Source organism: Pseudomonas tehranensis (genome assembly GCF_014268615.1).
Lineage (GTDB): Bacteria > Pseudomonadota > Gammaproteobacteria > Pseudomonadales > Pseudomonadaceae > Aquipseudomonas > Aquipseudomonas tehranensis.
The window spans coordinates 1-50,150 of record NZ_JABWQV010000017.1 but is presented as its reverse complement, the minus strand read 5'-3'; the positions used below and the strand labels follow the sequence as shown (position 1 = coordinate 50,150).

General features: G+C 60.8%; 49 protein-coding genes and 1 other RNA gene. 27 read left to right on the top strand and 23 right to left on the bottom strand.

The features are described from left to right. Positions 1 to 207: 207 nt before the first annotated feature. Together HU811_RS06010 and HU811_RS06005 are read left to right on the top strand one after the other, a co-directional pair. The gene (locus tag HU811_RS06010) at positions 208 to 750 is read left to right on the top strand and encodes a disulfide bond formation protein B (protein WP_186654641.1); all 543 of its coding nucleotides are present in this window, start codon (positions 208 to 210) and stop codon (positions 748 to 750) included. A 178-nt stretch (positions 751 to 928) separates the two neighbouring features. Further along, positions 929 to 1,387 (top strand): Rsd/AlgQ family anti-sigma factor, encoded by a 459-nt coding sequence (locus HU811_RS06005; RefSeq protein WP_047226119.1) that lies wholly within the window; start codon positions 929 to 931, stop codon positions 1,385 to 1,387. Positions 1,388 to 1,447: 60 nt separating this feature from the next. Here the strand turns inward: HU811_RS06005 and HU811_RS06000 are convergent, their stop codons facing one another. Next, a complete protein-coding gene (locus HU811_RS06000) occupies positions 1,448 to 2,113 on the bottom strand; it encodes an FKBP-type peptidyl-prolyl cis-trans isomerase (RefSeq protein WP_186654640.1) in 666 nt (221 codons plus the stop codon). A 193-nt stretch (positions 2,114 to 2,306) separates the two neighbouring features. On the opposite strand from HU811_RS06000, the gene HU811_RS05995 reads away from it, so the two are divergent. Continuing rightward, positions 2,307 to 3,437 carry an AlgP family protein gene (locus HU811_RS05995; protein WP_186654637.1) on the top strand — a complete coding sequence of 377 codons (1,131 nt, stop codon included), beginning with the start codon at positions 2,307 to 2,309 and terminating at the stop codon, positions 3,435 to 3,437. Here the strand turns inward: HU811_RS05995 and HU811_RS05990 are convergent. Then, a complete protein-coding gene (locus tag HU811_RS05990) occupies positions 3,434 to 3,898 on the bottom strand; it encodes a TIGR02444 family protein (protein ID WP_186654635.1) in 465 nt (154 codons plus the stop codon). The two genes, HU811_RS05995 and HU811_RS05990, sit on opposite strands and share 4 nt — an antisense overlap. A gap of 50 nt (positions 3,899 to 3,948) precedes the next feature. Here HU811_RS05990 and HU811_RS05985 point away from each other — a divergent pair, with 50 nt between their 5' ends. The 3 genes from HU811_RS05985 to rhtB all read left to right on the top strand — a co-directional run bounded on the left by HU811_RS05985 (position 3,949) and on the right by rhtB (position 7,160). Beyond that, complete coding sequence (locus tag HU811_RS05985; protein WP_092453092.1) at positions 3,949 to 5,859, top strand: ATP-binding cassette domain-containing protein; 1,911 nt, start codon at positions 3,949 to 3,951, stop codon at positions 5,857 to 5,859. After that, positions 5,859 to 6,440: a mechanosensitive ion channel family protein gene (locus HU811_RS05980; RefSeq protein WP_047226114.1), complete on the top strand. Its 582-nt coding sequence runs from the start codon at positions 5,859 to 5,861 to the stop codon at positions 6,438 to 6,440. The genes HU811_RS05985 and HU811_RS05980 overlap by 1 nt, the downstream gene beginning before the upstream one ends. 87 nt (positions 6,441 to 6,527) lie before the next feature. After that, positions 6,528 to 7,160 carry a homoserine/homoserine lactone efflux protein gene (gene rhtB, locus HU811_RS05975; RefSeq protein WP_092395132.1) on the top strand — a complete coding sequence of 211 codons (633 nt, stop codon included), beginning with the start codon at positions 6,528 to 6,530 and terminating at the stop codon, positions 7,158 to 7,160. A 58-nt stretch (positions 7,161 to 7,218) separates the two neighbouring features. On the opposite strand, the gene HU811_RS05970 is transcribed toward rhtB, so the two are convergent. The 4 genes from HU811_RS05970 to HU811_RS05955 all read right to left on the bottom strand — a co-directional run bounded on the left by HU811_RS05970 (position 7,219) and on the right by HU811_RS05955 (position 10,538). Continuing rightward, positions 7,219 to 7,962, bottom strand: coding sequence for a penicillin-binding protein activator LpoB (locus HU811_RS05970; RefSeq protein ID WP_092395135.1), 744 nt, complete (start codon positions 7,960 to 7,962; stop codon positions 7,219 to 7,221). Positions 7,963 to 7,965: 3 nt separating this feature from the next. Continuing rightward, positions 7,966 to 8,553, bottom strand: coding sequence for a penicillin-binding protein activator LpoB (gene lpoB, locus HU811_RS05965; protein WP_092452846.1), 588 nt, complete (start codon positions 8,551 to 8,553; stop codon positions 7,966 to 7,968). 197 nt (positions 8,554 to 8,750) lie between these two features. Further along, positions 8,751 to 9,122, bottom strand: a complete 372-nt coding sequence (locus tag HU811_RS05960; RefSeq protein ID WP_186654632.1) for a YcfL family putative periplasmic lipoprotein — start codon at positions 9,120 to 9,122, stop codon at positions 8,751 to 8,753. A gap of 18 nt (positions 9,123 to 9,140) precedes the next feature. Then, positions 9,141 to 10,538, bottom strand: a complete 1,398-nt coding sequence (locus HU811_RS05955; RefSeq protein WP_186654630.1) for a COG3014 family protein — start codon at positions 10,536 to 10,538, stop codon at positions 9,141 to 9,143. Between the two features lie 312 nt (positions 10,539 to 10,850). Between HU811_RS05955 and HU811_RS05950 the strand changes: the two genes are divergently transcribed. Together HU811_RS05950 and HU811_RS05945 are read left to right on the top strand one after the other, a co-directional pair. Further along, positions 10,851 to 12,749 (top strand): FTR1 family protein, encoded by a 1,899-nt coding sequence (locus HU811_RS05950; RefSeq protein ID WP_186654628.1) that lies wholly within the window; start codon positions 10,851 to 10,853, stop codon positions 12,747 to 12,749. A gap of 108 nt (positions 12,750 to 12,857) precedes the next feature. Continuing rightward, a complete protein-coding gene (locus HU811_RS05945; RefSeq protein ID WP_092395150.1) occupies positions 12,858 to 13,313 on the top strand; it encodes a YaiI/YqxD family protein in 456 nt (151 codons plus the stop codon). 126 nt (positions 13,314 to 13,439) lie between these two features. On the opposite strand, the gene elbB is transcribed toward HU811_RS05945, so the two are convergent. Continuing rightward, positions 13,440 to 14,108, bottom strand: a complete 669-nt coding sequence (gene elbB / locus HU811_RS05940) for an isoprenoid biosynthesis glyoxalase ElbB (protein ID WP_092395153.1) — start codon at positions 14,106 to 14,108, stop codon at positions 13,440 to 13,442. 123 nt (positions 14,109 to 14,231) lie between these two features. Between elbB and HU811_RS05935 the strand changes: the two genes are divergently transcribed. Next, positions 14,232 to 15,467, top strand: coding sequence for a sterol desaturase family protein (locus tag HU811_RS05935; RefSeq protein ID WP_186654626.1), 1,236 nt, complete (start codon positions 14,232 to 14,234; stop codon positions 15,465 to 15,467). On the opposite strand, the gene HU811_RS05930 is transcribed toward HU811_RS05935, so the two are convergent. After that, positions 15,448 to 16,071, bottom strand: coding sequence for a DedA family protein (locus tag HU811_RS05930; RefSeq protein ID WP_092395159.1), 624 nt, complete (start codon positions 16,069 to 16,071; stop codon positions 15,448 to 15,450). The genes HU811_RS05935 and HU811_RS05930 overlap by 20 nt on opposite strands. A 205-nt stretch (positions 16,072 to 16,276) precedes the next feature. On the opposite strand from HU811_RS05930, the gene hemB reads away from it, so the two are divergent. Then, on the top strand, positions 16,277 to 17,290 hold the full coding sequence (hemB, locus tag HU811_RS05925) for a porphobilinogen synthase (protein ID WP_047226103.1): 1,014 nt from the start codon (positions 16,277 to 16,279) through the stop codon (positions 17,288 to 17,290). A gap of 17 nt (positions 17,291 to 17,307) precedes the next feature. Beyond that, on the top strand, positions 17,308 to 19,530 hold the full coding sequence (gene ppk1 / locus HU811_RS05920) for a polyphosphate kinase 1 (protein ID WP_076383067.1): 2,223 nt from the start codon (positions 17,308 to 17,310) through the stop codon (positions 19,528 to 19,530). A gap of 191 nt (positions 19,531 to 19,721) precedes the next feature. Here ppk1 and ppx read toward each other — a convergent pair whose 3' ends face one another. The 5 genes from ppx to HU811_RS05895 all read right to left on the bottom strand — a co-directional run bounded on the left by ppx (position 19,722) and on the right by HU811_RS05895 (position 24,328). Continuing rightward, positions 19,722 to 21,224, bottom strand: coding sequence for an exopolyphosphatase (gene ppx / locus HU811_RS05915; RefSeq protein WP_092395165.1), 1,503 nt, complete (start codon positions 21,222 to 21,224; stop codon positions 19,722 to 19,724). A gap of 260 nt (positions 21,225 to 21,484) precedes the next feature. Then, positions 21,485 to 22,219, bottom strand: a complete 735-nt coding sequence (locus HU811_RS05910; protein ID WP_092395170.1) for an amino acid ABC transporter ATP-binding protein — start codon at positions 22,217 to 22,219, stop codon at positions 21,485 to 21,487. Next, positions 22,206 to 22,856, bottom strand: coding sequence for an amino acid ABC transporter permease (locus HU811_RS05905; RefSeq protein WP_092395173.1), 651 nt, complete (start codon positions 22,854 to 22,856; stop codon positions 22,206 to 22,208). The genes HU811_RS05910 and HU811_RS05905 overlap by 14 nt, the downstream gene beginning before the upstream one ends. Next, on the bottom strand, positions 22,853 to 23,521 hold the full coding sequence (locus HU811_RS05900; protein ID WP_092395176.1) for an amino acid ABC transporter permease: 669 nt from the start codon (positions 23,519 to 23,521) through the stop codon (positions 22,853 to 22,855). The genes HU811_RS05905 and HU811_RS05900 overlap by 4 nt, the downstream gene beginning before the upstream one ends. A gap of 21 nt (positions 23,522 to 23,542) precedes the next feature. Then, the gene (locus HU811_RS05895) at positions 23,543 to 24,328 is read right to left on the bottom strand and encodes a transporter substrate-binding domain-containing protein (protein ID WP_186654623.1); all 786 of its coding nucleotides are present in this window, start codon (positions 24,326 to 24,328) and stop codon (positions 23,543 to 23,545) included. Positions 24,329 to 24,582: 254 nt separating this feature from the next. On the opposite strand from HU811_RS05895, the gene HU811_RS05890 reads away from it, so the two are divergent. The 6 genes from HU811_RS05890 to HU811_RS05865 all read left to right on the top strand — a co-directional run bounded on the left by HU811_RS05890 (position 24,583) and on the right by HU811_RS05865 (position 30,631). Further along, a complete protein-coding gene (locus tag HU811_RS05890; RefSeq protein WP_186654621.1) occupies positions 24,583 to 25,290 on the top strand; it encodes a FadR/GntR family transcriptional regulator in 708 nt (235 codons plus the stop codon). A gap of 121 nt (positions 25,291 to 25,411) precedes the next feature. After that, positions 25,412 to 25,741 carry a thioredoxin TrxA gene (trxA, locus tag HU811_RS05885; protein WP_186654618.1) on the top strand — a complete coding sequence of 110 codons (330 nt, stop codon included), beginning with the start codon at positions 25,412 to 25,414 and terminating at the stop codon, positions 25,739 to 25,741. Positions 25,742 to 25,983: 242 nt separating this feature from the next. Further along, complete coding sequence (rho, locus tag HU811_RS05880; protein WP_025216061.1) at positions 25,984 to 27,243, top strand: transcription termination factor Rho; 1,260 nt, start codon at positions 25,984 to 25,986, stop codon at positions 27,241 to 27,243. Between the two features lie 121 nt (positions 27,244 to 27,364). Further along, positions 27,365 to 28,831 (top strand): 4-hydroxy-3-polyprenylbenzoate decarboxylase, encoded by a 1,467-nt coding sequence (gene ubiD, locus HU811_RS05875; RefSeq protein WP_186654616.1) that lies wholly within the window; start codon positions 27,365 to 27,367, stop codon positions 28,829 to 28,831. After that, the gene (locus HU811_RS05870) at positions 28,831 to 29,799 is read left to right on the top strand and encodes a CDP-6-deoxy-delta-3,4-glucoseen reductase (RefSeq protein ID WP_092395192.1); all 969 of its coding nucleotides are present in this window, start codon (positions 28,831 to 28,833) and stop codon (positions 29,797 to 29,799) included. The genes ubiD and HU811_RS05870 overlap by 1 nt, the downstream gene beginning before the upstream one ends. A 163-nt stretch (positions 29,800 to 29,962) precedes the next feature. Then, entirely contained in the window at positions 29,963 to 30,631 is a 669-nt protein-coding gene (locus tag HU811_RS05865) for a gamma-glutamylcyclotransferase (RefSeq protein WP_186654612.1), read from the top strand. Here HU811_RS05865 and glpT read toward each other — a convergent pair. Together glpT and HU811_RS05855 are read right to left on the bottom strand one after the other, a co-directional pair. Beyond that, the gene (glpT, locus tag HU811_RS05860; RefSeq protein ID WP_092395198.1) at positions 30,607 to 31,956 is read right to left on the bottom strand and encodes a glycerol-3-phosphate transporter; all 1,350 of its coding nucleotides are present in this window, start codon (positions 31,954 to 31,956) and stop codon (positions 30,607 to 30,609) included. The genes HU811_RS05865 and glpT overlap by 25 nt on opposite strands. 228 nt (positions 31,957 to 32,184) lie before the next feature. Beyond that, a complete protein-coding gene (locus HU811_RS05855) occupies positions 32,185 to 33,162 on the bottom strand; it encodes an NADPH:quinone oxidoreductase family protein (RefSeq protein WP_186654609.1) in 978 nt (325 codons plus the stop codon). A 150-nt stretch (positions 33,163 to 33,312) separates the two neighbouring features. Here HU811_RS05855 and HU811_RS05850 point away from each other — a divergent pair, with 150 nt between their 5' ends. Further along, entirely contained in the window at positions 33,313 to 33,720 is a 408-nt protein-coding gene (locus HU811_RS05850) for a flagellar basal body-associated protein FliL (RefSeq protein WP_186654608.1), read from the top strand. A 64-nt stretch (positions 33,721 to 33,784) separates the two neighbouring features. On the opposite strand, the gene HU811_RS05845 is transcribed toward HU811_RS05850, so the two are convergent. From HU811_RS05845 to HU811_RS05830, 4 genes are all read right to left on the bottom strand, one after another. After that, a complete protein-coding gene (locus HU811_RS05845) occupies positions 33,785 to 34,903 on the bottom strand; it encodes an ABC transporter permease (protein ID WP_186654605.1) in 1,119 nt (372 codons plus the stop codon). Next, the gene (gene rbbA, locus HU811_RS05840; RefSeq protein WP_186654603.1) at positions 34,903 to 37,626 is read right to left on the bottom strand and encodes a ribosome-associated ATPase/putative transporter RbbA; all 2,724 of its coding nucleotides are present in this window, start codon (positions 37,624 to 37,626) and stop codon (positions 34,903 to 34,905) included. The genes HU811_RS05845 and rbbA overlap by 1 nt, the downstream gene beginning before the upstream one ends. Beyond that, positions 37,623 to 38,588, bottom strand: coding sequence for an HlyD family secretion protein (locus tag HU811_RS05835; RefSeq protein WP_186654602.1), 966 nt, complete (start codon positions 38,586 to 38,588; stop codon positions 37,623 to 37,625). The genes rbbA and HU811_RS05835 overlap by 4 nt, the downstream gene beginning before the upstream one ends. 81 nt (positions 38,589 to 38,669) lie before the next feature. Then, on the bottom strand, positions 38,670 to 39,119 hold the full coding sequence (locus HU811_RS05830) for an EVE domain-containing protein (RefSeq protein ID WP_186654599.1): 450 nt from the start codon (positions 39,117 to 39,119) through the stop codon (positions 38,670 to 38,672). A gap of 195 nt (positions 39,120 to 39,314) precedes the next feature. Between HU811_RS05830 and HU811_RS05825 the strand changes: the two genes are divergently transcribed. Then, positions 39,315 to 39,461, top strand: coding sequence for a hypothetical protein (locus HU811_RS05825; RefSeq protein WP_092395219.1), 147 nt, complete (start codon positions 39,315 to 39,317; stop codon positions 39,459 to 39,461). Between the two features lie 36 nt (positions 39,462 to 39,497). Here the strand turns inward: HU811_RS05825 and HU811_RS05820 are convergent, their stop codons facing one another. The 4 genes from HU811_RS05820 to HU811_RS05805 form a co-directional block, all read right to left on the bottom strand. Next, positions 39,498 to 40,103, bottom strand: a complete 606-nt coding sequence (locus tag HU811_RS05820) for a 5-formyltetrahydrofolate cyclo-ligase (RefSeq protein WP_186654597.1) — start codon at positions 40,101 to 40,103, stop codon at positions 39,498 to 39,500. Between the two features lie 117 nt (positions 40,104 to 40,220). Further along, positions 40,221 to 40,400, bottom strand: a non-coding RNA gene (gene ssrS, locus HU811_RS05815) — 6S RNA. A gap of 30 nt (positions 40,401 to 40,430) precedes the next feature. Then, positions 40,431 to 40,748 (bottom strand): cell division protein ZapA, encoded by a 318-nt coding sequence (locus HU811_RS05810; RefSeq protein ID WP_047226084.1) that lies wholly within the window; start codon positions 40,746 to 40,748, stop codon positions 40,431 to 40,433. Continuing rightward, positions 40,745 to 40,954: a TIGR02449 family protein gene (locus HU811_RS05805; protein WP_030138125.1), complete on the bottom strand. Its 210-nt coding sequence runs from the start codon at positions 40,952 to 40,954 to the stop codon at positions 40,745 to 40,747. Before HU811_RS05805 ends, HU811_RS05810 begins: the two co-directional genes overlap by 4 nt. A gap of 127 nt (positions 40,955 to 41,081) precedes the next feature. On the opposite strand from HU811_RS05805, the gene HU811_RS05800 reads away from it, so the two are divergent. The 8 genes from HU811_RS05800 to gcvH all read left to right on the top strand — a co-directional run bounded on the left by HU811_RS05800 (position 41,082) and on the right by gcvH (position 50,111). Beyond that, the gene (locus tag HU811_RS05800; RefSeq protein ID WP_186654595.1) at positions 41,082 to 41,636 is read left to right on the top strand and encodes a YecA/YgfB family protein; all 555 of its coding nucleotides are present in this window, start codon (positions 41,082 to 41,084) and stop codon (positions 41,634 to 41,636) included. A 27-nt stretch (positions 41,637 to 41,663) separates the two neighbouring features. Continuing rightward, positions 41,664 to 42,998, top strand: a complete 1,335-nt coding sequence (gene pepP, locus HU811_RS05795) for a Xaa-Pro aminopeptidase (protein WP_092452787.1) — start codon at positions 41,664 to 41,666, stop codon at positions 42,996 to 42,998. Continuing rightward, positions 42,995 to 44,182, top strand: coding sequence for a 2-octaprenyl-6-methoxyphenyl hydroxylase (ubiH, locus tag HU811_RS05790; RefSeq protein ID WP_186654592.1), 1,188 nt, complete (start codon positions 42,995 to 42,997; stop codon positions 44,180 to 44,182). The genes pepP and ubiH overlap by 4 nt, the downstream gene beginning before the upstream one ends. Positions 44,183 to 44,249: 67 nt before the next feature. Beyond that, the gene (locus tag HU811_RS05785) at positions 44,250 to 45,467 is read left to right on the top strand and encodes a 2-octaprenyl-3-methyl-6-methoxy-1,4-benzoquinol hydroxylase (protein ID WP_186654644.1); all 1,218 of its coding nucleotides are present in this window, start codon (positions 44,250 to 44,252) and stop codon (positions 45,465 to 45,467) included. 225 nt (positions 45,468 to 45,692) lie between these two features. Beyond that, on the top strand, positions 45,693 to 46,697 hold the full coding sequence (locus tag HU811_RS05780) for an extracellular solute-binding protein (protein WP_092452781.1): 1,005 nt from the start codon (positions 45,693 to 45,695) through the stop codon (positions 46,695 to 46,697). A gap of 129 nt (positions 46,698 to 46,826) precedes the next feature. Beyond that, positions 46,827 to 48,443, top strand: a complete 1,617-nt coding sequence (locus HU811_RS05775) for an ABC transporter permease (protein ID WP_186654590.1) — start codon at positions 46,827 to 46,829, stop codon at positions 48,441 to 48,443. Positions 48,444 to 48,593: 150 nt separating this feature from the next. After that, entirely contained in the window at positions 48,594 to 49,676 is a 1,083-nt protein-coding gene (gene gcvT / locus HU811_RS05770) for a glycine cleavage system aminomethyltransferase GcvT (protein WP_186654587.1), read from the top strand. Positions 49,677 to 49,727: 51 nt separating this feature from the next. Then, complete coding sequence (gcvH, locus tag HU811_RS05765) at positions 49,728 to 50,111, top strand: glycine cleavage system protein GcvH (protein WP_186654585.1); 384 nt, start codon at positions 49,728 to 49,730, stop codon at positions 50,109 to 50,111. The last annotated feature ends 39 nt before the right edge of the window (positions 50,112 to 50,150 follow it).

Below are 50,150 nucleotides of genomic sequence, written 5' to 3'. Positions count from 1 at the left end.
CCCCCCCCCCCCCCCCACGTGTTTATTGACGCCCCTAAAGGCGTTAGCAATGCCTTCGGTAAAGTCCTACAGCAAACTGCGCTTAATCTTCTCTTGCTTGTCGGGAATTCCCTACACCCCTGGTGAAGTGTCTGCACGGCCCCGCCTTGAAAGGCCGGCGGGCTTTCCTCTACCGTAACAGCCTGTCTCTTCTGTTACGGAACTGCCATGTCTTTGGCTTGCTCACGCTTCTTGTTTTTCATGGCTTTCATCGCCGCCGCTCTGGTTTTTGGTATCGCCAGTTACCTTGAATATGCGGTAGGTCTGACGCCTTGCAGCCTGTGTGTTTTGCAACGGTTGTGCCTGATGCTGTTTTTGATGAACTGTCTCGCCGCATGCCTGCATGGCCCCGCTCAGAAGGGCAGCATCTTCTACGGGGCGATGGGGCTGGTTTTCGCGTCGAGCGGATTGACGTTGGCGTGGCGTCAGGTTCTGGTGCAAGGCGATTCGCTGGAGCAGTTGCCCGATTGTATCGATCACCTCAAGGCAGTGAGTTCGTGGTGGGGCGCTGTACATCGTGTACTCGAGGGTGCGATCGACTGCGCGAGCATCACATGGACCCTGTTCGATCTGAGTCTTCCCGAATGGAGCCTGTTGTTTTTTCTCGCCGTGTCTTTTGTGATGTCCTATCTGCTGCTGCGCCTTGTCTGGAACGCCCTGATACGACCGCTCAGCGGCACAACGTCGCAACTGGTCCGGGTCATGGATTAAACACTTGTATGAACTTTATCTCCTGCGTACCTTGAAGCGGTTGTCGTGCGGGCATAATCTGGCCCGCACGTGTTATCGGATTTATGCCGCTCGATCATGTTGTGTCTGGCCTTGTCCCTGATCATTTCAGGCGGTGCGCAGGCTGCGAGGGGCATGACTCACAAGGGAAGAAATCACCATGCTCGAAAGTTGTCAGAATGCTCAGGAACGCTGGGGTGGGGTGCATCTGCTGATCGACCGCTGGTTGCAGGAGCGTCACGAACTGGTTCGGGCCTATGATGCTCTCGGCGACAGGCCTGAAGCGCTGAGTGAAAGCCGCAAGCCGTTGCAGGAGTTCTGCGGTGTGCTGGTCGACTACGTGTCTGCCGGTCATTTCGAGATATACGAACAACTGACGAGCGAGGCCAAGGCCTTCAACGATAAGCGTGGCCTGGAGCTCGCCGAGCAAATCTACCCGCGTATCGACGTCATCACCGAAAAACTGCTGGCCTTCAATGATCTGTGTGATGAAGGCAAATGCGTAGCGGAAAAATTCAAGGAACTGGGTGGCTTGCTGCACGAGCGTTTCGAACTGGAAGACTGCCTGATCGAAGTGCTGCACAACTCCCACAAGGAAGAAGCGCCGGCCCAGGCTTGAGGTCTTTTGCAGAATCAAAAAAACGGTGCGCATTGCGCACCGTTTTTTTTGGAGTCAGCTTCAGGTCGTCGCGCCCAGTAACTCGATTTCAAACACCAGCGGCGTGAATGGGGGGATGACATCCCCGGCTCCTTCGGCACCGTAGGCCAGGGTCGAAGGAATTACCAATCGCCATTTTGCGCCTACCGGCATTTGTGGCAATGCACTGCGCCAACCGTCAATCACGCTGTCGAGACTGAACCACTGCGCTTGTCCGTTGGAATCAAATACGGTGCCGTCTGGCAATCGACCGACATACAACACCTGGACCTTGCCGTGAGGGCCGGCCTTGGCGCCATGGCCGGGTTTGAGTTCGGTCAGCAGAATGCCATCTGCCAGCTGTTGCGCGCCGGGCCGGGCTTTTTCCTCATCAAGAAATTTCTGCTCGGTTTTCAGTGCCGCTTCGATTTGCGGCGTCGCCGGTGACGACGTCAGCCGTGCCTGATGGTCGGCCAGTAGCTGTTCGATGCGCTCATCCTTCAGGGCCAGCGGTTTGCCCAGATAGGCCTGTTGCAGACCCTCGACCAACGCCTGGATCTGCAGGTCGGGCACATCCTGGCGCAGGCGTTCACCCAGGCTTGCCCCCAGGCTGTACGCCAGGTCATGAGCGTCGTTTGCGCTGGTTTTTTCTGCGGCCTGAGCCATGGAGCAAACCATGCACAGGAATAAAAACAAGTGACGCGACATGTAGTGTTCTCCGGCCTCGAATCGAGGGGATTATGCCAGTGCCGATATCCGCAAAGCTGGTTTGCCCCGGCAGTGGGGTAGAAGATTTTTCGTACCTTGCAACGCAACGTCTTGTGTACTGTCAACATGCCCTAGCGGCGGTTGCAGCAGAGGTCTAGTATGAGCCGCACTCACGTCAGTCAGGAGGTAAACCATGTCGGCCACCAAGAAGCCAGTAAACACTCCGTTGCACTTGCTCCAACAACTTTCGGGCAGTCTGCTCGAGCATCTGGAAAACGCCTGCTCCCAAGCCCTGGCTGATGCTGAAAAACTGCTCGCCAAACTGGAAAAACAACGCGGCAAAGCGCAGGAAAAACTGCACAAGTCGCGCACCAAACTGCAAGACGCAGCCACCGCTGGCAAGGCCAAGGCACAAGCCAAGGCCAAAGAGGCTGTGAAGGAACTCGAAGACCTGCTTGATGCCTTGAAGGATCGTCAGTCCGAAACCCGCGCCTACATTCTGCAACTCAAGCGTGATGCCCAGGAAAGCCTGAAACTGGCCCAAGGCGTCGGTCGTGTGCAAGAAGCCGTGGGCAAAGCATTGAGCCTTCGTGCTGCCAAGCCTGCCGCTGCCGCTGTATCGGCCAGAAAACCGGCCGCTAAACCTGCCGCGACAAAAACACCGACCAAAGTAGCTGCCAAACCGGCCGCAAAAGCGCCGGCCAAAGCAGCGAGCAAACCAGCTGCTAAACCGGCTGCGAAAAAACCGGTTGCTGCCAGCGCTGCCAAACCCGCTGCGAAAACAACTGCAGTCAAAGCTGTCGCCAAGCCGACGGCCAAAGTGGCTGCCAAGCCAGCCGCTAAACCTGTTGCCAAGAGCGTCGCCAAACCAGCCGCTAAAACCGCCGCCGCCAAACCCGCAGCGACAAAAACCGCCGCGGCTAAACCGGCTGCCAAGCCAGCTGCTACAAAAACGGCGGCTGCCAAGCCCGCCGCTGCCAAAGCGCCCGCTAAAGTTGCAGCTAAACCGGCTGCCAAGCCAGCCGCTGTCAAAGCACCCGCCAAAGCTGCGGCTAAACCGGCTGCCAAACCGGCTGCTGCCAAACCCGCCGCCAAGCCTGCCGCCGCCAAGCCTGTGGCCAAGCCCGCTGCGAAACCTGCTGCGAAACCCGCCGTGAAAAAGCCTGCTGCCGCAAAACCTTCGACTGCTCCGGCGGCCAAGCCTGCGACATCGACTCCGGCTCCTGCAGCGACCCCTGCGCCAACCGCCAGCACTGTGACCCCGGCGCTGAGCCCGAGCGCCACCCCGGCACCGAGCAGCAACACCCCAACCCGCGCTTCCTAAGTGCCGGACGCCGCGACGCGCAGCTGATGCAGCGCGTCGCGGTTCCCTTGGTCGGAGCCCGCCACTAATCCTTGCAGCCATTGCGCTGAATCTTTGGGTTGTTCCCCAGGCCAGTCCTTGGTCGCAGTCTCCAGTCGCTCCAGCAATCTTCGCTCGGCTTCCAGTTCCAGTCGCTTGACCTGCTCGCGCAGGCTATCGAGTGCCGTGTCTTGGAGGGCGCGGACTTTCCATTGGCTACGGAGCGTGCGCAAGGGCTGTACGACGTCCGTGTCCCATGGGCCGACCCATTGCTGAAGTTGTTGCAGTCTTTGTTCAGTGCAGGCAACCCCGCGCTGTTCCAGCCATAGCCCGCAAAGCAGCAGGCAGACATTGGTGCCGGCGCTCTGCAGCGCCAGGCAGGCTTGCTCCACGCCAGGCTTGGCGTAGAGGTCGAGGGAAAAGCTCCATAGATCAGAGGACATCGTGCTACTCGCGCCAGTTGCGAGCGAAGCTGGTAGACTCCGCCGCCATTATGATTCGACTTCAGAACCTGACTTTACAGCGTGGCCCGCAACGTCTGCTAGAAGACGCCGAGCTGACCCTGCACGCCGGCCACAAAGCTGGCCTCATCGGTGCCAACGGCGCTGGCAAATCGAGCCTGTTCGCCCTGCTTCGAGGTGAACTGCACCCGGACTCGGGTGATTGCCTGCTGCCCGCCGATTGGCGTATCGCCCACATGCGCCAGGAGGTCGACACCCTTGAGCGCCTGGCGGTGGACTATGTGCTGGACGGCGACCTGCGCCTTCGTCAGGTCCAGCGCGACCTGGCGGCGGCCGAGGCGGCCCACGACGGCGCCGCCCAGGCCCGTCTGCACGCGGAGCTCGACAGCGCCGACGGCTACACCGCCGATGCCCGCGCACGCAAACTGCTGGCAGGCCTTGGGTTTACCAACGAGCAGATGGACCGAGAGGTCGGGGCCTTCTCTGGTGGCTGGCGGATGCGCTTGAACCTGGCTCAGGCCCTGATGTGCCCCTCGGACCTGCTGCTGCTCGATGAGCCCACCAACCACCTGGACCTCGACGCCATCATCTGGCTCGAAGACTGGCTCAAGAGCTATCCCGGCACACTGCTGCTGATTTCCCATGACCGCGATTTCCTCGACGCGGTGGTGGATCATGTCGCCCATGTCGACCAGCGTAAGCTCACCTTGTACCGTGGCGGCTACAGCGCCTTCGAGCGGGCCCGTGCCGAACGTCTGGCCCAGCAACAGCAGGCCTACGAGAAGCAGCAGGCGCAACGTGCGCACATGGAAAGCTACATCGCCCGCTTCAAGGCCCAGGCCACCAAGGCCCGTCAGGCCCAGAGCCGGATCAAGGCACTGGAGCGGATGGAAGAACTGTCTGCGGCCCACGTCGATTCACCGTTTGATTTTGTTTTCCGCGAATCGACCAAGATTTCCAGCCCGCTGATCGACCTGTCGGATGCGCGTCTGGGTTATGGCGACAAAACCGTGCTGGAAAAGGTCAAGCTGCAGTTGACCCCTGGCGCGCGCATTGGCCTGTTGGGCCCGAACGGTGCCGGTAAGTCGACCCTGATCAAAAACCTCTCCGGCGAGCTCGAACCCCTGGCCGGGCGTCTGACCCGGGGCGAGAACACCGTGGTCGGTTACTTCGCCCAACATCAGCTCGATTCTCTCGACGCCAAGGCCAGCCCGCTGCTGCATTTGCAGCGTCTGGCACCGAACGAGCGCGAGCAGACCCTGCGTGATTTCCTCGGTGGTTTCGACTTTCGCGGTGCGCGCATCGACGAGCCGGTGCTGAATTTTTCCGGCGGCGAAAAGGCCCGCCTGGCGCTGGCATTGATCGCCTGGGGCCGGCCGAACCTGTTGCTGCTCGACGAACCGACCAACCACCTCGATCTGGAAATGCGCCTGGCCCTCACCATGGCCTTGCAGGAATTCAGCGGCGCGGTGCTGGTGGTGTCCCACGACCGGCATTTGCTCAAGAGCACCACGGACAATTTTTTCCTGGTGGCCGACGGCAAGGTCGAAGAGTTCGACGGTGACCTGGAAGACTATGCCCGTTGGCTGGTGGAGTACCGTCAGCGCAACGCACCGGTCAGTACCACGCCGGTTAACCCGGACAAGACCGACAAGAAGGCCCAGCGCCAGGCCGCCGCCGCATTGCGCCAGCAGTTGGCGCCTCACAAGCGCGAGGCCGACAAGCTCGAAGTCGAACTGGGCAAGCTGCATGAAAAACTGCAAAAGATCGAAACCAGCCTCGGCGACAGCGGTCTCTACGAAGCGGCGCGCAAGGATGAGTTGCGCGATCTGCTGGCCGAACAGGCCAGGCTGAAGGTTCGGGAAGCGGAGCTTGAGGAGGCGTGGATGCAAGCCCTGGAACTGCTGGAAAACCTGCAAGCGGAGCTGGAGGCACTGTCCTGATGGAAGCCTTGGCCCTGCCTATACCCGTCATGTGGGTCGAGCCGATCTGGCTCGGTGTGCAAATACTGCTGATCCTGTTGGCCGGCTACATCGCACAGCGTTGCGTGGCGCGGGCCCTCACGGGTCTTGCCGAGCGCTACCCATTACCGTCCCAGTTGGTGATCATCCTGCGGGGTGTGCTGCGCTGGCTGATCATGGGCAGCGCGGTGCTGGTGGTGCTTGAACGCCTGGGCGTCTCGGCCACGGTGCTGTGGACCGCGCTGTCGGGGTTCGTCGCGGTGGCGGCGGTGGCGTTCTTCGCCATCTGGAGCGTGCTGTCGAATCTGTTGTGCGCCATCCTGATCTACACCGTCGGGCCGTTTCGTCTGGGCGATGTGGTTGAGCTGGTGGAGTCCACCGACAAGCCCGGCATCAAGGGGCGGGTGGTGGCCATCAACCTGCTTTACACCACCCTGATCGAACCCGAGGAGCTCGGCACGGGCAGTTCCATGGTGCAAGTGCCCAACAGCCTGTTCTTCCAGCGTTCAGTTCGACGCTGGCGCGGCAACGAGGCGTTTCCGGTCGGCGGGTTCGTCGAGTAAGCGGGTCTCGATTGTTAAATATCTGTGGTCAACCGTCCGGCGGCGCATTAGCTTAGTGACTTCAACGAATCTGAGCCGAGGTGTGCAATGCTGCTGGAAACATGGCTGGCGTTTTTCGCCGCTTGCTGGGTGATCAGTCTTTCGCCGGGCGCCGGTGCCATCGCATCGATGTCCAGCGGTCTGCAATACGGTTTCTGGCGCGGCTACTGGAATGCCCTGGGCCTGCAATTGGGCCTGGCGTTGCAAATCGTGATTGTCGCCGCCGGTGTCGGCGCGATCCTCACCGCATCGGCGACCGCGTTTTATGCGATCAAATGGTTTGGTGTGGCCTATCTGGTTTATCTGGGCGTCAAGCAGTGGCGAGCCATCCCGGGCGATCTCAGTGATGACGCGGCCGTGCGGCCTATCGGCAAGCCTCTGGCGCTGGTGTTTCGCGGTTTTCTGGTCAACATCAGCAACCCCAAGGCATTGGTGTTCATGCTTGCGGTGTTGCCTCAATTCATCGACCCCCATGCCCCGCTGATCAAGCAATACCTGATCCTGGGCGTGACGATGGTTTGCGTCGACCTCATCGTCATGGCCGGGTACACCGGGCTGGCATCCAAAGTCCTGCGCCTGCTGCGCACTCCGAAACAGCAACGTCGAATGAACCGCACCTTTGCCGGGTTGTTCATTGGTGCGGCAGGGCTGCTGGCGACGATTCGCAAAGCCTCGGTGTAACCAGACGGTTCTGATGTGGCGGGGAAATTCCCTCGCCACACAATAATCGCTGAACCGCTTAGCGCAAAATGACCGGCGCGGTATCCCGTGGCAGGTTGTTGCGCGGCGCCGGCTCGCCGGCTTGTTCGTAGTTAGGCCCGCCAAGTTGTTCGCTCAGTTGCCGCGCTACGTCCTCACCCAGGGCCTTGGACACCTCGCGCACGACCCTAGGGCGGTTGAGGTTAATGCGTACGTCCCGGTGGTTCAGCAGCTTGGTGTCCTGGCCTTCACCCATGGCGGTGAAGGCCGAGGTGATTTCGTAGGTCTTGGTGTTGATCAGGCTGAAGTCCGCCACCAGGGTCAAGGCGAGCACGGCCGAGTAGCTGTTGGTATTGGCCAGTTCATTGATGTCGCGGGTGAAGTCGATGTCCGATACGGTGCCGAACAGCACGTAATCGGCGCCCTTGAAGTGCCCGGCCTTGATTCGCTTGATCACGTCATAGACGTCGCCCGTGGACGAAGCGGTGTGGGGTGTGCCTTGCACGAGCTGGAACATCCCGCTGCGCAGGATTTCGCCCTTGATGTCGCCGGTGAACTTGCGCAGTTCGCCCTGCTCGATGTAGCTGGTGGTGGCTTCCATCTCGTCGTAGCTCGACGAAGCGCTGGCGCTGTAAGGATTCGCCTGGAAGTTACTCTGGGCCGAAACGATGTGGATGTATTCCTCCACCCGTTGCTGGTACGCGAGGTCAGTGACCGCGACTTTCGGGGCCGCCTGCGCGCTGAACGCGCAGGCCAGGGCCATGATGCCAATCCATGTGCGCATGGCTTAGCGCTCCGTGGTCTTGCGGATTTCTTTCTCGTCCATCCACTCGGCCAGACCGCTTTCGACGTCGATCAATTGCAGGCTGAATTTGTAGAAGACGTCCTTGTAGTCGCTGCTGCGCTTGACGATCGAGCTGATGGAGCCTTCGAGGCGGTATTTGGCGGCGATCATGTTGCCGGTCTTGGCCACGGTGCTTTTCTTGTACAGGCCGCTCTGGTTTTGCAGCTTGAGCTGGTCGACCTGGCTGTCCATGGCGTTGTTGTCGCTGGCGAACCGCGCCGCGCCGGTCTTCATCAATTGGGTCTTGATGCTGGTGGTGATCTCGCGGGTGTCGATGTACTCGCTGGTCTTGTTCTTCACGTCATAGACCTGAACCACCGGGCGGCCCTGCAAAATGCCGGACTGGGCCAGGGAGCGGGTCATGGATTCGGCGATCATTTGCAGGTCGGTAGAACCGAATTCGTTGGTCACGGTTTCCACGGCCTTGGTGTCGCCGTAGCTGATGTTCTTGTTGCCCAGGACTGGAGAGTTGTTGGCGCAGCCGCTGACCAGCAGGGCGGCCAGAGCGAGGGAAGAGATGCGTAGGAACATGTGGGGACTCTCAAATTGCTGCATAAAGGGTTTTTGTGGCGAGGGGATTTATCCCCTTTGGGCTGCGCACTGTAGGAGCTGCCGAAGGCTGCGATCTTTTGATTTTTCGCTTGCGACTCAATTGTCTAGGACAAGATCGCAGCCTCGTTGCACTCGTCAGCTCCTACATCAGCGTCTATGGCCCAGCGGTGCGTGGCTCAAGGTGTATTGATTTCCAATCGGAAATCCACAGCCTTGGGTGTCGGTGCGATGGCCGGCAGGAAACTGGTTTGTTCGCCATACAGCGTCAGGCTTTTCCAGGTTTCTTCCTCGGCAACCGGAAAGCCTTCCGGTCCCAGCCAGGCAAAGCGGTAGTACATCGTCTTGTTGTTGAAGCTGGTGTTGCTCAACTGCACATTGACGGTCAGGTAGCCGTTTTCCCGCGCCACGCGCATGGCGCCGACCACGATGTTTTTCTGTTTGCCCATGGCCACGACTTTGCTGGCGGCGCTGCCCGGCTCCGGCGGCGGTGGGGTGGCGCAACCGGCCAGCAAGACCAGGGCGCCGACGGCGATCAGTTTTAAACGCATTTGAACAAGACTCCGTTCTTAAGGTTGCTTGATGCTGGCGACGGCGGTCGGGTGGGTGCTTGGGATCACTTGGGCGGCCAGGCCGCCGGCGAAGACCTGATTGCCCACCGCCCGCAGGCTGATGACCTGGTAGCGCTGATCGACGGTGACCTTGACCACCGAACCACCTACTGCACTCGGCAAGGTGACCTGGTGTTCACCTTTTTTCAGGCGCAGACGCACCACCTGGGTGTAGTCCGGCAGGGTGCGCCAGGTCCGGGTGTCCGCGCCTTCGAGCACGGCCGAGGTCAGGCCCACCGCGAGGCCGGCCAGGGGGTTGGTTTCGTTGATCTGTTTTTGCGCCACGCCACGGGTGATCGCCCGCACGGTCGTGCGCAGGATGATGCCGGGCATGTCGTCACGCAGGGCGCGGCGGGACATGGCTGTGGTGCTGTTGAGCTGGGTCAGGTCCAATTGACGACCGTCGACACCGATTTGGGCGAACGTAGCAGTGGAGGTGTCAGGCTTGATCAGGGGGAATGAAAGTGGCGTGATCACTACATTGCCGCTGATGGGCAAGGGCAGGGGAATGCGGATCGAGTCCCGGGACGGCGCCAGGCCGCTCTGCACCACAATCAGGATGTCGCTTTCATCCTTCTTGTCGGCAGGCTTGTCGAGATTGATCAGTGCCTGCTCCAGCAAAGGCGTGTTCGGACGCAGTTCGGCGGCTTTGCGATAGCCCGGCGCGGCCAGGTCTTTTTCGCCCAAGGCTTCATAGACGAACCCGGCCAGGTAATGGCTGAACGCACTCTGATAGCTGTTTTTCAGGCTGACCACTTCCGGCGCGTCGAGGCTGGCCACCGGGTAACCCTGCAGGTCCTTGTACTCGGTCTTGACCCCTTGCTTCTCGGCGTCTTCCTCACGCTTGAGGTATTCCTTGTCCCGCAGGTCGGCAATCACCGCTTCGCGCTCGTGGGTTTTCTTGATCTGCATCCGCGCGCCGTCGAAGTCGTTCACGGCCAGCAGGTTCAGGGCCATCTGCGTGGTGAGCATGACCTTTTCGTAGTCATAGCCTTCGTAGCGCCGAACTTTATCGTTGACCAGAAAACTGCCGAACTGGGCGAGATACTTGCCTGTGTCGAGCTTGACCGCATCTTCCCACTGGCCCACTTGCTGGTCAGCGCTGGTCCAAGCCGCCTGGCTGCCGGGCAGATCGCCCTTGGCACGCAACAGCTCACCTTTTTCGAAGAAATACAGCAGGTCTTTGTCTTGGCTGGTGTTGTTCTTCTCCAGCAGGGTCAACGCCGCGTCGACGTTGCCGGAAGCCAGTTGCTGATTGGTCTGAGCCAATTCGCTGTCGTAGTTGCGAAACGCAGAGCAGCCAGACAACAAGGTGATCGCGCCGAGGGCGATCGAAAGAGCGGCACGGGATGCCATGAATACTTCTTCCCTGAGGTATCAGCCGGGGGGGCGGGTCGGGCTGGGACGATCCACGGACGAGCGCCGGGCGCTGTCGGTTCCTCATAACCGGAGGAGCTTTTATGCCATCGAACAATAAGAGGGCGGCGCGATTATAAACATGGCCGTTCGCTATGTAATGGCTTTTTAATCTCGTAATGCAGTTTTTGTGACATCACTTCCAAAGCGTGAAGATCCGATGAAATCTGCTCCTGAAACACATCAGCCCTTGAGCCCAGGTCATTGGAAGTGAACAATGTGTTACTTCTTATTTCCAACTGAGAGTCATTCATGTCTGCCCCGTACCGTTTTCTGGCCTGGCTTGCACTGCCGTTGTTTGCCCTGTGCAGCGCCAATCTGTTGGCCGAGACCCTTGAGGGCGCCCCCCAGGCGCTGCATTTACTGGATTACATTGGGGCGGATTATCCGGCGACAGTGCAGGCGGGCAAGGTGGTTGACGAGTCTGAATACCGTGAGCAACTGGAATTTACCCAGCTTCTGGAAGGGCTGATCGTTGCGCTGCCAGCCAAACCTGAGAAAGCAGAGCTGACACAAGGCGTCGGCGCCTTGCGCAGCGCCATCTCCGAGCATCAGGATGGCGATGAGGTCGCCCGCCTGGCGCGGCAACTGGGGGCCAGACTGGCGGTGGCGTATGAGGTCAGTCAGGCGCCGGTCATCACCCCGGACCCGGCCCGCGGAGCGCCACTGTATGCGCAGAATTGCTCGGTGTGTCACGGTGACAGTGGAGCCGGCGACGGTCCCGCCGGTGTTGGCCTGGAGCCTGCGCCCGCCAACCTGCGCGATGGGGCGCGGCTGGATCATCTGAGTCTCTACGCGATCTACAACACGCTTGGCATGGGCGTTGAAGGCACCGACATGCCGGCCTTCGCCGATCAGCTCGACGACCGTCAACGCTGGGACCTGGCGACGTACATCGCCAGCTTCAGCGCCGATCCGGCGACCGCTAAAAGCGCACAGACCTTCAACCTCGCTGATCTGGCGCGCCAGACTCCGGCCGAAATCCTCGCGGCGCAGGGCCCTGAAGCGGCTGCCACCTTTCGCGCCCAGCGTGCCCAGCCGCCACAGGTGCAGCGTGGCCCGGCGCAGTTGCTCGACTACACCGCCAGCACCCTGGACAAGAGCATCGCGGCGTATCGCGCCGGTGATCACGACCAAGCCTATGACTTGTCGGTAGCGGCTTACCTGGAAGGCTTCGAACTGGTGGAAAGTTCGCTGGATAACGTCGATGCCAATGTGCGCAAGGACACTGAAAAGGCGCTGATGGCCTATCGTCAGTCCTTGCAGGATGGCTTGCCGGTCGAGCAGGCCGTACAGCGCCTGGACGCGGCCAAGGCCAAGCTGACGGAGTCGGCGGGTCTGCTGGGTGGCGACGGTTTAAGTTGGTCGCTGAGCTACATCTCGGGCTTGCTGATTCTGTTGCGCGAAGGGCTGGAAGCGATTCTGGTGCTGGCGGCGATCCTGGCGTTCCTGCGCAATACCGGTCAACAGTCAGCGGTTCGCAGCGTCAACGTCGGTTGGGGGCTGGCGTTGCTGGCTGGCCTGGCGACCTGGGGGCTGGCCGCCTATGTGATTGACGTCAGCGGCGCCCAGCGCGAATTGCTCGAAGGGGCAACGGCATTGTTCGCCAGCGTGATGGTGCTGTGGCTGGGAGTGTGGATGCACGACCGGCGTCACGCGGCGGCCTGGCAGGATTACATCAAGAGCAGTCTGGTGGGCGGCGGCGGACGTTTCGGTTTTGCGATCCTGGCGTTTTTCTCGGTCTATCGCGAGCTGTTCGAAGTGATCCTGTTCTACGAAACCCTGTGGCTGCAAGCCGGCCCCGCCGGGCATGATGCCGTGTTGGCGGGCGGTGCCACGGCGCTGGTGCTGTTGGTCGGGTTGGCCTGGGTGATTCTGCGCGGCTCGGCGAAACTGCCTCTGGCGTTGTTTTTCAGCATCAATGCCGGCCTGCTTTGCGCGCTGTCGGTGGTTTTCGCCGGTCATGGCGTGAAGGCGCTGCAGGAGGCCGGGATTTTCGGAACCCGTCCGGTGGCGTTCTTCGATTTCGATTGGCTGGGCATTCATGCCGATGCTTATTCCTTGGCCGCCCAAGTGGTGGCGATCGCGGCGATTGTGGTGTTGTACGGGCGCAGTTGGGTGGCGGAGAAGCGTAGGGTCCAGGTTTCCTGAACAGCCTTCGCTGCGCTCATAATCGCGGGCAAGCCATGCTCCCACAGTCAGTATTCGCCTGTGGGAGCAAGGCTTGCCCGCGATGCTTTTAATTAGAGGAAAAACACAATGCGTGTATGGATCGACGCCGACGCCTGTCCCAAGGCCGCGAAGGAACTGGTGGTCAAGTTCGCTTTGAAACGTCGCTTCGAGGTGGTGCTGGTGGCCGGCCAACCGCAGATCAAGCCGGCCTTGGCCTGCGTGAAGTTGATCGTGGTGCCCAGCGGGCCTGACGCGGCGGACGATTACCTGGTGGAGCATGCCGTACCGGGTGAGCTGGTGATCTGCAGCGACGTACCGTTGGCTGACCGGCTGGTGAAGAAGGGGGTTGCGGCACTGGATCCGCGGGGCAAGGAGTTCGATGCGCAGAACATGGGCGATCGGCTGGCGGTGCGCAACCTGTTCACCGACTTGCGTGAGCAGGGCCATGTGGGCGGCGGGCCGGCAGCGTACAGCGAGCGGGACAAGCAGGGGTTCGCCAATGCGCTGGATCGGATACTGACGCGGTTGGCTCGAACCTCCTGACTCTTTCCCGCACCCCTGTGGGAGCGAGCCTGCTCGCGATGGCAGTGTGTCAGCCAACAGATATGCCAACTGAACCGACGCTATCGCGAGCAGGCTCGCTCCCACATTGGGTGGGCGGTGTTGCGGTTACTCATCGTTTTCGTGAGTCAACTCCAATACCCGGTCCACCAGTTTGTTGATCCCCGAAGCCGCTTCACTGATGTTCTGCGCCAGCATGTAGGCCGGAGTACTGACCAGCTTGCGTGCAGTGTCTTCGACGATATCGGTGACAGCGCAGTCTTCGTGGATGCCGCCCATTTTGGTTACGGCGGCCGCAGTGTCGGTATCTGTGCCAATGGTGCAGGTCACCCCCGGACCATAGATTTTTGCCGCCAGGGCCGGGGAAATGCAGATCAGCCCCACCGGTTTTCCCGCTTCGGCAAAGGCTTCGGTCAGCGCCAGAACCTGCGGCTGGACGGTGCAACCCGCGCCTTCAACGGCAAAGTTGGACAGGTTCTTCGCCGCGCCGAAACCGCCAGGCACGATCAGCGCGTCGAAGTCCTCAACGTTGGCTTCGCGCAAATCCTTTACGTTGCCCCGGGCGATCCGGGCGGACTCCACCAAAACGTTGCGGCTCTCGGGCATTTGCTCGCCGGTCAGGTGATTGATGACCTGCAGCTGCGCGATGTCGGGGGCGAAACACTGCACCTGTGCGCCGCGCTGGTCGAGGCGCAGCAAGGTGATCACGCTTTCGTGGATTTCTGCACCGTCATACACGCCACAGCCGGAAAGGATCACTGCAACTTTTTTGCTCATGGGCTTTTCTCCAGATTCATGGCGTTAAATGTCCACTAATTTGTCACTCGTTGCCATAGGGTTATCGAGCAGCTACACCTAATCTGCCGACTATCTCCCTGCTTTGTCTGCTCGGGTTGCGTCATGAATTTCATTCTGTATGCCGTGCCGTTTTTCTTTGTGCTGATTGCCGTGGAGTTGCTGGCCGATCGCTGGCGGGGTGTGAGCCACTACCGCGTGGCAGACGCCATCAACAGCCTGAGCACCGGCGTGCTCTCCACCACCACCGGTTTGCTGACCAAGGGCGTGGGGTTGGTGACCTACGCGTTTGCCTTGGAACATCTGGCCGTTATCCACTTGTCTGCCGACCAGGCCTGGGTCTGGGTATTTGCTTTCGTGTTCTATGACTTCTGTTATTACTGGCTGCACCGCATGGGCCATGAGCGCAACATCCTCTGGGCGGCCCATTCGGTGCATCATCAGAGCGAGGACTACAACCTCTCCACTGCGTTGCGTCAGACCAGTACCGGGTTTGTGTTGAGCTGGGTTTTCTACTTGCCGCTGGCTGTGGCCGGCGTGCCGCTGGTGGTGTTCATCAGCGTGGCGGCGTTGAATCTGCTGTATCAGTTCTGGGTCCACACCCAACACATCCCCAAGCTCGGCTGGCTGGAGTGGTGTTTCGTCACACCGTCCAATCATCGCGCCCACCATGCACAGAACCCTCTTTACATGGATCGCAATTACGGCGGGGTGTTCATTATTTGGGACCGTCTGTTTCGCACCTTTCAGGAAGAAGACGATAACGAACCGGTGATTTTTGGCGTGACCACGCCGCTGGCGAGCTGGAATCCGTTGTGGGCCAACCTGCAGTTCTATGCGCAATTGTGGGCGGATGCGCGACGGGCAGAGCGCTGGCCAGACAAGCTGCGGATCTGGTTTATGCCCACCGGTTGGCGGCCGGCGGACGTGGCGGCGCGATACCCACTGAGCAAACCGGACCTGAGTCAGTTCCGCAAATTCGAGGTGCCGCTGGACGGCCGCCAGCAGTGGTACGTGGCGTTGCAGTTCTGTACCTACATTGCGTTGGGCAGTTACTTGATGAATCTGGAGAGCAGCCTGTCGGTTGCTGCCTTGGTGTTGGGTTGGGGCGCGGTGGCGCTGGGTTTGTTTGTCTTGGGCGTGGCCCTGGAGAATCGCCCGTGGGCCCTGAGGCTGGAGCTGTTACGGCTGGTCCTGAATTTACCGCTGGTGTGGCTGGCGCCGCTGGCGGGGTTGTGGCCGGCAAGCCCCGTGGCCTGGGTCGGGTTGCTCAGCTACAGCCTGCTCAGTGGTATCGGGCTGTATTGCTGTCGCAGTCGAGTCACTCGGTTGGCGTCGTAGGCTCGTGGGGCCTGGCTTGTTCCAGCCGTTCGGCTTCGAGGACTTTCCTGGCCAGGCGTGCATTCTTGATACGCCGACGCAGCCACAGGCACAGCCCCAGCACCAGCAGGGCACCGAGTACCCACAATTCATATTTCTTGATGCTGCCCAGCATGCCTTCGAGCACCGCGCCGAAGTGGTACGCGGCGGCGGCCAGGGCAGTGGCCCAGATCGCCGCGCCGATGCCGTTGAGCAACAGATAGCGGCCCGGTGGATAGCCTGACAGCCCGATGGCCACCGGCATTACTGTGCGCAAGCCGTAGACGAAGCGAAAACTCAGGACCCAGATGTCCGGATGCCGGCGAATGTGTTCCAGCGCCCGATCGCCCATCAACTGCCAGCGAGGTTTTCGCGCCAGTAGCCTGCGGCCGTGCTTGCGCCCCATGAAATACCACAGTTGATCGCCCGCATAGCTGCCGCAGAACGCCACCACCACCACCAGATTGATGTCCATGTAACCACGGAACGCCAGGAAGCCTGCGAGCACGAGGATGGTTTCGCCTTCGAAGAACGTGCCAATAAACAAGGCCAGGTAGCCGAAGTCATGGAGAAATTGCTGGAGCATTGTCTGGGTGCTGGCGAAATGAACGCGCAGCCTACCCCTTCAGGCACATTCAGGAAAGTATCGAGATGTGTCTCGACGTGAACATTTCCTGCAACGACAATGACTGCGACGACGGGACGCAGGTGCACATATCTGTCATCTGTTCGTCATAATGGCCGTCTATAACTGTCACGCTCGCCCGTCAGCGCGGGCTCAGGAGTCTGCCGTGAGCTTTACCCCCGCCAATCGTCTGTTCCCCGCTACCCGTCTGCGTCGCAATCGCCGTGATGAGTTCTCTCGTCGGCTGGTACGTGAAAACGTGCTGACCACCGATGACCTGATCCTGCCGGTGTTCGTGCTGGACGGTGAGAACCGTCGCGAGGCCGTGGCATCGATGCCCGGGGTAGAGCGCCTGACCATCGACCTGTTGCTTGAAGAAGCCGCCAAGTGGGTCGAGCTGGGCATTCCGGCGCTGGCGCTGTTCCCGGTGACGCCTGCCGGGCTCAAGTCCCTGGACGCCGCCGAAGCCTGGAACCCCGATGGCATCGCCCAGCGCGCGACCCGTGCCCTGCGTGCCCGCTTCCCGGAGCTGGGCGTGATCACCGACGTTGCGCTGGACCCGTTCACTACGCATGGGCAGGACGGCATTCTCGATGAAGAAGGCTATGTGCAGAACGACATTACCGTCGATGCCCTGGTCCGGCAGGCGCTGTCTCATGCCGAGGCCGGTGCTCAGGTGGTGGCGCCGTCGGACATGATGGATGGCCGGATCCAGGCGATCCGTGAAGCGCTGGAGGTGGCCGGTCATGTCAATGTGCGGATCATGGCCTACTCGGCCAAGTACGCCAGTGCCTATTACGGCCCGTTCCGTGATGCGGTCGGCTCGGCGCTGAACCTGGGCAAGGCCAACAAGGCCTCTTATCAGATGGACCCGGCCAACAGCGAGGAAGCCTTGCACGAAGTGGCGGCGGACTTGTCAGAAGGGGCTGATATGGTGATGGTCAAGCCGGGCATGCCTTACCTCGACATTCTTTGCCGGGTCAAAGACGAATTCAAAGTCCCGACCTTTGTCTATCAGGTCAGCGGCGAGTACGCCATGCACATGGCGGCCATCCAGAACGGCTGGTTGGGCGAAGGCGTGATCCTTGAGTCCTTGACCGCTTTCAAACGTGCAGGAGCTGATGGCATCCTGACTTACTTTGCTGTGCGCGCCGCCCAATTGTTACGAGAGCAGAAATAGCCTCCCAGGAACTTGCGATGAATACCGAAGGACTTTCTGAAGTTGCCGTAAAAGACGCTCAGCCCGTGGTCGAGCAGGTCGCCGAAACACCGCCGGAGCATGAGGCTGTGCCTACGCCGCCGGTGGTGCCCGAGGCCCCCGTGGCGCCTGCGATTGTCATTCCCAACCTGGATGACAGCAGCCTGTACATCCATCGCGAGCTGTCGCAACTGCAGTTCAACATCCGCGTGCTGGAGCAGGCGCTGGACGAGTCCTACCCGCTGCTGGAGCGGCTCAAGTTCCTGCTGATCTTTTCCAGCAACCTGGACGAGTTCTTCGAAATCCGCGTCGCCGGCTTGAAGAAGCAGATCACCTTTGCCCGCGAGCAGGCCGGTGCCGATGGCTTGCAACCGCATCAGGCCCTGGCACGGATCAGTGAGCTGGTCCACGGTCACGTTGACCGCCAGTACGCGATTCTCAATGACATTCTGTTGCCCGAGCTGGAAAAACATCAGGTTCGCTTCATTCGTCGGCGCAACTGGAACACCAAGCTCAAGACCTGGGTTCGCCGCTATTTCCGCGACGAGATCGCACCGATCATCACCCCGATCGGCCTCGACCCTACGCACCCGTTCCCGCTGCTGGTCAACAAGAGCCTGAACTTCATTGTCGAGCTCGAAGGCATCGACGCCTTCGGTCGCGACTCCGGCCTGGCGATCATCCCCGCGCCGCGCCTGTTGCCGCGCATCATTCGCGTGCCCGAGGACGTCGGCGGCCCCGGTGACAATTATGTGTTCCTGTCGTCGATGATCCACGCCCATGCCGATGACCTGTTCCAGGGCATGAAGGTGAAGGGTTGCTACCAGTTCCGCCTGACCCGCAACGCCGACCTGTCGGTAGACACCGAAGACGTCGAAGACCTGGCCCGCGCCCTGCGCGGCGAGCTGTTCTCGCGCCGCTACGGTGATGCGGTGCGTCTGGAAGTGGCCGACACGTGCCCCAAACACCTGTCCGACTACCTGCTCAAGCAGTTCAACCTGCATGAGACCGAGCTGTATCAGGTCAACGGTCCGGTCAACCTGACCCGACTGTTCAGCATCACCGGTCTGGACAGCCATCCAGAACTGCAATATTTGCCGTTCACGCCGCAGATCCCGAAGTTGCTGCAAAACAGCGAGAACATCTTCAGCGTGATCAGCAAGCAGGACATTCTGCTGCTGCACCCTTTCGAGTCGTTCACGCCGGTGGTCGACCTGCTGCGCCAGGCAGCCAAGGATCCCCACGTATTGGCGGTGCGCCAGACCCTGTATCGCAGCGGCGCCAACTCGGAAATCGTCGACGCCCTGGTGGACGCAGCGCGTAACGGCAAAGAGGTCACGGCGGTGATCGAGTTGCGGGCGCGCTTCGATGAAGAGTCCAACCTGCAACTGGCCAGTCGTCTGCAAGCGGCCGGTGCGGTGGTGATTTATGGTGTGGTCGGCTTCAAGACCCACGCCAAGATGATGCTGATCCTGCGGCGCGAGGCCGGCGAAATCGTGCGTTACGCCCACCTGGGCACCGGCAACTATCACGCCGCCAACGCCCGTCTGTACACCGACTACAGCCTGCTGACCTCCGACGATGCCTTGTGCGAAGACGTCGGCAAACTGTTCAGCCAGTTGATCGGCATGGGCAAGACCCTGCGCATGAAAAAGCTGCTGCACGCTCCCTTCACTTTGAAGAAGGGCATGCTCGACATGATCGCTCGGGAGACGCAGTTCGCCCTGGACGGTAAACCGGCGCACATCATCGCCAAATTCAACTCACTGACCGATCCGAAGATCATCCGCGCCTTGTACAAGGCCAGCCAGTCGGGCGTGCGTATCGATCTGGTGGTGCGCGGTATGTGCTGCCTGCGGCCGGGCATCCCGGGGGTTTCCCATAACATCCACGTGCGCTCGATCATCGGCCGCTTCCTGGAACATACGCGGGTGTTCTACTTCCTCAACGGTGGGGAGGAGCAGATGTTCCTGTCCAGCGCCGACTGGATGGAGCGCAACCTCGACAAGCGCGTCGAGACCTGCTTCCCGGTGGAAGGCAAGAAGTTGATCCTGCGGGTCAAGAAGGAGCTGGAAAGCTACCTCACCGACAACACCCACAGCTGGAGCCTGCAATCGGACGGTCGCTACATCCGCAACACGCCGACCGGCAACCAGAATGCACGCAGCGCCCAGGCGACATTGCTGGAGCGCTTGGGCAGCCCGTTGCTGACGGTTCGTTAAGAGGGGGAGGCAGGCTCGGCTTTTGTGGCAAATGGGCTTGCTCTCTCTGAGCCCGTAGGAGCTGTCGAGCGAAGCGAGGCTGCGATCTTTTGATTTTCGCTTGATATTCAAACGTCAGGAAAAGATCGCAGCCTCGCTTCGCTCGACAGCTCCTACGGATCCAGCGGGATTGCGGTCACTGCAGCAAACAATCAGTGGATGTTCAGCGCAATCCCGACCCGGGTGAGCCATTCGGCTTCCTGGGCGAAGTCAGCCTGGGTCAGTTGGTTCTCTTGCAGCCAGCCTTCGGGAAACAGCACATCCAGCTCAGCTCCATCGGCGCGCAGGACCACCTGGGGCATTTCCTGGGTACCGCGGATGTGGTGGAACAGGATTGCAAAGCGTAGCAGCACACACAGACGAATCAGCTTGATGCCGTCATTACCGAACTCAGCGAATTTATCCCTGGGAATATTGCGCCGGTGGCCACGCACCAATAGCGCGAGCATCTGCTGGTCTTCGCGGGAGAAGCCCGCCAGGTCCGAATGTTCGATCAGATAGGCGCCGTGCTTGTGGTAGTGATAGTGGGCGATGTCCAGGCCCACCTCATGCACCTTCGCAGCCCAGCCCAGCAATTCGCGCCAGACCCCGTCGTTCAGGTCCCAGTCGTCGGCCACCTGGTCGAAAGCGTGCAGCGCCTTGCGCTCGACCCGTGCGGCCTGTTCCTGATCGACGTGGTAACGCTCCATGAGCGAGCCCAGGGTGCGCTCCCGGACGTCTTCATGGTGATGGCGCCCGAGTAGGTCATAGAGCACGCCTTCGCGCAGGGCGCCCTCGCAGTGGTCCATGCGTTGCAGTTCGAGGGCGTCGAAAATCGCTTCGAGGATCGCCAGGCCCGCCGGGAAAATTGCCCGGCGGTCGGGCTTGATGCCTTCGAAATCGATTTTGTCCGAGTCGCCGAGCTTGAACACCCTGCGCTTGAGCCAGGCCAGGCCTTCGGCGTTGACCTCGCCAGTGCCATGGCCGCCGGCCTTGAGGGCCAGGCCAATGGCGCGAATGGTGCCTGAGGAGCCGATGGCTTCATCCCAGGTCAGGCGGTGCAAGGCATGTTCGATGCTCATGATTTCCAAGCGCGCCGCCGTATAGGCCTGGGCGTAGCGCGCCGGAGTGATCTTGCCGTCGCGGAAATAACGCTGGGTGTAGCTGACACAACCCATTTGCAGGCTTTCGCGCAGCAGCGGCTCGAAGCGCTGGCCAATGATGAATTCGGTACTGCCGCCCCCGATGTCCGCCACCAGGCGTTTGCCCGGGGTGTCGGCCAGCGTATGGGAGACGCCGAGGTAGATCAGACGGGCCTCTTCACGCCCGGAAATGACTTCCACCGGATGGCCGAGGATCTCTTCGGCGCGGTGGATGAATTCGCCCCGGTTGCGCGCCTCGCGCAATGCGTTGGTGCCCACGATCCGCACCGCGCCCAGGGGCATGCCGTTGATCAGTTGGGCGAACCGCTTGAGGCAATCGAGCCCGCGCTGGATGGATTCTTCGCTCAGTTGGCGCTCTTCGTCGATGCCGGCGGCCAGTTGGACCTTCTCGCCGAGCCGCTCAAGAATTCGGATTTCCCCGTTCTGGGCCTTGGCGACGACCATGTGGAAGCTGTTGGAGCCCAGGTCTATGGCAGCGATCAGGGACAGATTCTTGGCTTGGGATGGCGGCATGGTCAAAAAGTCTCGGTCGATAACCTCGCCATCCTGCCACGATCAACCGCTTACGCCAACGCACCTGATCCAAACCCTTGAGCCAGAGCAGCTTGCAGGGTGCCCTTGTGGCGAGGGGATTTATCCCCGCTGGGCTGCGCAGCAGCCCTAAAGCTGTGAACTCAATCATCCTGGCACGCCGAGTTGCCTGGTTTGGGGGCCGCTTCGCAGCCCAACGGGGATAAATCCCCTCGCCACAGAGTGTTCCTTGGCTGAGAAAATCAGGCGGGCTCGACCGTCCCAATGAAATTCGCCAACTCTACGGTCTGCGGATCGGCGAACAACACCTTGGGATCCCCCACCTCATGCACCTTGCCTTGGTGCATGAACACCAGTTTGTCCCCGACTTCCCGGGCAAAGCGCATTTCGTGGGTGACCATGATCAGGGTCATGCCGTCCTTGGCCAGCTGGCGCACCACGCCGAGCACTTCATTGACCAGTTCCGGGTCCAGGGCGGAGGTGATTTCGTCGCACAGCAGCACCTTTGGCGACATCGCCAGGGCGCGGGCGATGGCGACCCTCTGTTGCTGGCCGCCGGACAGGCGGTCTGGAAAGGCGTCGAATTTCTCCCCGAGTCCGACTCGCTCCAGCATCTGGCGTGCCAGTTCAGCCGCTTTGGCCTTGGGTACTTTTTGAACAACCTGCGGCGCGAGCATCACGTTCTCACCGACGGTCAGGTGCGGGAACAGGTTGAATTGCTGGAACACCATCCCGACTTTCTGCCGCAGGCTGCGCAGGTCGGCGCGGGCGGCGTCGAGGTATTCACCGTCGACTTCAATCACGCCGTCGTTGATCGACTCCAAACCATTGAGGGTGCGCAACAGGGTGGATTTGCCCGAACCGCTGCGGCCGATGATCGCCACGACCTGGCCTTCCTCGACGCTCAGGTCGATGCCTTTAAGCACGTGGTGATCGCCGTAGTATTTATGCAGGGCGGAAATTCTAAGCAGAGGCATGCAGTCTCCTTTCCAGGTAGCGCGCACTGAGGGACAAGGGGTAGCAAAGCAGGAAGTAACCGAGGGCCACCAGGCCATACACCATGAACGGCTCGAACGTGGCGTTGGCGAGCATGCCGCCGGTTTTGGTCAGTTCGGTAAAGCCAATGATCGAAGTCACGGCTGTACCTTTGACCACCTGCACGGAAAAGCCCACGGTCGGGGCCACGGCGATGCGCAAGGCCTGGGGCAGGATCACGTAGCGCAACTGCTCCAGCGGGCTGAGGGCCAGGCTCGCCGAGGCTTCCCATTGGCCGTTGGAAATCGAGTCGACACAACCGCGCCAGATCTCCGCCAGGTAGGCGCTGGTAAACAGCGTCAAGGCAATCGCCGCGGCCATCCACGGGGAAATCTCCACCCCGGCCAGGGCTACGCCGAAGAACACCAGAAACAGCTGCATCAACAGCGGCGTGCCCTGGAACAGCTCGATGTAAGTACGGGCAATGTTGCGGGGCAGGGCGCTTTTGGAAATGCGCAGCACCATCACCAGCAAGCCGATCACGCCGCCCCCGATAAACGCCACCAGCGACAACGCCAGGGTCCATTGCAGGCCCGTGAGCAGGTTGCGCACCACGTCCCAGAAAGTGAAATCGCTCATTGGCGGCTCCTGGCAATGTAGCGGCGGCCCACCCAGTTCAGGAACTGGCGGATCAACAGCGCCATGCACAAGTAGATCAGCGTGGTCAGTGCATAGGTCTCGAACGCGCGGAAATTACGCGACTGAATGAAGTTGGCGGCAAAGCTCAGCTCTTCAGTAGCGATCTGCGAGCAGACCGCCGAGCCGAGCATCACGATGATGATCTGGCTGCTCAGGGCCGGCCAGACCTTGCCCAGCGCCGGCAGCAGCACCACATGACGAAAGGCTTCGAAACGGCTCATCGCCAGGGCCGCGGCGGCTTCCAGTTGCCCGCGCGGGATGGCCTGGATGCCGGCGCGGATGATCTCGGTGGAGTAGGCGCCGAGGTTGATCACCATGGCCAGTACCGCTGCCTGCCATTCGGATATCTGCAAACCCAGGGACGGCAGGCCGAAGAAAATGAAAAACAGCTGCACCAGGAATGGCGTGTTGCGGATCAGCTCCACGTACACGCCGAAGATCGCCGCGAACGGACGAATATGCCACGCCCGCACCACGGCCCCGACGATGCCCAGGCCAACCCCGAGCAGCGCGCCGATGGCCGTCAACTCCAAGGTGAACAAGGCACCGCGCAGCAGCAGCTCGGTGTTCTGCACCACCGGCATAAAATCGAACTGATAAGCCATGCTCAACCTCTCAAGCGACGGTCAGAGATCGGCTGGCAGCGGCTGTTTGAGCCAAGTCTGGGAGTTTTTCTCCAGGCTGCCATCGGTTTTGGCAGTGGCCAGGATCTGGTTGACCTTGTCCAGCAGCGCCGGCTCGTTCTTGTTCACGCCCACATACACTGGCGAATCCTTGAGTTTTACTTTCAGCGCCGGGACGCGCTTGGGGTTGCGTTCGCTGATCGCGACCATGACCACGTTGCCGCTGGCGATCAGGTCCACCTGGCCGGCCAGGTAGGCGGCGATGGTCGAGTTGTTGTCTTCAAAGCGTTTGATTGTGGCGCCTTGGGGAGCGACTTTGGTCAGTTCGATGTCTTCGATGGAGCCGCGGGTGACGCTGATGGTCTTGTCCTTGAGGTCGTCCAAGCCGTTGATGGCGGCGTCGGGCGGGCCGAATACAGCGAGGTAGAACGGCGCGTAGGCACTGGAGAAGTCGATGACTTTTTCACGCTCGGGGTTTTTGCCCAGGCTGGAGATCACCAGGTCGACCTTGCCGGTGGTCAGGAACGGAATGCGGTTGGTGCTGTTGACGGGGGTCAGTTCAAGCTTGACCTTGAGCTGGTCGGCCAGCAGCTGCGCGGTGTCGATGTCCAGGCCGCGAGGTTTCATGTCCGGGCCTACCGAGCCGAACGGTGGGAAGTCCTGGGGCACTGCGACCTTGAGGGTGCCGCGCTTGACCACGTCTTCCAGGCCGTCTGCTTGAGCGGGCAGATGAGTGAGCATCAGGCTGGCGAACAGGGCGGTAAGCAGGGCGCTGTAACGCTTAATCATGGCGAATCTCCGCATCGGTGATGTGATTTCTGCGTTCGGACAGAGCACAGGCCATGCCAAGCTGGTTTTTAATCTGCCAAAGCCACGGTTTTACTGGCGGGATGAGGTCTTACTGGTCTGAACAGTTGCGCCGCGTTTCGCACCGTTATCGGGCGTTGGTATTTGCCGCCGAACCCAACTGGAGCACGACTTGCCGGGCGCGGCGTTTAGCTTTACAACTAGCCGTTCACTGGCCCGGTTCATCTGAAAAAATCATGAATTCCATCGCTCGCGCCGTTCCCGAAGTGGCCCTGCAAGCCATCCGTAAACTGATCGTCGACGAAGGCTTCGCTCCCGGGGATGCGCTGCCGTCACAACGGGACCTGGCGTTGCAACTGGGGGTGAGTCGAGCCTCGCTGCGTGAGGCGCTTTCATCGTTGAGTGCACTGGGCGTCATCAGCGTACAGCCGGGCAAGGGTGTGTTCGTGCAGTCGTCGGTGGAGGTTTCGCGCAGCGAGCTGGCCCCGGGCTGGCCGTTCGCGGCCCAGGCTTCACCCGTGGATATCTTCCAGTTGCGTTATGCCCTGGAGGGTTTCGCGGCCGGGTTGGCGGCGGTGACGCTGAGCGCCGATGAACTTGACACATTGGAGGACAACGTCGAGGCCATGCGTCGGGAGCTCAAGTCAGGGGATTTCGATGCCGCAGCGCGGCTGGATTTCGAGTTCCATCGGCGCATCCTGCAGGCCAGCGGTAACCAGGCGATGCTGAGTATTCTCACCGCCAGCGCCGACATCTTTCTGGAAAGCCAGAAACTACCGTTCATCCGAGCGGAACGGGCGATGGAAACGTGGCAAGAGCATCGCAAGATCCTTCGGGCACTGGCCCGTCGCGCTTCGGCTGGCGCGCAAAAAGCCATGCAGGAACATGTACGTAACGCCGCACTGCGCACTGGAATTTCCTTCGTGGCTCCGGCTGCCACATGACGGGGGTCATACCCAAATACATCGGACACCATAGCGAGACTCAATCAACTCAAGCTTCCTGAAGCCGGGAAGGGCAGCTATGATGGGCCACGTTTTTTTGCTGACAATCCCGGAGATTTCAATGAGCAGCGATCTGATCAAACACGTTACCGACGCTAGCTTCGACGAAGAAGTACTTAAGTCCGAAGGCGCGGTACTGGTCGACTATTGGGCTGAGTGGTGCGGTCCATGCAAAATGATCGCGCCGGTCCTGGACGAAATCGCCGAGACTTACAAAGGTAAGTTGACCGTCGCCAAGCTGAACATCGACGAGAACCAGGAGACTCCGGCCAAGCACGGCGTGCGTGGTATCCCGACGCTGATGCTGTTCAAGAACGGCAACGTCGAAGCCACCAAGGTGGGTGCACTGTCGAAGTCGCAACTGGCCGCGTTCCTCGACGCCAACATCTAAGCGCCGAATGCTGTTGAAAAAGCCCCGCTAATCGCGGGGCTTTTTTCGTTACTCGGGGCTAGACGCTCGCAAACCCAGGTGTTACATTCGGCCCCGCACTGGTTTCTCCTTTGCCCCCTGCAAGCCGTCGCCGACGCACTCCTTTCGAATAAGTACGCGATCCTGTCGCCTTCTCCGCGGCGCGGCCTCATTAAGCCAAAAGCTTAATTTCCCCCCTCCATAAATGATTACGTCATTCCTATATGAATCTGACTGAACTCAAGCAAAAGCCGATTACCGAACTGCTCGAATTGGCCGAACAGATGGGCATAGAAAATATGGCCCGTTCGCGCAAGCAGGACGTGATTTTCTCCCTGCTCAAAAAGCACGCGAAAAGCGGCGAGGAAATCTCCGGTGATGGCGTGCTGGAGATTCTCCAGGACGGCTTCGGCTTTCTCCGCTCCGCAGACGCTTCCTATCTTGCCGGCCCAGACGATATCTACGTCTCGCCGAGCCAGATCCGTCGTTTCAACTTGCGCACCGGTGACACCATCGTTGGCAAGATCCGCCCTCCGAAGGAAGGCGAGCGTTACTTCGCACTGCTCAAGGTCGACACGATCAACTTCGACCGTCCGGAAAACGCGAAGAACAAGATTCTCTTCGAGAACCTGACCCCGCTGTTCCCGACCGTGCGCATGAAGATGGAGGCCGGTAACGGTTCCACCGAAGACCTCACCGGTCGGGTCATCGATTTGTGCGCACCTATCGGCAAAGGCCAGCGCGGTCTGATCGTGGCGCCGCCGAAAGCGGGCAAGACGATCATGCTGCAGAACATCGCGGCCAACATCGCTCGTAACAACCCTGAAGTTCATCTGATCGTGCTGCTGATCGACGAGCGTCCGGAAGAAGTGACCGAGATGCAGCGCACCGTGCGCGGCGAAGTGGTTGCCTCGACGTTCGACGAGCCGCCGACCCGCCACGTGCAGGTTGCCGAAATGGTGATCGAGAAGGCCAAACGCCTGGTCGAGCACAAGAAGGACGTGGTGATCCTGCTGGACTCCATCACTCGTCTGGCCCGTGCCTACAACACTGTGATCCCGAGCTCCGGCAAGGTGCTGACCGGTGGTGTCGATGCCCACGCCCTGGAGAAACCGAAACGTTTCTTCGGTGCTGCGCGTAACATCGAAGAAGGCGGCTCGCTGACCATCATCGCCACCGCGCTGGTTGAAACCGGCTCGAAGATGGACGAAGTGATCTACGAGGAATTCAAAGGCACCGGTAACATGGAACTGCCTCTGGATCGCAAGATCGCTGAAAAGCGCGTCTTCCCGGCCATTAACATCAACCGCTCCGGCACCCGCCGCGAAGAGTTGCTGACCGCCGACGACGAGCTGCAGCGTATGTGGATCCTGCGCAAGCTCCTGCATCCTATGGATGAAGTCGCTGCCATCGAGTTTCTGGTCGACAAGTTGAAACAGACCAAGACCAACGATGAGTTCTTCCTGTCGATGAAACGCAAGTAATCGATCAGGCAGGGCCGCAAAGCCGGGGAAACCCGGCTTTTTGCTATCCGTGCATTCACTATTTTGAACGGGCGGCGTTAAACTCGGGCCCCCGACGCCCCGGCTACCATGAGGCTTTTGCATGCAGTATCGCGACTTGCGCGACTTTATCAGCGGTCTGGAACAGCGCGGCGAACTCAAGCGCATCCAGGTGCCGGTGTCCCCCGTACTGGAAATGACCGAGGTCTGCGACCGTACGCTGCGAGCCAAAGGCCCGGCGCTATTGTTTGAAAACCCGACCGGTTATGACATCCCGGTGCTGGGCAACTTGTTCGGCACGCCACATCGCGTGGCCTTGGGCATGGGCGCCGAAGCCGTCAGCGAACTGCGCGAAATCGGCAAGCTGCTGGCGTTTCTCAAGGAGCCTGAGCCGCCCAAAGGTCTGAAGGATGCGTGGTCCAAGCTGCCGATTTTCCGCAAGATCATTTCCATGGCGCCGAAAGTCGTCAAGGACGCCATCTGCCAGGAAGTGGTGATCGAAGGTGACGATGTCGACCTGGCGATGTTGCCGGTGCAGACCTGCTGGCCGGGCGACGTGGGGCCGCTGATTACCTGGGGCCTGACCGTCACCAAAGGTCCGAACAAGGATCGTCAGAACCTCGGTATCTACCGTCAGCAGGTCATTGGCCGGAACAAGGTCATCATGCGCTGGCTGAGCCACCGTGGCGGTGCGCTGGATTATCGGGAATGGTGTGAAAAACATCCTGGGCAACCGTTTCCGGTGTCCGTGGCCCTGGGCGCGGACCCGGCGACCATCCTCGGTGCTGTCACGCCAGTGCCTGACAGCCTTTCCGAATACGCATTCGCCGGGCTGTTGCGCGGCAACCGCACCGAACTGGTGAAATGCCGCGGCAACGATCTGCAAGTCCCGGCCACTGCCGAGATTATTCTTGAAGGCGTGATCCATCCCGGCGAAATGGCCGATGAAGGTCCGTACGGCGACCACACCGGCTACTACAACGAAGTCGACAGCTTTCCGGTGTTCACCGTCGAGCGCATTACGCATCGGATCAAGCCGATCTACCACAGCACCTACACCGGCCGTCCGCCTGATGAGCCGGCCATTCTCGGGGTGGCGCTGAACGAAGTGTTCGTGCCGATCCTGCAGAAGCAATTTCCCGAAATCACCGACTTCTACCTGCCGCCGGAAGGTTGCTCTTACCGCATGGCCGTGGTGACCATGAAGAAGTCGTACCCAGGGCACTCCAAGCGGGTCATGCTGGGGGTCTGGTCGTTTTTGCGACAGTTCATGTACACCAAGTTCGTTATTGTCACTGACGACGATATCAACGCACGAGACTGGAACGACGTGATCTGGGCCATCACCACGCGCATGGACCCCAAGCGTGACACGGTGATGATCGAGAATACGCCGATCGATTACCTCGACTTCGCCTCGCCGGTGTCCGGCCTGGGCTCGAAGATGGGACTCGATGCCACGCATAAATGGCCCGGTGAAACCACCCGTGAATGGGGCCGGGTGATCGTCAAGGATGAAGCCGTTACCCAACGGATCGATGCCATCTGGAATCAGTTAGGAATAGATTGATGCGTGTAACCTTGCAGCCTTCCGGGGCGGTGTTGGATATCCGGCCCGCCGAGCGGATTCTCGATGGCGCGCGACGCCTGGGCTATGAGTGCCCGCAAAGCTGCCGCAATGGCAACTGCCATGTCTGCGGTGCGCTGTTAGTGGAAGGCCGCGTGGAGCAGGCGGGTGAAGTGCGCGATCACGGTGAGATATTCACCTGCATTGCCGAGCCTCTGGAGGACTGCGTGGTGCTGTGGGATGGCGTGCTGTCACCGGGTGAGTTGCCCGTGCGCAGCCTAGCGTGCCAGGTCACTGAATGCGCAGACGTGGGCGGTGATGTCTGGCGAGTACGCCTGCGCGCACCGGCGGGCAAGCCGCCGCGCTATCACGCGGGGCAGTACCTGATGATCGAGCGGGAGAATGGCGAGAAATCGGCGTTTTCCCTGGCCTCGGCGCCGCATTCGGGGCGCGAGCTGCAATTGCACGTATTAGTGCGCGAAAACAGTGCGCAGACGCTGCTGGAGCAACTTCAGCGTAACCCCAATGTGCGCATCGAAATGCCCTTTGGCGACACCCATTTGTCCGAGTTGCCGGAGGGACCGCTGGTGTTGATCGCCGCCGGTACTGGCATGGCGCAGATGCACAGCCTGATCGAACATTGCCGCGCAGCGGGTTTCAAGCACCCGGTGCATCTGTATTGGGGCGTGCGGCGCCCGGAAGATTTCTATGAAATCGAACATTGGGACGAGTGGAAAACGCTGCCTAACCTGTTCCTGCACAAAGTCGTCAGCGACTTGTGTGGCTGGGAAGGGCGCTGTGGGATGCTTCACGAAGCCGTGTGCGAGGACATCAGCGATCTCAAGGGCGTGCATGTCTACGCCAGCGGCTCGCCGGCGATGATCTATGCCACCCTCGACGCGTTGGTCGATGCCGGAATGGACGCCCACCAAATGCGCGCCGACGTATTTGCCTATGCGCCGCGGGCGTAGGAGCTGTCGAGCGAAGCTTCGCTCGACAGCTCCTACGCAATATCAGAATTCCCTCGTTCATGGGCATTCATGGCATTTAATTTGCCTTGCTCCTGACAAGCGTCAGTGTCATGACGCGCACCATCCAGCTTCATGAACCGCGAGGAGCCAACCGCTACCGGCCATGACCGCTATCGAATCCGCCTTTACTTGTGCGCCATACCCGCCACGCCTCGACCTGGGGCCGCAGTTGACCCGTGAGCAATTGCTCGCCTCGATGCAATTGACCATGAGCCTGCACCGGGGTGGGCCGGTGTGGCTGTTTGCTTACGGTTCGTTGATCTGGCGGCCGGAGTGCTCGGCGGTGGAGCGGGTGCGCGGTCGGGTCCACGGGTACCATCGCGGTTTGTATTTGTGGTCTCACGAGCACCGGGGGACTCCGGAATTACCGGGGTTGGTGTTCGGGTTGGACCGAGGCGGGTCGTGCAGCGGTTTCGCCTATCGGTTATCGGAAGAGAATCTGGAGGACTCGCTGTTCGCCCTGTGGCAGCGCGAGATGCCGTTCCCGTCCTATCGTCCGCACTGGCTCAGTTGTCGTCTCGAGGATGGCAGCCGGGTGCAGGCCTTGGGGTTCGTGCTGGAGCGGCACTTGCCCAGCTATGCCGGCAACTTGCCGGATCATGTGCTGAGCCAGGTGTTCGAAAGCGCTTGTGGGCGCTATGGCACCACCCGCGATTATGTCGAGCAGACCATCCACGCCCTGCGCAGCCACGCCATGCCAGACCGGAATCTGGAGGCGCGGCTCAAACGCTGCAAATCAGCCCTGGATCAGGCCACCGCTTCGCGGCTCTGACTGGCGATTTGCTTGTGCCACAAGGTTGGCGCGAGGAACGCCATCGCCAGCAGGCAAGCACCCACCAGCAATACAAAACCACCGTTCCAGCCGAAATGGTCCACCGTGTAGCCCATCGCAGCACTGGCCGCGACCGAGCCGCCCAGGTAGCCAAACAGCCCGGTGAAACCGGCGGCGGTACCGGCGGCCTTTTTCGGCGCCAGTTCCAGAGCCTGCAAACCGATCAGCATGACCGGGCCGTAGATCAGAAAGCCAATGGAAACCAGGGCGACCATGTCCACGGTCGGGTTGCCGGCCGGGTTCAGCCAGTACACCAGTGTCGCCACGGTCACCAGCGCCATGAATACCATGCCCGTCAGGCCCCGGTTACCGCGGAAGATTTTGTCCGACATCCAGCCGCACAGTAACGTGCCAGGGATGCCTGCCCACTCATACAAGAAGTACGCCCAGGAGGTTTTATCCACCGTGAAGCCTTTGGCTTCCTTGAGGTAGGTGGGCGCCCAATCCAGCACGCCGTAGCGCAGCAGGTAAACAAAGACGTTTGCCATGGCGATGTACCAGAGCATTTTGTTGCGCAGCACGTATTTGACGAAGATTTCCTTGGCGCTGAACTCGTTCTCGTGACTGGCGTCGTAGCCTTCCGGGTAATCGTTCTTGTATTTTTCGATCGGTGGCAGGCCTACCGATTGCGGGGTGTCGCGCATGGTCGCGAAGGCAAACAGTGCCACCAGTAGCGCCACGGCCGCCGGTACATAAAACGCCGCGTGCCAGTCATTGAACCAGCCCATCCCCAGCAGGAACAACGGCCCAATCAAGCCACCGCCGACGTTATGCGCCACGTTCCAGACCGACACCACGCCGCCGCGTTCTTTCTGTGACCACCAGTGCACCATGGTCCGCCCACTGGGCGGCCAGCCCATGCCCTGGGCCCAGCCATTGATGAACAGCAGGATGAACATCATGGTGACGCTGGAGGTTGCCCAAGGCGCGAAACCGAAAATGAACATCACCCCCGCCGAGACCAGCAAACCGAATGGCAGGAAATAGCGCGGATTGGAACGGTCGGACACCAGGCCCATCAGGAACTTTGAAAGCCCGTAGGCGATGGCAATGGCCGACATGGCCAAGCCCAACTGACCCCGGGTGTAGCCCTCGTCGATCAAGTACGGCATGGCCAGGGAGAAGTTTTTGCGCAGCAGGTAATAACCAGCGTAGCCGATGAAGATGCCTGCGAAAATCTGCCAGCGAAGGCGTCGATAGGTGCTGTCTATTTTTTCTTCAGGCAGGGGCGCCTGATGTACGGCAGGACGAAAGAAAGCAAACATTCAAGGGCTCCAGATTCTTGTTATGACTGCGGATGCGAATGTTACAGTTTCGTTACCGAAAATAGCATCGCTTCGCATCACTTAAACAATGGAAATTTCCCTTAATGAATGTTCTTAAATGAACATGTCGCTCAGACATACGCTGATGGCGCTGTCGGAATTGCCTTGTGGTCAGATTCAACAATCAAGCGGTCCTTAGCCTCCGGCACCCGGACCGCTTGATTGACTTCAACGCACCTGCACCACCACCTTCCCCACAGCCTTGCGCTGGCCCAAGTCGTTGATCGCCTGGGCGGCGTTGCTCAGTGGATACACCTGCGAGACCAGTGGCTTGAGCTTGCCTTCGGTAAACCAGTCGAACAATTGCTGGAAGTTGGCGGCGTTGTCCTGGGGTTGGCGTTGGGCGAAGGAGCCCCAGAACACGCCGACCACGGCGGCGCCCTTGAGCAGGGCCAGGTTTACGGGCAACTCGGGAATGCGTCCGCTGGCAAAGCCGACCACCAATAACCGGCCGTTCCAGGCAATGGCGCGAATGGCCTGATCAAACAGATCGCCGCCCACCGGGTCGTAAATCACATCGGCGCCCTGGCCGTCGGTGAGGCGTTTGATTTCATCCTTGAGGCTGGTTTCGCTGTAGTTGATCAGTTCGTCGGCGCCGGCGGCCTTGGCCACGGCCAGTTTCTCTGCGCTGCTGGCGGCGGCAATCACCCGGGCGCCCATGGCCTTGCCGATCTCCACCGCCGCCAGGCCGACGCCGCCGGATGCGCCGAGCACCAGCAGGGTTTCGCCGGGTTGCAGGGTGGCCCGTTGCTTGAGGGCATGCATCGAGGTGCCGTAGGTCATGCTGAAGGCGGCAGCGGTGTTGAAGTCCATGAACGCCGGGATCGGCAACACGTTGTAGCCAGGCACCGCCACCTGTTCGGCAAAGCTGCCCCAACCGGTCAGCGCCATCACCCGGTCACCGACCTTCAGGTGGCTGACTTTTTCACCCACCGCGCTGACCACGCCCGCTGCTTCGCCGCCAGGGGAAAACGGGAAGGGGGGCTTGAATTGATATTTGCCCTCGATGATCAGCGTGTCAGGGAAGTTCACCCCGGCGGCATGCACGTCCAGCAGCACTTCGTTCTTCTTGGCGACGGGGCTGGCGACGTCTTCCAGCACCAGCGATTCGGCAGGACCGAATTCTTTGCACAGCACGGCTTTCATCAGGGCTATTCCTTTGGGAGTGATGGCCGATAAGTGTAGGTGTGAGAGTCAATGGGTCAACGAGCATGCCCCGCCCTGATAGCCGGCCATAAGCTTGTGCTTGAACGGCGGGTCGGTATGCTGGGCCGCAAACCGTATGAGGAGTCGAATGTGAAAGCGTGGATCATGTTGATGCTGGCCTTGTCGCTGCCTGTGACGGCGATGGCCGAGGAAGCCAAAGAAGGCGAGGCGCCGAAGGTCAGTTACATCACCCTCAGCCCGCCATTCGTGGGCAATTATGGCCTGGACGGCTCGGCGAAGCTGAGGGTGTACAAGGCCGATGTGGCCCTGCGTGTCACGGGGGATGCCGCCGCTGCGGCGGTGAAGGCCAACGAGCCGCTGATCCGTAATCAGCTGGTTGCACTGTTCGCCCAACAGACCACCGAGGCCATGAACAATATCGAAGCCAAGGAGAAACTGCGTCAGGAAGCCTTGAAGCAGACTCAGCAGGTGATGAACGACGAAACGGGTAAACCGATGGTGGATGACCTGTTGTTCAATAACCTGATCATTCAATAAATCGGCTGGATCGTAGCCCCGACAGCGCCACGAATCGGTAGGCGCTGACGAAGGCTGCTTTTTATCAGGACGCCAGGCTTTTGCGAAACCGCCCCAGGGCGATGAAAAAGAACAAGAGCCCGATTGCCGCCAGTGCCAGCAGGTCTGGCCATACCACGCTAACGCTCGCATCCCGGAATAGAATCGCCGCGCTGAGGCTGACGAAATGGGTCGAAGGCGAACCTTGCATCACCCATTGCAACCATTGCGGCATGCTATCGAGCGGCGTGCTGCCGCCCGACAACAGCAGCATCGGTATGATGACCGGGATCGACAGTAGACCGAACTGCGGCGTCGAGCGGGCCAGGGTGGCGAGAAAGATGCCCAGGGCGGTGCTGGCGAACAGGTAGAGCGCGGTCACCAGCAGAAATAGCAACATGGAGCCGGCAAGCGGCACGCCCAAGGCGACCTTGACGATTATTTCCAGTGAGGCCCAGGTGCATAGCACCACCACCAGCATGTTGCTCCAGATTTTCGCCAGCATGATTTCCAGTGCGGTCAGCGGTAGCACCAGCAGGTGATCGAGGGTGCCGTGCTCGCGCTCGCGCAGCAGCGCGGTGCCCGTGAGGATGATGGCCAGGATCGTGATGTTGTTGACGATCTGGATCACGGCCAGAAACCACCCGCCCTCAAGATTGGTGTTAAACAGCGCTCGGGTAGTCAGCTTCACGGGCGTTTGTGTGCTTGCTTGTGCCCGCCCGCTGTAGGTCAGCAGTTCCTGTTGGAAAATCCGCCCGATGTAGCCGGCGCCCATGAACGCCTGGCTCATGGCTGTGGCATCAACGTTGAGTTGCAGCGCAGGCTCTCGTCCGGCGAGCAGATCGGCCTGGAAGTTGGCGGGCACATTGATGACGAAGGTGTAGCGGCCACTGTCCATGACCTTGTCCAGCTCGGCATAGGGCAACGCCACGGGGCTCTGGAATTCCGGCGGTTGCAGAGCCTGGATCAATTGACGTGAGAGATGGCTTTGGTCTTCATCCACCACCGCCACGCTGGCGTTGTGGACGCCGATCACCGAGCCTGCGGCCGGCATGTAGATCGCCACGGTGAATGCGTAGCCTAAAAACAGCAGCAGGACGGAGTCATACCGCAGGCTGGTCAGTTCCTTGAGGCCAAGACGCCAGATATGCGAAAACTTGTGCATCAGGCCTCCTGTTTTTTCAGCATGACCAGGCTGAGCCCGGTGAACACCAGAAAAAAGCCCAGTAGCGCCAGGCATTGCGGCCATAGCTGGCGCAGGTCCAGGGCCTTGGTGAAAGTGCCGACGGCGATGTCCAGGAAATAACCGGCGGGAAACAACTGGCCCATCACCGAGGCTGCCCCGTCCAGGGATGAGCGCGGCACGATCAACCCTGAGAACTGGATGGTCGGAAGACTGGTGATGATCATGGTGCCGAGGATCGCTGCGATCTGGGTGCGGGTAAACGCCGAGATCAACAACCCCATGCTGGTGGTTGCCAGTACGTAGAGCAGCCCGCCCAACGCCAGCGTCAGGCCGCTGCCTTTGAATGGCACGCCGAACAGCCAGCGATTCATCGCCGTCAGCAGGGCCAGATTGATCAGGCTGACCGCCAGATAGGGCGCTTGTTTGCCCAGCAGGAACTCCAGGCGGGTCAACGGTGTGGCGTAGAAATTGGTGATCGAGCCCAACTCCTTTTCCCGCACGATCCCCAGGGCCGTCAACATCGCCGGAATGAACGCGAGGATCAACGCCATCACGCCCGGACCGATAGCGTTCACGCTGACCACGTCCTGGTTGTAGCGGAACCGGGTCTCCAGGCTGGCTGCGCTTTGCTGGTTTAGCGCCGGGCTGCTCTGTTCAACCAGTTGTTCGAGATTGGCCTGATGCACCGCCTGGACGTAGTTGCGACTGGTTTCGGCGCGAAACGGCATGCCGCCGTCCAGCCAGGCGCCAACGGTGGGTTGCCGACCGGCATACAGGTCACGGCCGAAACCGGGTGGGATTTGCAGGGCCAGCTTGATTTCCGAACGTTGCAAGCGCCGATGCAGCGCGTTCGCGTCCTGGATAACCGGCTGCTCCTCGAAATAGCGCGAGCTGCGGAAAGCTTCCAGATAAGCGCGACTTTGCGGGCTCTGATCCTGATCGAACACGGCGAAGGCGAGCTTCTCCACGTCCAATGAAATGCCGTAGCCGAAGATCACCATCATGAACAGGGCTCCCAGCAAGGCGAAGGCCATGCGTACTTTATCTCGCAGCAGCTCCTTGCCTTCCCGGCTGGCGACGGCCCACAGGCGCCCGAGGCTGAAGCCGTGCCGGACCTGCGGCGTGCCGGCATTGTCGAGGGGCACGGGGGCGGTGTCTTGCTGTGTTTCCCCTTGGGCCTGTTCCAGGCAGGTGACAAACGCGGCCTCCAGCGTCTGACCGTTGAACTGCGCCTGGAGGGCTGCTGGTGTGTCGCAGGCCAGGACTTTGCCGGCGTGCATCAGCGAAATGCGATCACAGCGTTGGGCTTCGTTCATGAAATGCGTGGAAAGAAATATCGTCACGCCCTGTTCGCGGGACAACTCAATCAGCAGTCGCCAAAAGTCGTCCCGCGCGGCCGGGTCAACGCCTGAGGTCGGTTCATCGAGGATCAGCACTTCCGGGCGATGCAGCACCGCCACGGCGAGAGACAAGCGCTGGCGCAGGCCCAAGGGGAGCGCGCCGCAAGGTTGGTCGGCGAGGCTCTGGAGATTGAAGCGCTGGATCAGCTCGTTGATGCGCGCGTCGCTTTCGGCCTTCGGCAGATCGAACAGCTTCGCATGCAAGGCCAGATTCTGGCGCACGCTCAGTTCGCCGTACAGTGAGAAACTCTGAGACATGAAGCCCACCCGTTTGCGGGTGGCCAGGTCCTTGGCGTTGACCGGGTTGCCCAGCAGCCGGGCGCTGCCTTCGCTGGCGGGCATCAGCCCGGTCAACACCTTCATGGTGGTGGTCTTGCCGCAACCGTTGGAGCCCAGAAAGCCAAAGATCTCACCGCGACCTATCGCGAAGCTGACCTTGTCGACTGCGGTGAAATCACCAAAGCGCAAGGTGAGGTCGTGGGCCTGGATGGCAATGTCGGCGTTGTCAGTTCTGGGGGGGATCGTCAGTGGCGCGGTGTTGTGGCGGCTGTCACCCTGGAAATAGGTAAAAGCCGAGTCGAGCTTGCCGTCGGGGGTGACGCCAGCCAGTTCGGCGCTCAAGCCCTTGGCGATCAAACGGCCGTTGTCGAGCATCAGGCAATGCTCGAACTGTTCGGCTTCCTCCATGTAAGCCGTGGCGACCAGCAGGGTCAGTTGCGGTCGTTGCCGGCGCACGTCTTCGATCAGCTCCCAAAAGCGCCGGCGCGACAACGGGTCCACGCCGGTGGTGGGTTCGTCGAGAATCAGCAGGTCTGGCTCGTGGATGAGCGCGCAACACAGGCCGAGCTTTTGTTTCATGCCCCCCGACAGTTTGCCCGCCGGACGTTCGGCAAAACGCTGCAGGTCGGTCGCCAACAGGAGCTTGCCCATGCGCTGTTCGCATTCAGCCCGCGAAAGCCCGAACAGCGTGGCGAAAAACCGGATGTTCGCGCTTATCGACAAATCAGGATAAAGATTGCCCCCCAGCCCTTGGGGCATGAAGGCGATGCGTCGATAAAGCGTATTGCGATGACGTCGATCCTCGATTGCCCCCCCCAGCACCTGTAACTCGCCTGTCTGGTGTTTCTTGACCCCGGCAATCAGCCCCAGCAGGCTGGATTTTCCCGCCCCGTCCGGGCCGATCAGGCCGCAACGAGTGCCGATGGGCAGACTGAACGCGATATCGCTCAAGGCTGTCAGTTGGCCGTAATGGTGCTCAAGGCCCCTGACGTGCAGGGCTGGTTCGCCAACGGTGGCGCTCATTGCAAGTTGGCCGGCCAGTCAATGGGGGCTGTGCGCACGTAGCCGGCGCCGGGCATGCCCGGTTTTGCCTGGGGCACTTCGCCGGGCCGCGTCAGGCGTATCTTGACGCGGAACACCAGTTTCTGGCGCTCGTCACGGGTTTCGACTTCTTTGGGGGTGAACTGGGATTTGGCCGCGACGAAGCTGACCGTTGCCGGCAATGGTCGATCGGGCAGGGCGTCGAGCAGCAGACGCGCCTGATCGCCCACCGCCAGTTTCCCGGCCACGGACGCCGGCAAATACAGGTTCATGTATTGATCGTTCGGATCGATCATCAGCAGTACTCGGCCACCGGCGCCCAGCACTTCGCCCGGCTCGGCCAGGCGTAGCTGAATCACACCGTCAATGGGGGCGCGCAGGCTGCTGTCGTCGATTTCGCTGGTCAGTTGGGCAACCTGGGCCTGGGTCGCACCGATGGCGGCGGCCGCTGCCGACACCTGGGCCTGGGCAGCATTGACCGCGGCGTTAGCCGTGTCGAAACGGGCTTGTTGTTGGTCGATCGCCTGAGCACTGGCGTAACCGCGCCTGAACAGTTCCTGGGTGCGTTTGAGTTCTTGGTGGGCGAGCAATTGTTCGCTCTGGCGCAGTTGCACATTGGCTTGAGCGGCGGACAGGTTTTCCCGGGCGCGCGTTACTTCGGCTTCGGCCTGGTTTCGCTGGGCCTCCAGGGTGCGGGTGTCCATGCGCGCCAGAAGTTGGCCCTTGCTGACGACATCGCCTTCGTCAACATGAACGTCGGCCAAGCGCCCGGGTGTCTTGCTGGCGATCTGGACTTCGGTGGCCTCCAGGCGCCCATTGCCCATGCTTAGGCCTTCGGGCAGGCGATCCTGGCGCGACTTCCAATAGCCAAACCCTCCGGCGGCCAACAACAGAGCCATCAAGGCGAGGGCGAAAAAGCGAGAGCTACGGTGGTTTGTCGACATGTCCGGCATCCTGCGGCTGTAGCGTTGCAGTCTGCTGGATTCGTTACGGGCCCAGCTTGATATCCATCAACTCATGGAGGATCAGCGTAAGGCAATAACCGCCGCCCACTGCTCAGCCGTCACCGGCATCACCGACAGTCGCGAGCCTTTTTGCACCAGCGGCATTTCAGCCAGGGCGGTTTGCTGCTTGAGATAGTCGAGCTTGAGCACGCGGGGAAAGGTTTCGACATGGGCCACGTCGATTGCAGTCCAGGGATTTTTATCCGGGCTGGCCTTGGGGTCGAAATAGTGGCTGTCGGGCTCCAATGCCGTCGGGTCAGGGTAGGCTGCCCGAATGATTTGTCCAATGCCGGCTATACCCGGCTCCGGGCAACTGGAGTGGTAGAAAAAGAACGAGTCGCCCACCGCCATGGCCCGCAAGAAGTTACGTGCCTGGTAGTTGCGAACCCCGTCCCATCGCGCCTGGCCGAGCTTTTCCAGACCCTGGATGGATAATTCGTCGGGCTCGGATTTCATCAGCCAATAGGCCATGATTTCTACTCCTGGGCGGTAATGATAAAAAAAGTTCAGCGATCTTATGACAAACCGACAGTCGGTTGACGCCAGAGTTTGCGTGTTGATGCCGGTTGCCGCAAAATGCCGGCCTTCCAAGCTTTACGCTGCTGCACGGCCAATAAGAAAACCGCTGCTGTCATCGTGTGTGATATGCCTTGAGGGGGGCAATCGATGAAACGCAAACCGGATTTGTTGTGGATCTTGGTCATTCTGTTCGGCCTGGGGGTCGTTACCACGGGTTACGCCCAGAGTTTGTGGGCCAGCAAGACCGATACACCGATGGAAATCACCCAGCCCGCGCCTTCGCTCAAACGCTGAGCCGGTCTGCAGGACGCCGCTGTTTTCCTGCGGCGTCTACCCCGCGACATACCAGTACCGGTCGCTGACCGTTCCCTGCAGCGGCACGTCCCAGCTCGCCTGCGCCAACCGTTCGACTTTCTGACATTCATGGGCCAGCCCCAACAGCGTCGGTTTGCGCCATTGCTTGCGTCGCGCCAGATACCCCAGGCTGCGGTCATAAAAGCCACCGCCCATGCCCAGCCGACCTCCCGCATCGTCAAACCCCACCAGCGGCAATAGCACCAGGTCCAGCGTCCAGACCTTGCGTTGCCGGGCAATGTTCATCCGCGGCTCCAGAATACGAAAACGATTGGGTCGCAGCTTTTCGCCGGGGCGGATGCGTTGGAACACCATCTTGGTCTGCGGCCATGGGCTGAGTACCGGCAGATAAGTCGCCTTGCCCCGGCGCTGAGCGGCGCGCAGCAACAGGCGCGGGTCGATCTCGCCATCGTTGGGCAGGTACAGGGCGATGTGTCTTGCCCGGCGAAACAGCGGGTGCTGGGCCAGTTGCTTATAGAGCCCTCGAGCGGCTTCACGCTGCTGGGCAGGTGTCAGGGCGCGACGAGCCTGGCGTAGCAGGCGGCGGAGTTGCGGGCGCGGCAGCAGCGCTGGTTCGGTCATATGAATATTTCACGCAATCGGTGGCGACAGCACAGCGTAACCGTAAAACAGGGCGCTCAGAAATGCCTGCGCCAGACACAACAATGCCAGTCTTGAAGACTGGCATTGTGAGAAATCAGGCTCCCCGGATGAACCGCTGTCGGCTTAGCCCTTGAACCCGAAAGTTCAAGGTGGAAGTTGCAGGGGGCGTTAAGGCTTTCCGTCAAGCGGACATGCACACCGGCCCCAACGTGCAACTCCCGTGGTTGTGCGTATCGGCTCAGGGACATCACCAACTGGCAAGCACCCCAGGGAGTGACGCAAGTATACCCCAGGCAGCCTCGCGAATCAGCCCTTGCTGACGTCCGGGTCGGTGGCCAGTACCAGATCCACCCGATCGAGCAGATCGCGCACCTGTTCACGGGTCGAGCCGCTGACTTGCACGTCCGGCGTATCCTGGCGGTGCAACAGCTCGTGGGTGATGTTCAAGGCAGCCATTACAGCAATGCGGTCGGCGCCGATGACTTTGCCGCTGCTGCGGATCTCGCGCATCTTGCCGTCCAGGTAACGGGCGGCGCTTACCAGGTTGCTGCGCTCTTCCTGGGGGCAGATGATCGAATATTCTTTATCGAGGATCTGCACGGTTACGCTATTGCTTGAACTCATGAGTCTTGCTCCAGGGCCTTGAGGCGCGAAATCATCGATTCGACCTTACGCCGGGCGATTTCGTTTTTTTCAATGAGGTGCGCGCGTTCCTCGCGCCAGGTCTTTTCCTGAGCTAATAGGAGTCCGTTTTGGCTCTTAAGTTGCTCGACCCGCTCAATTAGCAATTCGAGTCTGGCCATCAGCGCTTGCAGGTCGGTGTCTTCCATTGTGTCCACTGAAGATTGTGTCTGATGGGGATAGGGTCGCACAGCCTCTGATAGTCTTGGCGAGTCTGTCGATGTAGGATACAAGGCCTCCATTCTAGACATAGCGCCGTCTGGCGCCTAGCTGCCCATGCCCATTCAGAATTCCCCGTATCAAGCGTTTGCCACCCTGCTGAGCACCAGCGGTCATCCTGTCTCGCCTGCTGAACTGCATGGCCTGTTGCTGGGGCGCAGTTGCGCCGGCGCCGGCTTCGATGCCGACGGCTGGCTGGCTGACGCCGCCGAGTTGCTGGAAGGCGAGCCGGCGGACAACGTGCGCAATGCGCTCATCGGCCTGCAGGAAATGGTCAAGGGTGAGTTGACCAGCGATGACATGACCGTCGTCCTGCTGCTGCCTACCGATGACGCTCCGCTGGCCGAACGCGCCGCTGCGCTGGGCCAGTGGTGCCAGGGCTTCCTCGCCGGCTTCGGCCTGACCCGCCGCGAATATGCGTTGAGTGACGAGGCCAAGGAAGTATTGCAAGACCTGGCGGCGATCTCTCAGGTCCAGGACGCTCTGGAAGAGTCCGATGACGGCGAAAGCGACTACATGGAAGTGATGGAGTACCTGCGAGTCGCGCCATTGCTGCTGTTCACCGAAACCAAGAAAACCGCTGAACCGGCCACCAAGCCGTCCTTGCACTGATTGCTTGAAAGGGAACACCATCTGCCCATGATTCATATCCCGAAATCGGAATACAGCCGTCGCCGCAAGGCTCTGATGGCGCAGATGGAACCCAACAGCATCGCAATCCTGCCCGCCGCCGCCGTTGCCATTCGCAACCGCGACGTCGAGCACGTTTACCGCCAGGACAGCGACTTTCAATACCTCAGCGGCTTCCCCGAGCCGCAAGCGGTGATCGTACTGATGCCCGGCCGGGCCCATGGCGAATACATCCTGTTCTGCCGCGAACGCAACGCCGAGCGGGAGTTGTGGGATGGCCTGAGAGCTGGCCAGGAAGGGGCGATGCGTGACTATGGCGCCGACGATGCATTTCCCATCACCGACATCGACGACATCCTGCCGGGCCTGATCGAAGGCCGTGACCGGGTGTACTCGGCCATGGGCAGCAACCCGGAATTCGACCGGCACCTGATGGAGTGGATCAACGTGATTCGCTCCAAAGCCCATCTCGGTGCCCAGCCGCCGAACGAATTCGTTGCCCTGGATCACCTGTTGCACGACATGCGCCTGTATAAATCGGCGGCAGAGGTGAAGGTAATGCGCGAAGCGGCGCGGATTTCCGCCCAGGCGCACATCCGGGCCATGCAGGCCGCGCGCGCGGGGTTGTACGAGTACAGCCTGGAGGCCGAGCTCGATTATGAGTTCCGCAAGGGCGGGGCGAAAATGCCGGCCTACGGGTCGATCGTCGCGGCGGGTCGCAACGGCTGCATCCTGCATTACCAGCAGAACGACGCACTGCTCAAGGACGGTGACCTGGTATTGATCGACGCCGGTTGTGAAATCGACTGCTACGCCAGTGATATCACCCGCACCTGGCCGGTCAGCGGCAGGTTTTCGCCCGAACAGAAGGCAATCTACGAAGTGGTGCTGGCCGCCCAGGAGGCGGCGTTTGCCGAAATTGCGCCGGACAAACACTGGAACCAGGCCCACGAAGCAACAGTGCGGGTCATTACCGAGGGGCTGGTGCGCCTGGGCCTGTTGGAGGGCGAGGTGGACGAGTTGATCGCCAGCGAAGCCCACAGGGCCTTCTACATGCACCGCGCCGGCCACTGGCTGGGCATGGACGTGCACGACGTTGGCGAGTACCGGGTCGGCGGCGAATGGCGGGTACTGGAGGTCGGCATGACGTTGACCGTTGAGCCGGGCATCTACATCGCCCCGAACAACCGCAACGTAGCGAAAAAATGGCGCGGCATTGGCGTGCGCATCGAGGATGACGTGGTAGTGACCAAAACCGGTTGTGAAATCCTGAGTCACGGCGTACCCAAGACGGTCGCCGAAATCGAGGCCCTGATGGCCGCCGCCCGGGCTGATGCGGCATGAGCCGGGTCAATCTGGCGATCGTCGGCGGTGGCCTGGTAGGCGCGAGCCTGGCCCTGGCCCTGCAAGCCGGTGCCAAGGCGCGGGGCTGGAAGATCATGCTGATCGAGCCCTTCGCCCCCGGCGATGCCTGGCAACCGAGCTACGATGCCCGATCCTCAGCCTTATCGTTCGGGTCCCGGCAGATTTATCAACGCCTGGGGATCTGGCAGGAAGTTTCTCGTCGCGCCGAGCCGATCAAGCAGATCCACGTGTCTGATCGCGGGCGATTCTCCACAGCGCGGTTGTCGGCCATGGAAGAAGGGGTGCCGGCCCTGGGTTATGTGGTGGAAAACGCCTGGCTCGGCCAGTGCCTGTGGCAAGGGCTGGACACCGAGGTGGTCAGTTGGCACTGTCCGGCACAAGTCACCCGGATGGAGCCCATGGTCGGCGGCTATCGCCTGACGCTCGATGACGAAACCACCTTGGAATGCGACCTTGCCGTGCTGGCTGACGGTGGCCGTTCCAGCCTGCGTGAACAGCTGGGTATTGGCGTGCGCAATCGACCTTACGGCCAGAGCGCGCTGATTGCCAACATCACACCCGGCGAAGCCCACAACGGCATGGCCTTCGAGCGCTTCACCGACGATGGCCCGATGGCCTTGTTGCCGCTGCCGGAGAACCGTTGCGCGCTGGTCTGGACCCGTCAGGGCATGGATGCGCAACGTCTGGCGGCCTTGGATGACCGTAGCTTCCTCAGCGAATTGCAGGGCGTGTTCGGTTATCGCCTGGGCACCCTGAAACAGGTAGGCGCTCGACATCTATATCCGTTGGCGCTGGTGGAAGCCGAAGAGCAGGTCCGCCCGCATCTGACGATCCTGGGCAACGCGGCCCACAGTCTGCATCCGATTGCCGGCCAGGGGTTCAACCTGTCTCTGCGCGATGCCCAGGCCCTGGCCGACGCCTTGCTCGACAGCGACAGCGCGCCGGGGGATTTCGCCGTGCTGCAAGCCTATCGCGAGCGTCAGCGGATGGATCAGACCCTGACCGTCGGGTTTTCCGATCAGGTTACGCGTCTGTTCAGCAGCAACCTGCCGCTGGTGTCCCTGGGCCGCAACCTGGGCCTGCTGGGGCTCGACCTGTTGCCGCCGGCCAAGCGCTGGTTCGCCCGCCAGGCCATGGGGTTGGGGACGCGTCCCGATGCGTGAGGCTTGTTTCGATCATTTTTCTCATGGGCGACTCATGTCGCCAGCACAACAGGCTTAAAGCATGGAATTGCGTGCAGATCTGCTGATTGTCGGCGCCGGAATGGTCGGCAGCGCCCTGGCGCTGGCGTTGCAGGGCAGTGGCCTGCAAGTGCTGTTGCTCGACGGCAGCCCGATGAGCGTCAAACCCTTCGATCCCCAGGCTGCCTTCGAACCCCGGGTCAGTGCCTTGTCGGCGGCGAGCCAGCGGATCCTTGATCGTCTTGGGGTCTGGGACGGCATTGTCGCCCGGCGCGCCAGTCCTTATACCGACATGCACGTCTGGGACGGCAGCGGCACCGGGCAGATCCATTTCTCGGCGGCCAGCCTGCATGCCGAGGTCCTGGGGCACATCGTCGAAAACCGCGTCGTGCAAGATGCCCTGCTGGATCGCCTGCATGACTGCGATCTGGGCCTGCTGGCCAACGCGCGGCTTGAGCAGATGCGCCGCTCCGGCGATGACTGGTTGCTGACCCTGGCCGACGGTCGAACCCTGCGGGCACCGCTGGTGATCGCCGCCGACGGTGCGAACTCCGCCGTGCGTCGCTTGACGGGGGTCGCGACCCGGGAATGGGATTACCTGCACCACGCCATCGTGACCAGTGTGCGCAGCGCTCGGCCTCATCGGATGACCGCATGGCAGCGCTTTACCGATAACGGTCCCTTGGCATTCCTGCCACTGGAGCGCGACGGCCAGCAGGATTGGTGCTCGATCGTCTGGTCCACCACCCCTGGCGAGGCACAGCGGTTGATGGCGCTTGAGGAAGCGGATTTCTGCAACCAACTGGAGCGGGCCTTCGAAGGTCAACTGGGGACGGTGCTGAGTGCCGATCCGCGCTTGTGCGTACCGCTGCGCCAGCGCCATGCCAAGCGCTACGTGGCCGAAGGGCTGGCGCTGATCGGCGATGCGGCCCACACCATTCATCCGCTGGCCGGACAGGGGGTGAACCTGGGTTTCCTGGATGCCGCCGTCCTGGCCGAAGTGCTGCTGCAGGCAGCCGGGCGCGGTGAACGGCTGGCGGACGTGAAGGTATTGAGCCGCTACGAACGCCGACGCATGCCCCATAACCTGACGCTGATGGCCGCGATGGAAGGGTTTGAGCGGCTGTTCCAGGCCGATCCGTTGCCGGTGCGCTGGCTGCGTAATACCGGGCTGAAACTGGTGGATGGTCTGCCCGAGGCCAAGGCGCTGTTCGTGCGTGAGGCGTTGGGGTTGACCGGGGACCTGCCGGATTTGGCCAAGGCCTAGATTTTTGCCGGGGCGAAAGGCCTCATCGCGGGCAGCCATGCTCCCACAGGGGGCAATGTGGGACGAGCTTTTGTGGGAGCAAGGCTTGCCCGCGATGGCGGACGCAAAAACACAGCACATCGCATAGTTGCAACATTTTGAAACGTGTCTGCACAGTGTTAGATTGAGAAGCTAAATGTGAGTCCTTATCATTTGCGCACTTATAACAATCGAGAGACCGCCCCCATGTTGGCATCCAAGCGTCTGCTGTCCGTCCTCGCCCTGACTCTGATCGGCGCCACTGCCGCCCAGGCTGCCGATGAGGTGGTGGTCTACTCCTCGCGTATCGATGAACTGATCAAGCCGGTTTTCGATGCGTACACCAAGAAGACTGGCGTCCCGGTGAAGTTCATCACCGACAAGGAAGCGCCATTGATGCAGCGGATCAAGGCCGAGGGCGAAAATGCCACCGCCGACCTGCTGCTCACCGTTGACGCTGGCAACCTCTGGCAAGCCGAGCAGATGGGGATTCTCCAACCGTTCACTTCCAAGGTGATCGACGCCAACATCCCGGCCCAATACCGTGCGTCTTCCCACGCCTGGACCGGCCTGAGCCTGCGGGCGCGGACCATTGTCTACTCCACCGACCGGGTCAAACCGAGCGAACTGACCACCTATGAAGCCCTGGCGGGTAAAGAGTGGGAAGGCCGCCTGTGCCTGCGCACCTCGAAGAAGGTCTACAACCAGTCCCTGACCGCCACCTTGATCGAAACCCACGGCGCGGAAAAAACCGAAGAGATCATCAAGGGTTGGGTCAAGAACCTGTCCACCGATGTGTTCTCCGATGACACGGCATTGCTTGAGGCCATCAATGCCGGGCAGTGCGACGTCGGTATCGTCAACACTTACTACTTCGGGCGCCTGCACCAGCAGAAGCCCGACCTGAAGGTCAAGCTGTTCTGGCCGAACCAGGCCGACCGTGGCGTGCACATCAACCTTTCGGGCATTGGCCTGACCAAGTACGCACCGCACCCGGAAGCGGCGAAGAAACTGGTGGAGTGGATGACCACGCCTGAAGCCCAGAACATCTTTGCCGACGTGAACCAGGAGTTCCCGGCCAATCCGAACGTGGAGCCTTCCAAGGAAGTCGCCGCCTGGGGCAAGTTCAAGGCCGACACCCTGCCGGTGGAAGTGGCGGGTAAACGCCAGGCCGAAGCTATCCGCTTGATGGATCGCGCTGGCTGGAACTAAAAAAGCACTCAAGATCGCAGCCTGCGGCAGCTCCTACAGGGATTCGCGTCCCAATGTAGGAACTGTCGCAGGCTGCGATCTTTTTTTTGCGGTTTAATAGGCGTTTGCTGTCAGCCCCGAGACTCCCCCTTGACCCACCCCGTCCAACGCCGCTGGTACCCTCTGGTTTTTGCTGTCGCCGCGCTGGTGCTGTTGCCCTTGAGCGTCCTGCTGCTGTCCTGGCAAAACATCGACCAGCAGATATGGTCCCACTTGTGGGATACCCAGATGCCACGCTTGTTGGGCAACACCCTGACGTTGATTGTCGGCGTGGGTGTCGGTGTAACGTTGCTGGGCGTCAGCCTCGCCTGGCTCACCAGCCTGTGTGAGTTCCCCGGCCGACGCTGGCTCGACTGGGCGTTGATGTTGCCGTTTGCGATTCCGGCCTACGTGTTGGCGTTTGTCTTCGTGGGCCTGCTGGACTTTGCCGGTCCGGTGCAGACATTGATGCGCGAATGGTTCGGCAGCAACCTGCGCCTGCCCCGGGTACGCTCCACTGGCGGAGTGATCCTGGTGTTGGTCCTGGTCTTTTACCCTTACGTTTACTTGCTGGCGCGAAGTGCATTCCTGGCCCAAGGCAAGGGATTGATGGAAGCGGCCCGGGTGCTGGGGCAGTCGCCGTGGCAGGCGTTCTGGCGAGTGGCGTTGCCGGTGGCCCGACCGGCCATTGGTGCCGGCGTGGCGCTGGCGTTGATGGAAACCCTGGCGGATTTCGGCGCAGTGTCGGTGTTCAACTTCGACACCTTCACCACGGCTATCTACAAAACCTGGTACGGCTTCTTCAGCCTCTCCAGCGCCGCGCAACTGGCCAGCCTGTTGTTGCTGGCGGTGATGCTGGTGCTTTACGGCGAACGCCGCGCCCGAGGCGCCCAGCGGGCGAGCAACGAGCGACCCCGGGTCAAGGCGCTTTATCACTTGCGCGGCCTCAAGGCTGCGGCGGCCAGCGGCTGGTGCGCCCTGGTATTTGCCTGTGCTTTTGTTATTCCGATGCTGCAACTGCTGGTGTGGTTCTGGCAGCGCGGCCGGTTCGATCTGGACGAACGTTATGCCGGGCTGATCGTCCACACACTCTATCTGGGTGGGCTGGCGGCACTGGTCACCGTTTGCGTCGCCTTGCTGTTGGCGTTCGCCCGCCGTCTGGCGCCGACCCGTCCCATTCGCGCCGGTGTCGGCCTGGCGAACCTGGGCTACGCCTTGCCCGGTTCGGTGCTGGCGGTATCGATCATGCTTGCCTTCAGCTATCTGGACCGCGAACTGGTCATCCCCCTGTCAACGCTACTGGGCGGTGCCGGCAAACCGTTGCTGTTGGGCAGCCTGTCGGCCCTGCTGCTGGCCTATCTGGTGCGCTTTTTGGCTGTGGCCTACGGTCCACTGGAAAGCAGCCTCGCGCGAATCCGCCCTTCTTTGCCTGAAGCAGCACGTAGTCTGGGGGTCAGTGGGCCGCAACTGTTTTTCAAAGTGTATCTGCCGTTGCTGTTGCCGGGCACCCTGAGTGCGGCGTTGCTGGTGTTCGTCGATGTGCTCAAGGAAATGCCCGCGACCCTGCTGATGCGCCCGTTCGGCTGGGACACGCTGGCGGTGCGGATCTTCGAAATGACCAGTGAAGGGGAGTGGGCCCGGGCCGCGTTACCGGCGCTGACCCTGGTGCTGGTGGGGTTGTTGCCGGTCATCGGATTGATACGACGCTCTGCCCATCGAAACAGCTAGGTGTCAGTCCTACATCATGCGGCTACAATGCGCGGCATTCGGTGCGGTCCGTCTGTCGGACCGGGCAACTGATAGCGTCTGAAAACGTTTTTGGCGTTCACGCTGTGCAGTGCTCGTCCGCACCTTCGCCAAGCCCGGAAGGAGACACCCATGGGACAGCGTACGCCTCTGTATGACCTTCATCTCGCCCTCGGCGCGAAGATGGTCGATTTTGGCGGTTGGGATATGCCTTTGCATTACGGCTCGCAGGTTGAGGAGCACCATCAGGTGCGTCGCGACTGCGGTGTGTTCGATGTATCCCACATGACCGTTATCGATGTCGCCGGTCCCCAGGCCAAGGCCTGGTTGCAGCGCTTGCTGGCCAACGATGTCGATCGCTTGCAGGACACGGGACGTGCCTTGTACAGCACCATGCTTAACGAGCGCGGCGGCATCGTCGACGACATGATCATTTATCGGGTCGAGCACGGCTATCGGCTGGTCTTCAACGCCTCGACCCGCGACCAGGACCTGGCCTGGATGCAGGCGCAGCTTGGTGAATACGATGTGCGCCTGCTTGAGCGTCCCGAACTGGCAATGCTGGCTATCCAGGGCCCCCAGGCCCGTCACAAGATTGCCGAACTGGTCTCGCAATCGCGCGGCCAACTGATCCAGCAACTCAAGCCTTTCGAAGGCCGTGCCGACGGTGACTGGTTCATCGCCCGCACCGGCTACACTGGCGAAGATGGCCTGGAAATCGTCCTGCCTGCCCACGAAGCCCCGAGTTTTTTCAATGATCTGGTGGGCGCCGGCATTTCTCCCATCGGCCTTGGCGCTCGCGATACCTTGCGCCTGGAAGCCGGCATGAACCTGTATGGCCAGGACATCCACCAGGACGTTTCGCCGCTGGCCTCGAACATGGCCTGGAGCATCGCCTGGGAACCGGCGAGCCGTCAGTTTATCGGTCGCAATGCTCTGGAAGCCGAACTGGCCGGCGGCGTACAGCAAAAGCTGGTAGGCCTGGTGCTGGAAGAACGCGGCGTTCTGCGCGCTCATCAGGTGGTCCGCATCGCCGATGTTGGCGAAGGGGAGATCACCAGTGGTAGTTTTTCTCCTACGCTTAGCAAGTCAATTGCCTTGGCACGCGTTCCGATGGCCACCGCCGATCGTGCCGAGGTGGAAATTCGTGGTAAGTGGTACCCGGTACGAGTGGTCAAGCCGACCTTCGTCCGCCATGGCAAAACCCTGATCTAACCTTTTGCGGCGGGCCGCTGGCCGCTGACACTTCTCTTGAGGACACTGAATATGAGCAACATCCCTACCGATTTGCATTTTGCCGAAAGCCACGAGTGGGCGCGTCTGGAAGCTGACGGTACGGTCACCGTGGGCATTAGCGATCATGCGCAGGAAGCTCTGGGTGATGTGGTGTTTGTCGAACTGACCGAACTCGGTAAGGTTTTTTCCGCGGGTGACCAGGCCGGCGTGGTGGAGTCGGTAAAGGCTGCTTCCGACATCTACTCCCCGATCAGTGGCGAAGTGATCGCAATCAACGAAGACCTGGGCGGTTCACCGGAACTGCTGAACTCCGATCCTTACGGCGCGTGGATTTTCAAGCTCAAGCCAAGCGACAAGACCGAGCTGGACAAGCTGCTTGATGCGGCAGGCTACAAGGCTGCTATCGGCGAGTAACCCGGATCTAATGTGGGAGCGGGCTTGCTCGCGAAAGCG

Bases quoted from the DNA above. Each gene is read 5' to 3' on its own strand.
- gcvT (WP_186654587.1), top strand. From the start codon at position 48,594: ATGGGACAGCGTACGCCTCTGTATGACCTTCATCTCGCCCTCGGCGCG.
- ubiD (WP_186654616.1), top strand. From the start codon at position 27,365: ATGCAGTATCGCGACTTGCGCGACTTTATCAGCGGTCTGGAACAGCGC.
- gcvH (WP_186654585.1), top strand. From the start codon at position 49,728: ATGAGCAACATCCCTACCGATTTGCATTTTGCCGAAAGCCACGAGTGG.
- HU811_RS05945 (WP_092395150.1), top strand. From the start codon at position 12,858: ATGCGTGTATGGATCGACGCCGACGCCTGTCCCAAGGCCGCGAAGGAA.
- rho (WP_025216061.1), top strand. From the start codon at position 25,984: ATGAATCTGACTGAACTCAAGCAAAAGCCGATTACCGAACTGCTCGAA.
- rhtB (WP_092395132.1), top strand. From the start codon at position 6,528: ATGCTGCTGGAAACATGGCTGGCGTTTTTCGCCGCTTGCTGGGTGATC.
- HU811_RS05935 (WP_186654626.1), top strand. From the start codon at position 14,232: ATGAATTTCATTCTGTATGCCGTGCCGTTTTTCTTTGTGCTGATTGCC.
- elbB (WP_092395153.1), bottom strand. From the start codon at position 14,108: ATGAGCAAAAAAGTTGCAGTGATCCTTTCCGGCTGTGGCGTGTATGAC.
- HU811_RS05900 (WP_092395176.1), bottom strand. From the start codon at position 23,521: ATGGCTTATCAGTTCGATTTTATGCCGGTGGTGCAGAACACCGAGCTG.
- HU811_RS06000 (WP_186654640.1), bottom strand. From the start codon at position 2,113: ATGTCGCGTCACTTGTTTTTATTCCTGTGCATGGTTTGCTCCATGGCT.
- ubiH (WP_186654592.1), top strand. From the start codon at position 42,995: ATGAGCCGGGTCAATCTGGCGATCGTCGGCGGTGGCCTGGTAGGCGCG.
- HU811_RS05890 (WP_186654621.1), top strand. From the start codon at position 24,583: ATGAATTCCATCGCTCGCGCCGTTCCCGAAGTGGCCCTGCAAGCCATC.
- HU811_RS05825 (WP_092395219.1), top strand. From the start codon at position 39,315: ATGAAACGCAAACCGGATTTGTTGTGGATCTTGGTCATTCTGTTCGGC.
- HU811_RS05820 (WP_186654597.1), bottom strand. From the start codon at position 40,103: ATGACCGAACCAGCGCTGCTGCCGCGCCCGCAACTCCGCCGCCTGCTA.
- HU811_RS05810 (WP_047226084.1), bottom strand. From the start codon at position 40,748: ATGAGTTCAAGCAATAGCGTAACCGTGCAGATCCTCGATAAAGAATAT.
- HU811_RS05895 (WP_186654623.1), bottom strand. From the start codon at position 24,328: ATGATTAAGCGTTACAGCGCCCTGCTTACCGCCCTGTTCGCCAGCCTG.
- HU811_RS05865 (WP_186654612.1), top strand. From the start codon at position 29,963: ATGACCGCTATCGAATCCGCCTTTACTTGTGCGCCATACCCGCCACGC.
- HU811_RS05905 (WP_092395173.1), bottom strand. From the start codon at position 22,856: ATGAGCGATTTCACTTTCTGGGACGTGGTGCGCAACCTGCTCACGGGC.
- HU811_RS05970 (WP_092395135.1), bottom strand. From the start codon at position 7,962: ATGCGCACATGGATTGGCATCATGGCCCTGGCCTGCGCGTTCAGCGCG.
- HU811_RS06010 (WP_186654641.1), top strand. From the start codon at position 208: ATGTCTTTGGCTTGCTCACGCTTCTTGTTTTTCATGGCTTTCATCGCC.
- HU811_RS05800 (WP_186654595.1), top strand. From the start codon at position 41,082: ATGCCCATTCAGAATTCCCCGTATCAAGCGTTTGCCACCCTGCTGAGC.
- rbbA (WP_186654603.1), bottom strand. From the start codon at position 37,626: ATGAGCGCCACCGTTGGCGAACCAGCCCTGCACGTCAGGGGCCTTGAG.
- HU811_RS05835 (WP_186654602.1), bottom strand. From the start codon at position 38,588: ATGTCGACAAACCACCGTAGCTCTCGCTTTTTCGCCCTCGCCTTGATG.
- HU811_RS05955 (WP_186654630.1), bottom strand. From the start codon at position 10,538: ATGGCATCCCGTGCCGCTCTTTCGATCGCCCTCGGCGCGATCACCTTG.
- HU811_RS05830 (WP_186654599.1), bottom strand. From the start codon at position 39,119: ATGGCCTATTGGCTGATGAAATCCGAGCCCGACGAATTATCCATCCAG.
- HU811_RS05995 (WP_186654637.1), top strand. From the start codon at position 2,307: ATGTCGGCCACCAAGAAGCCAGTAAACACTCCGTTGCACTTGCTCCAA.
- HU811_RS06005 (WP_047226119.1), top strand. From the start codon at position 929: ATGCTCGAAAGTTGTCAGAATGCTCAGGAACGCTGGGGTGGGGTGCAT.
- HU811_RS05990 (WP_186654635.1), bottom strand. From the start codon at position 3,898: ATGTCCTCTGATCTATGGAGCTTTTCCCTCGACCTCTACGCCAAGCCT.
- pepP (WP_092452787.1), top strand. From the start codon at position 41,664: ATGATTCATATCCCGAAATCGGAATACAGCCGTCGCCGCAAGGCTCTG.
- HU811_RS05985 (WP_092453092.1), top strand. From the start codon at position 3,949: ATGATTCGACTTCAGAACCTGACTTTACAGCGTGGCCCGCAACGTCTG.
- HU811_RS05780 (WP_092452781.1), top strand. From the start codon at position 45,693: ATGTTGGCATCCAAGCGTCTGCTGTCCGTCCTCGCCCTGACTCTGATC.
- HU811_RS05805 (WP_030138125.1), bottom strand. From the start codon at position 40,954: ATGGAAGACACCGACCTGCAAGCGCTGATGGCCAGACTCGAATTGCTA.
- ppk1 (WP_076383067.1), top strand. From the start codon at position 17,308: ATGAATACCGAAGGACTTTCTGAAGTTGCCGTAAAAGACGCTCAGCCC.
- lpoB (WP_092452846.1), bottom strand. From the start codon at position 8,553: ATGTTCCTACGCATCTCTTCCCTCGCTCTGGCCGCCCTGCTGGTCAGC.
- HU811_RS05855 (WP_186654609.1), bottom strand. From the start codon at position 33,162: ATGAAAGCCGTGCTGTGCAAAGAATTCGGTCCTGCCGAATCGCTGGTG.
- HU811_RS05980 (WP_047226114.1), top strand. From the start codon at position 5,859: ATGGAAGCCTTGGCCCTGCCTATACCCGTCATGTGGGTCGAGCCGATC.
- HU811_RS05950 (WP_186654628.1), top strand. From the start codon at position 10,851: ATGTCTGCCCCGTACCGTTTTCTGGCCTGGCTTGCACTGCCGTTGTTT.
- HU811_RS05910 (WP_092395170.1), bottom strand. From the start codon at position 22,219: ATGCCTCTGCTTAGAATTTCCGCCCTGCATAAATACTACGGCGATCAC.
- glpT (WP_092395198.1), bottom strand. From the start codon at position 31,956: ATGTTTGCTTTCTTTCGTCCTGCCGTACATCAGGCGCCCCTGCCTGAA.
- ppx (WP_092395165.1), bottom strand. From the start codon at position 21,224: ATGCCGCCATCCCAAGCCAAGAATCTGTCCCTGATCGCTGCCATAGAC.
- HU811_RS05930 (WP_092395159.1), bottom strand. From the start codon at position 16,071: ATGCTCCAGCAATTTCTCCATGACTTCGGCTACCTGGCCTTGTTTATT.
- HU811_RS05960 (WP_186654632.1), bottom strand. From the start codon at position 9,122: ATGCGTTTAAAACTGATCGCCGTCGGCGCCCTGGTCTTGCTGGCCGGT.
- HU811_RS05870 (WP_092395192.1), top strand. From the start codon at position 28,831: ATGCGTGTAACCTTGCAGCCTTCCGGGGCGGTGTTGGATATCCGGCCC.
- HU811_RS05845 (WP_186654605.1), bottom strand. From the start codon at position 34,903: ATGCACAAGTTTTCGCATATCTGGCGTCTTGGCCTCAAGGAACTGACC.
- trxA (WP_186654618.1), top strand. From the start codon at position 25,412: ATGAGCAGCGATCTGATCAAACACGTTACCGACGCTAGCTTCGACGAA.